The organism is Burkholderia alba (assembly GCF_034721475.1).
In the GTDB taxonomy this organism is placed as follows: Bacteria; Pseudomonadota; Gammaproteobacteria; order Burkholderiales; family Burkholderiaceae; genus Burkholderia; species Burkholderia alba.
The window spans coordinates 1-52,395 of the sequence record NZ_JAWJWL010000038.1 but is presented as its reverse complement, the minus strand read 5'-3'; the positions used below and the strand labels follow the sequence as shown (position 1 = coordinate 52,395).

Genomic DNA, 52,395 nt, shown 5'->3' with positions numbered 1-52,395 from the left:
CGACGTAGCGCTCGGCCTGTTCGAGTGACCACTGCTCGAACGTATAGGTCCAGATGTCCTCGAGATCGGCCTCGGCCAACGGCGTTAGCCTGACCGCCCGGGCCTTAGCCCGCATGCTTGGCACGCATGCGCGCGAGGAACCCCTGACCGTCGAAAGCCGCCGGCTCGCCGGAGGCCTCGCCGGCGCGGAGCGCTTCCTGCAGGGCCCGCAGCTCGGTTTCCTGGGTCTCGAGCAGGCGCAGGCCCGCCCGAACCACGTCGCTGGCCGAGCCGTAGCGGCCAGACGCGACCTGGGTGTCTACAAACTGGGTCAGATGATCCCCCAGAGAGATCGATGTATTCCGCGGCATCGCGCACCTCCTCATGATGCGTCGATTATATACCAAAATTTGGTATCGCTTCCGACGATGCCATCAACAGTACTCGCGATAAGTAGAGTTATCAGATGTATCAGTTTTGGTAAGACGTCCATCGGACGGAGGGGTGCCTGGCAATAAAAAACCCGGCCGGCGCCGGGTTGGGGCTGCGTGATCGCGACGCGCAGACTGCCTTGGCACGCCGATAAGGGGAGTTATCGGCATTGACGGTACGCTAAAAAAGGCGGCCGCCTGTGACAACGGCCGCAACCAAGAATTTTCCACTTACGTCCCGCTCGGGGAGGTCGAGACGCGCCCTGACTCTATCAACCTCCCCTGCCTTGCATCAAGCTGTCAGCTCAGACAGGCCAACACGCCAAACCCGGGATAGGACTCCCCCTCTTGCCGTCCACGTAGGGGTGACCATAGATTTCTTGAGGCCACCCCCATGTGTCAGTCCGCACGCAGCCACGGCTTGACGGCGATCGCCACCAGGCCGCAGCTCAACATGGCGAGCACCGGATGCCCCCAACCGGCGGGCACCGGCATCGCCAGGTACAGAATGCCGACGAACAACAGCGCCATCCCGACCAACGCGAGCGCCGCGAGCGCCGCTTTAATTCCCGTGCGACTCATCATCCTCTCTTAGCTTTATTTCTTGGTCATCAGGGCGATCAACCCATTGGCACGGTGACTGGCCAGCCAATACAGGACAACGGCCGCCACCGCCCCGATCGCAACCAGAATCAAGCTACCGGAAGAAAGAGACAGTGCCCCGTCCGATATCGCGCGCACCGTCATGATGAATGGAAGCCCCACGAATCCCGCGATGACCCCGAGCTTTGTCCGGTCGCGCAGCACCAACCCGATGCTGATCAAAACAACGAAGAGCCCTGCGATATCGAAACCCGTCAGCATGTTCATATCGACCAAACTCCTTGTGGATAAAGCTCCCTCAGTCCGCGAATCTACGGCCCGCCCAAACACCGGAGACGACGGCAACAGTCGACGTTGAGACCGAATCCGAACACCTCGCGCTCGTCGCGGGCGAGAAGGCTCTCGTAATCTTGCTCCACGGTGGCGCCGATGTCGACGCCCCCCTTCGCCGGGCTGGATTCAGTTTCTTGGTATCTGGTAGCTATCGGCTACCAATTAAAAACCGGGAGCGCCGTATCCTAACGTTGTTGATGGGCAAACGTCCTATTCATGGACTGGCGGCCACCGGCGCGCGGTATGCACCACGGCGAGAATCCACACTACATCGCTCGCCACGTCATACACCAGTCGGTAGCTCGGATGCGGAATGAATTCTCGGGTTCCCGATACTTGGCCAAGACGGCCAATCAACGGGAAATCGGCCAATTGCGCAGCGGCCGCACTAAACCTCTCGTCCATGTCAGCGGCCGCGACGGCATTGTCGACCTCGATCGCTTCCCAGATTGCATCTCGGTCCAGCAGTGCCTCGGGCGTCCAAACAACCTTCATCCGCGGCCCATTGCTTTCGCACGCCGGGCGGCAAAATCAGCCTCTACAACATCGTTCGAGACACCCTCGCCTGTTGCGACGGACTCCCGCGCAGCAGCAACTTTCTCGTGCAGATACGCATCATAGACACGTGCGTCGCGCTGCCGCTGCACAAATTCACGCATCAGGTCACGAGCGACCTGCGACGCTGGGCGGTGAACACGCTGGGCCTCGGCCATGAACTCGGCACGCAGTTCGGGTTCAATTTTCATGGTAAAGATCGCTTCCTTAGACATATCTGGCTCCAAGAGCGTGAAACGTATGGATGAAGTATATACGACGTGCATACATCGCGCAATACACGATCAAGGTAGATATTCGATAGCTACCGGATACTTTCGGGGTCGATCGGAGTCTGTCGATATCGGGCCAAAGGCAAACTGCGAGGCAAGCAGCCGAAGCTCTCCGCCAAGCACAAAAGGAGTTGCGCCGCTTGTATGGCGACGGCAATCACTCCGTCAGTGATCTCGCCGAACTGTTCTCGGTTTCGCGTCCACGGGTGTGGCGCAATCGACTGCACTCTGTTAGCGTCGGCGTTGCTCACCCCAGCCACTCTACTCTGGACGCTCGATCGACGATTCGGGCAATTGGCCAAGCGATTTAGCATGCGCTACGTCCTGAGCGGGCATTAACCCCCATTTCTGCCGAACGTCATCGCGCGGGTCCCTGCACTGTCAGCTTTGCTGGTCCCGCGCGGCATTGTTTTGCATCAGACGATGACTCGCCCGCCTCCCGCCCCCATCACCCACTGACGTGTCAGTGCACGCAGCGTCGCCATGTGCTGAGCACCGCTTGCTCGATCGGCTCGCGAATGGGTGTCTGCAACCGCGGACGTCGCAGCGACCAGCGTCATCACCCTAGCCTGCCGTTGCGTACTGAACTGTTCCTCGAGGCCCGGCGTGGCCGGGACTAAGCGACCTCGTTGGACCGCCTCGTACCACGCAGCTTGCCATTGAGCGGTACTGGTCCGTGGCGCACGCTCGTCAATGGCCAACGACGTGAGCACGGCGCCATCGGTTGAGAGCGTCACGCGCTGAGTGGCCGTCCGATCGTAGAAACTCTGGCCAGCGTGGCGCGCGACCGCGTCAGCCACCTGCTCCGCTTGCTTGGCGGCGACTTGGATCGTGTCGGCCTTAGCTTGTTGAGTGGTGCGCAGATGCCGGTAATCGACGGGCCGGCCAAGTAACGATCGCAGGTAGTTGATGGGGCAGCGGGCGAGCTTCAGGTGGTCCCAGGTGGCGGCTACCACGTCGGACAAGAACTTCCCTTGCAGGCGCGCTTCGCGCATCAGTTTGAAAATCAGGAATTTATGAAAACCCAGGCTGCGCAGGCGGATCAAGTCGGCAGGAAGTTGGCCCGGTTGTCTCTTTTGAAAAGAAGAAGGGGAAAGATTCTCATATATAGCACCGTGTGCCACGCTGGCATTCGGTGACGCCAATGAAAAGTCGGGCGTGGCGTTGACGTGATCAGGAGGCGTTTGTGCACATTCCTCTATGAGGCCATCCGCAACCTGACCAGCGTGCTCGATGGGGGCCTCAACCAGGCCGAGCAACTGGGCGGCAGCCGGCGTGAGATGGATGTAGGTGCGGCCAAACTTGCCGACCTCGACATAGCGGGTCTGCGTGGTACGCACAATGAGCCCCGCGGCTTCGAGATCGACGAGACTGCGATAGAAGCTGCGAACGGATTGCAGGGCACGACCGGTGAGCAATTCACGACGGGCGTAGATGGCAGCGAATGGCGCGTTCTGATCAACCGTGCGGGCGAGCGCGGCGAGCAGGGTGCGTGCACGGCCGGGTAGTTCGGGAATCTGGTTGGCGCGATGCACGGCGCGGAAGATGCGCCAGGGGAGGTTAGTGGGGTCGCTGGAGAAAGCCGCAACCAACGCTGCTTCATTATTTGAGGGGCGAATATCACCCTCGCCAGCAATCGGAGATTGCGCGATAGACATATCGAGCGTCCATTAAAAAAATGGCGATCCAATGCTTGACTGTCGGTCGCTTTCCGCTACACTCCGAGTTGCTAACTCTCAGCTCCGATTCCAGTCGGGTTGTGTAGCGGGCGAGGTTCCAGCCAAGCCCATATATTCAAAAGCCTTCGGTTCCAGCCGAAGGCTTTTGTTTTTCACACGGTTGAAATTAACCCATCCAACAGTTCCTGTAAGTTGTTGATTTTAAAGCGCTCCCTACTAGGGATCCTTCTGGATCAATGAAGCAAAACTCTAAGTCCTTGAAAACATTGAGTTCCCTATTAGGGAGTTCAATGTTCGCTGTCACGCTCGAGTTCGCGGCGAATGAACTCTTCGATCTTCGCCGCCCATTGCTGAGCAGCAGCGTCGCCCTCTTTCCCCGCAAAGCGGAACCCCACCACACCGTTGCGAACGGATACGTCGCAAAGCTTCTTGCGCCCGATCGAGATTGACCTTTGAGCGGCGGCCGGGCGCTTCTGTCCGGGAGGGCGAGCCATCGCTAGCGCGTGCTTCTGCGTCAGCGAATCGTCTGCTGTCAACGCTTGAATAGCCTTGATCACCAAGTCCTGGTCTCCTGCCTTCGCCAACACGGCGAATTCTTCGGCGGCATTTCCCCCCAGGCGATCCGGTCGCAGCGCGATCGCTTTGATAGCAGCGGCAGGCAACCTCTCAAACGCAAATATCCGAGAAACGTGCGAATCGCTAAGCCCCGATGCTTGAATAATGTCAGCACGGGTAAACCCGGATACCTCTTGGAGCCGGACGAACTGCCGATACTTTTCGAAATCAGGGAGTGACGGCGCTAAGAGGTTGGCGAAGGTCGCGGCGAGTTCCGCTTGCTCCTGTGTGCCGGTGAACGGCACGGCACGAATCTTGGTGCGACCAAGATCATTCTTGTAGATGTCGATTCGGTTGTGGCCCGACACGATCTCCTTTCTTCCATCGGCCAGGAGGCGGTAGACCACGGGCGTCGCCAGCGCATTTGACGCGAGGTTGCTCGCAAGCTCTAGCCGCTCCACTCGCGAAAGCACGCGCCGGCGACCGGGCACCTCGACAAAATCGTCGATAGCAACCTCGTCGCCTTCATTCCGGCCGACCAAGGCTTCTAGTTCCGCTACCCGCTCGAGCGCCTCCGCGAGATTGGTTTCTGCGACAGTCACACGTTCTTCCGCAGCAGAGATTCGGGTAGTCGCGGCTAGTAGTCGTCCAGGGGATGTGCGCGGCGCTTCCCCAAGTGTGTTCGTGGCTTTAGGCGACGAGTCCGCTCGGATCGAGCCCGTGCGTTCTGCCAGTTTTTTGCCGAAGCTCATTGATTGACCTCCCGTGTCCATGCGGCTACGAGCTGGTTGTCGAGGTAATCCGCGAGTTGATCCAATGGGTCCCGCAGTCGCGCGTAGGTCGAGTTACGGACCTCAGATTTCGGCAAATCGTAGATCGTCGAGAGCATCGCCGAGGCGTCTGCTTGAACCTTGGATTCAGGGATGATGAAGGGAAGCACTAGATCGCCGTAGGCCTTGTGGAGCCAGCCTTGGACCGCCCGTGACGTGTCATTGCTCCGTGCCTTTGTCATCACAACATTCACGAAGTCAAATCGCTTTGTTGCCTTCAGACCAGGCAGATTCGCTGCGACATCGGAAAACAGGCTCCAGAACTGCGTAGAACTAGCGAAGTCGAGCCCCTCGGGCGGACACGGCATGAGGATCGCGTCCGACGCGAGCAGCGCATTGATCGTCAAGTAGCTGAGCGCTGGCGGTGTGTCGACAATGACGAAGTCATAGTCATTTAATAACGGAATCAGGCCTTTATTAATGATGTCCCAGAACTGAAACTGGTTGTCTGACAACATCTTCGCGGGGATCTCGAACTCGGCGTCGAAGAGCGACACAGACGCAGGGATGAGGTCAAGGTTGGTCCAATACGTCTCGTGAACCGCATATTGGAGCGACGACTCATCACCATAGACAAGTGGAAGAAGCGTCTTCTCGTCAGGAATCTCCGCCTCCGGCGCATAGCCGCACAGCTGCGTTGTCGATCCCTGTGGGTCGCAGTCTATGATCAACCCCCGTCGGCCAAGCAACGTCAGGGCTTGTGCGACAGAAACAGCGGTGGCTGTTTTCGCGACGCCGCCCTTGAAGTTGGCGATAGAATAGACTCGCCCTCGAGCACCGCCGGGCCGTGCAGCCCGCTTGCTCGTCGCGCGAATCCAGGTCATCGCCTCGTCGAGGGAATACACCTTCGTCCGTCCGGCGCCGGTCGACGTACCTGCGGGAAGATCACCTTTTGTCCCAAGGTACTTCAGCCGCTGCTTGTCGATACCGCAAAGCGCTGCCAAGCTCGCGCTGGAAAAGGTCGGGGCGTTCTTTCTGGGGTGCGGCGCCAACATCGCATCGCGCACCTGTCCAAAGAAGTCGCGCGCTTTATCGGCGACAGATCCCAAGTCCTCGATCGAGACCGACACGTCAACAGCGGGCAGTCGGCCGACCAGCAAGTCGTTTGCGCTCACGGCACTATCCTGGTGTGTGGGAAATTTCCCGGTTTGATCGTAAAAATCAATTAACCGGGAGAATACTCGGCTGACCAGTTAACTTCAAGTAAACTCTTAAGAGTGCGTAGGGCGGGGCGCGTCGCCAGCGCACCGAGCCACAACAGGTCAACCGTGCCAGCGAGCCCGCTGCTCGACGCCACACGTGTCGCAGATATTTCGTTCTTCGACAATACGAGCGCCAGAGGTGCGTGAACCTGCATACCGACTTCGGTAGATGCCGTGGAAATTTTGGCGTGGCAGCAGTCCGGGGATTGCCAATCGAGGAGAAGTGTACATACGTGCTGCAGTACGCAGCGGAGCAGGGCGACATCAGTTCTTATTCCGACGTGACGGCGACGTTTAAGAACGCGCTCCAACGGACAGCGTTCACCTCCTGGCTGAGCGCGAAGGTCGGTGATGCAGGCGTTACATTGCACTGGACGTCGGAAATCCGCCGTTGAACGCGACACATCTGCGATCCAAACGTAACCGGTCAATTAACAACGCCGTGCAGAGGACACGTCGGAAGACAGCGTCAATGTTCCGCGAAGAGGCTATCGAGTGGGTAAGGTAACGCGAGCATCGGCATCTCATGCCGATGAAAATACTTCAGCGACTTCGTCTCAGAATCGGTAGGAACACCAGTGCCGCCCACGATTTTGCAGGCAAACAACGTCACTACGTATTCGACCTCGTCGCCGTTGGGGTATCTGTACCGGAAGGCGCGGCCGCCGAACACACCGAGAACGCGGCTCACGCTTACGTCGTAGCCCGTTTCCTCCATTACCTCCCGAACGATTGCGTCTTCGGGCGACTCGCCGAGTTCGATCCCACCGGCAGGAAGGCTCCAAGGTTCACCAGTTGCTTTCTCTTGTAGTAGAAGCCGTCCATCCTCATCATGAATCACGGCGGCTACTGACGGGCTCAGAATCAGTCCGCTGCCTACATGGCTACGTAGCCATTGGATATAGTTTTTGTTGCCCATGATTTTAGAAAGTCATATTCCAGGGGGTAAAGTATGGACCGGCCAGCCTTTCGTAGACATGTGCATGTCGTCCGTACTGGTACTCGTGCAGCCATTCGTACCCGACGCAGACCACTAGTCAGCAGGCGATCCCGGGACCAGCACGTACGCTGCCCGCCCCCTTCGACTTGATTGGGCTGACCGGCTCGCCCGACCAGTAACTCGGGCTAAACGTGCATTATTTTCCGTTTTCTGACGTGCCCCCTTGTAGGGGTCCGTTGATCCCCAGACCCCGGTTACTGTAGGGACCCGGTGCTAGGAACGTGTCCAGCGTAACCTAACCGATGAAGCGGGGCGGACCATCTCATTAGTTCATGAGTTTCGCGAAGTAAAGGTTTTCCCCATTCTCTCAAACATCGTCTTTGGACAAAGCGACGACCCAAGCAGTTGCCGCTTAAGAGTAACACAGCCAAACTCGCCACGTTCTTCCGCCGCAATATATGCTGGAAACATATCATTGAGAGCTTTACAGACAGCTATAACGGTACGAGCACGTATATTTATTAGCTTAAATCCAATATTAGAATAGGAATTCTCATTGGCCTCTTCATGGTCAAGTATACCGAAACCGATAGTGGTAATGCCATGACGCTTTATTAAAGCACTGCAGGATTCATCTTGACGTCGGGCAGCATTTTTTTGATCACCATAGGTGGTTCCAGAACCAGCAGCTCGAATACAAGGAGATAACGTCGACAGCATGACAGCATGCGTGGTTGGCTTGCCGTGAGTGACTTCGAATTGCTCCAGTGCATTACGCTCCGCGTGCTTCCATGTGCCGTTGGAATTAAGCATACTTGTTGCATATGAACTTTTGCTGTCGTCTATAAGAGCGGCGGCAACTAGCCCAACGCGATCATCAAACCAGTGATCAAACAGATATTTGAGAGCGTTTTCCAGATGATTATCGTATGTCAACATAGTTTAATTTCTCTATATATAATAATGAACAATTCAAATATTTTTCCAAGATTAGGAAGTTGGACCGGAGGCCAACGTCTTGCAACGGTCGCACCGTTGGTGGGCGCCCACCTGATCCTGGTGTCGTGACGAGAATAAACTGGGGGGCGGGGAGCACCGGGCTATTGCTATCCCACGCTAACAAGGCCAGCAGCGGAGCCGGGGAGTCGCTGGCAGAACGTATCGTAGCTCTCCCTAAGCGAAAAGTTTTTACCTCCGGCTCGGCCGTGAAGGATTGCCGAATCCGTCGATTGAATAATAGCGAACGTAGAGTATGCCGATTTACCTGATCGAACTGACAGCTTGACGGCGACATCTTCTTGCGTGAATCAAATTATCTGCAACCAATCGCTGGCCGCCGGCTTCTTGACAACGCTCATCAAGCCATTCATTGTTCTGCGATAGCAGAATGTGTGGTCGTTGCATCTGTCTACGGCGAAGCTGAACAGCTCCTATGAAACAGGCGCCGTGGCGCAATGTCCGAAGAGGAGTGCATCTACATAGCTGTCAAGTATGGTTAATTGTTTTAGGTGGCGCAATTATTTTGCTCGCGCGCTTTCGGTGAGCGTCGTCGGTTGTTCAGATCGAGTGAAAAATAGAGGACCAGCATGTTGCATCGACTGATATTGTCTCTTGCATTCGTCTCAGGCGTCGCCTGGTCTGCTCAGCCGTGGTTTCCGATAACGAATACCGCGGCTCGCGGTTTGCTACTCGACACATCGAGTATTCATCCCACAATCGACCACCAGTTCGAGTTTGATCTCAAGACGATCTATCCGCAGGCAATAGCTCCTTCTGGCGCGACAGAGCGCGTTGCCATCGCTGTGACGCGGTATGTCATGGATTGCCGTCATTCGCGTTGGTTCGAGAAAGACACACGGTATTTGACAGACGAGGGTAAAAGAGCCGGGGGTGAAGTCGGGAAGCACGAATGGCAAAGCGTCGAAACAGAGAGTGAAATGGGTGAGGTGTACAGCAAGGTTTGCTAGTGTGCAGCCAAGTGAAATGACTTGTTTTCTTCATCCTCACCACCGAACAACGGCGTCATGGCATCCGAACATTCAGAAGAAATACGCAACGAAACAAGGCGTGCCACGACTCGTGTTATGTGTTTGATCGCCGGATTTTTTGTGTTGCTAGGTGTTGCAGCAGGTCTGATTACCTTACGGATAATCTCGGCTGATTACGAGACTGTACGCAGCAACGCGTTTCAGAAGGCTGATCTGCTGGCCGAATCCTATGCAACTCATCTAAGGCAGGCGATCAACGATACGGATGTGCTTGCCCGATTCGTTGCATTCGAATCGAAAAGTACGCATCCGCTAACCATCAATGAGATGGTTTCCCAGCAGTTGATCACACCGGGTGACGCACGCCTGGTGACAGTAACAGATGCGAACGGCCTGGTGACACAAACATGGCCTGCTCCACTCGCTCATCGGGTGTATCTGACAGATCGTCCGCACTACGTTATCCACAAGAACAACCCAGACACTGGCCTCTACGTTGGCACGCCGGTCGTAGGTCGCATATCGGGCGAATGGACGATTCAATTCTCCCGGCGCATCAACAATCCAGATGGGTCATTCGGTGGTGTTGTCGTGATATCGAAACCACCTACATTCATTTTTGCTGGTGCGATCAACAGTGCCAGTATTGGGCCAATGGGTACCGCTGTAGTTTTTCGATCAGACGGGACATTCCTTGTGCGTGCGGATGCCACGGCGCCGGTCGCGCTCGACGGACCGACGTTGCGTAGCTACGGTCCCGAAGCTGATGATGAAGTTTGGGAGGGAAACGATCCGGTAACGAGCTCGCCTCGCATATTTGCAAAGCAGGCAGTGCCAGGATATCCGCTTGTTACCATCATCGGACTCTCAGATTCTGACGTTTATCACGAATACATTAGACGGCGAAATGTCTATCTGGCGACCTGCGTGCTACTGATATTTGCTCTGATAGTCGCGGCGATTTGTACGATTCTGTACGTGCGAAATATCCTATCCCGCAACTTTGCCTCTCGCGCGTTGGCCGAAACAGATGCTCTAACAGGATTGGGGAATCGTCACAAACTACAGGCTTTTTTGAATAGCCATATTGAGCAATCGTCGGTGGTACCGATTGCGTTGCTCTCGATTGACCTCAATCGGTTCGGGCAGGTTAACGAAGCGATGGGCTATGAAGTAGGTGACGCGCTACTAAGGCAAGTCGCGAGTCGTATCGGCCGCGCTGCGAGTACAGCGGCAGTCGTCGCTCGGACGGGAGGAGACGAATTTGTAATCGGTCTTCGCGGCGCTGAAGCACATTCACGTGCTTTAGGGATTGCCCGAACACTAATCGACCAATTTGCGGTCGCGTTTGGACTGCGTGGCCGGACATATCCGGTCCAAATTAGCGTTGGTATTGCGAGTACGGTGATGGGTGCGAAGGACAGCACTACGCTGCGCGCGAATGCTAATGCCGCTATGGACATTGCGAAGAAATCAGCGCGAACCTCAGGTCACAGCGAATACGTAGTCTACTCGCAATCAATGGCTGACAGCGCTACGCAAGAATTGGCGATGATGGATGGTCTAGTCCACGCGCTGAACCACGGAGGGCTTTCGATAAAATTTGTGCCGGTATTTGCAAAAGAGGACTCACGTCAGGTTGGTGCACTGTCGGAGTTGCTTTGGCAGAGGTCAGGAAAAGAGCTGGTGCATGAATCGTCATTCATGGATCTCGCGCGCAAAAAGGGTCTCGCGTACTCGCTCCAAAGTTATGCGCTCCACGAAGCGAGTCGAGCAATTGCGGTCGAAGGGCAGGCAACTGGCGAAGACATGGTGCTGTATGTTCGAATGTCGATCGACCTCCTGGCTAGCTATACCGTAGTTCCAGATTTGAATGCCCTTGAGCTACCCGCGAATCGATTACGGTTAGTTCTTTACGATGTCATATCGGGACCGTTGAGCGACGTCACCGTTCTCCAACTACGTGAATTGCGCCAACACGGCGCGCTGATCTATTTGCAGGTTAGTTCGGGCGCTGAATGTTCATTAGATCTTCTCCATCAAGTGACCGTGGATGGGATCTTGCTTGCCGCGCCGACTGTACAACTCATCCCTGCGGATCGTGCAGCGACTGCGATTGCGCGCGGGCTGATCGCGACATGTATGGACATGGGACTGCATATTCTTGTCGGCGGAGTCGATTCGCAGGCGCAATACGAATTGTTGCCGCCGGGCGGGCGCATCGAGTATTTCGGGTCCTACATTCACAGTGCTCGCTTGAGCGGCGACCGTTGACCCCGCGTTTTGCATACGATCATGACCACCGGGGCACGTGACATCGATGAGCGGTCAGCCGACGTGGTGGCGATGCATCAAGTGGCAATTAACAAGCTGCAGATTAAGTTGCGGCTCCTGCGGACTGATGCGGGATACGTGTTGGAGCGAGAGTCGACGAGTCCTCTTGAACCGATTTTGATCCAATACGTACTATTCGGTGACAATGCAATATCTCAGACATTTATAGAGAGCGATCCTTATGCGGATCGCCTCCAAGACGCGTATCGTCTGTTGTTACATAAGGCTGCCAGTGGGTTCGAAATTGATCTGTTGGACTCAATTACGCTTCCCTCGAGCATTGCGGAGTCCACCAACGAAGCCCAACTCGTCAGGCTAGTGGACAGGGTGTGCGCTGCAGCGGGTGCAACCAGCTGGCTTTACCATTGGTACACCCTCGATGAGCATGAGCGTGATATAAACGGCCTTACCGTCATGGTCGGCGGCAATGCTGCCTGGTCGCAATTGTTTGCATATCGACATGGTTATCTCGCCGACCCGGCGGTCGAACATGCGCGCGCAGACGCGTCGCCGGTGCGGGGTTCAGCCCTAAGTGGCGCATTGCCTCGTGATCATTGGCTGAAAGTCGACGCAAGCGCATACGACATCAACAACAGCGTCTATTTTCCTGCCCACCACCGAACTCGATCGATGTTCGGGCTGCTCCATGTCAGTACCCATTCGTGCGATGTCGCATGCGAAGACCTCTTGTGGAGGAATCGTCCAACGCTACGTGCGCTGGCTTCAGATTTGCTCGATTGGCGAGTGATGCGACGTCAACAGACGCTGACCCATCAATACGGACTTACTCACGAACACTTGACGGCCTTGTGGGTAATCGATCGAGGTGGGGATGTCCAACAAGTCGCCGATATGCTGCACATTGATGTTCATGCGGCGTATCGTCTGTTCGGGAAAATTAATCAAAAACTGGGTTGTCGGCATATCAACACAAGCGCTAAGAAATCCAAAAACCTAGGACTCCTCGGTGGTTATATTCCAAAATAATGTAGTGCCGCTGCGTTTATATATCCCACTTCGTATCAGCCATTCGCGTTTGGTTTCCGGTAAGGTGGTAACACTGCGCAACCCCCAGTTTTCGGCTCAGGATCATGAAAGCACTGATGTTTGCGATTTCCACAGTTTGTCAACTGACCGCGGTTCTTGTCGGTTGGTCGAGCTGCGCAGCTGCTGAAGGCAGCTTGGAGATCGCGACCAGTTATCCGAGGGACACCGTATCGGGAGAAGCTACCGCCATGTTCGCGGGATTGGTACAGGCAGAGACGAACGGACAATTGATGGTTCGACCGACATTTGATGATCGGCGCCGCACGGACAATATTTTGAGGGGCGAGAGTGGGGTAGATGCAGGCGCACTATTTGCTGGTGATCTTCTGAAGGTCAATGCGATCTTTGCGTTGTCGGTACTGCCGTTCGAAGTCACTTCGATCGAGCAGGCTCAGCGACTATCTATGCTTGCACGACCTGCGTATCAGCAGGCATTCGCAGCCGAAAAACTAGTATTGCTAGCGGTGGTACCGTGGCCTCCGACTGGTCTGTGGTCGCGGCAGGTGATTGCGAACCCGTCTGATTTGAACAATCTGCGGATGCGTACCTATGATGCATCGTCGCGTGCTGTATTTCGTAAGGTCGGTGCTCAAGCTGACATGTTGCCGATCACCGACGCGTTGGCGCGATTGGGGAATGGGCAGCTGGACGCTGTGATGTCATCTGGCGACGGTGAGGCCGGCCGCGTATTTTCGCAACATCTGCGGAACTTCGAAGCAATCCACTACGCCTATCCCCTCTCATTTCTTGTCGTCCGTCGCAGAAGCTTTGACGGGCTGTCCGCGCCGGTCCAGGACGCAGTTTATCGGGCGGCGGAGCGAACCGAGTCGCTGGCGTGGCAAGCGCTGTCGGCTCGTGAGCTGCGCAACTATGAACAGATGCGAGAACAGGGGGTGACGCTACTAGATCCGATCGGTCCCGAACTGTCAGTGGTGCTACGTCGTGCCGGGCAGGCGCATACGGCACGTTGGCTGGCGACGGTGAGTCCGAAGATATCGGCACCGCTAAAGGAGTTCCGGGAATGGGTCGGCACGTACCGACGGATGGAGGGTGAAACAGATGCAGCGCTTGAACGATGAACGAACGCAAGAATAAGTACATTTTTCTGGGGTTAGTGATTGCGTACATGGCCCTGGTGTTGCTCGCGTCCCTGATGCCCAGCACCAAGGGCGTGACGCAGATCAGCACATATCTCACGGTGGAAGTGGGAAAAAAAATGTGTCGATTTGAAAATGTATACATCGGCGACGGCGTGATACGAGCCGCCAGCCAATGTGAAAAATGAGAGAGAAGTGAGGGCTTATGAGTTCCATTGACCTAAACGTGGATGTCGGTGAGGGTTTTAGTCAGGATATCGAATTACTTAACTACGCGACGTCGGCAAACATCGCGTGTGGTTGGCATGCGGGCGATGTTGTCACGATGCAGCGTATCACCTCAGAGGCGCTGCGACGGGGGGTGGCAATTGGTGCGCATCCGAGCTATCCGGACCGTGAGAATTTCGGACGGTCGCCGATGATTCTGCCGCCGGCGGAAATTTACGTCAGTGTTCAGTATCAGGTTGGAGCATTGGTTGCAATCGCCAAAGGGCTCGGTGGCCGACTCTCTCATGTCAAGCCACACGGCGCGCTGTACAACGATGCGGAACGAGATACCGACGTTGCCAATGCCATTGTCCGTGCCGTGCGTGACTATGACCCATCGTTGGCCGTATTTGGACTTGCGGAAGGACAGTTGGTCGATGCGGCACGTCGTGCGGGGCTTGTGGCGTTCGGCGAAGTGTTTGCGGATCGCGGCTACACGGAGGATGGGAAGCTGATTCCTCGGTCGGAGCCGGGGGCACTACTTGAGAGCGATGAGATCGCATGCCAACAGGTCCTGGATATGGTGCTACGCCATCGAGTCATGACGCGCGGTGGTGGCTGGGCTTGCGTTCGGCCGGAAACGCTGTGTTTGCATGGCGACGGTGATCACGCGCTCAAGTTTGCGAGTCGCATTCAAGCGGTGCTGATCGCGGATGGTGTTCGGATTGTCGCTACGAAGAAGGGGCACCACGTGAATCTCGATACATCAACCCGAGGCAAGGATTTGACGTTATCAAGTTGATGTGCTAGCTGCCGCTTGCTTTTGTGTCACCGAAAGGGTTGCAGCAGGCGAAATTTTCATGACGTGATCGTGTTGGATGGGAATCCACTTGAGGATATCGAGGTCGTAGCCGGTGATGGGGAACGAATTGCATATGTGGTGCAACAGGGGAAGCTTGCTAGGGGCGACGATCGCTGATCCTGCAACATTCAATGTGATGCGCCTGCCTTGCGGCATTACGGTTCGACCCGGCGAGCCGGGCTTCAGCCAGGGTGGAGGAAAACACCGGCAGCGTGATTTCTTGACAACAAAACGCAGTTATGTATAATCACAACGACGATATGAAGTGTCAAAAAGGAAATATGGTGTGTAACCCGTGATTTTTGCGACGACATGACGATACTTAGTCCTTTGCGCTCTAGGAAGAGAAAGAAGATGCAAGGGCTGACGTCTAGGGAACTGGCGGTGCTGTTACAGGCCGATCCAACTTACGGGTTAGATGCAGTGCAGGTTGATGTGGAGGGAGTGACATGCTGGGAATTGCATGTTACGTCAGAAGGGAAGAAGGAATTTTTTCTAGAGGCAGCGCGCGGCGGAATTCGCCGCTGGAAGGGGCTGAATTGGTTGTCGTCTTTTATTCAGCAGACATACCCGACCGTTCGGTGCTTTCGGGCAATTCTGTCTCAAGCGTAAGTCACGATTATCAGAACGGTTGATGCCGGTGCGCTAACACCGACACCAACCTAACCATTACGCAGTAACTGTTGAGGAAAACCGGAATGGCTACGCCAATTGTAGCGCGTCATTCGCACCGTGTGCGTGCATTTCGCATACAAATACTGCGCCTCGCGAGTGTAGCGGGGGCGCTGCTCGCGTCTTCGCTGCCCGCGCACGCCGACGACTGGGGCTGTCAGGTCACGTTGTGCCTGTCCGATCCGCGCGGCGCCGAAACCGAAAACGCTTGCGTTCCCCCGATCGAGAAGCTGTGGGATGCATTGAGCCACGGCGACCCGTTCCCGAAGTGCGACATGATGGCCAGCTTCGCTGCGTTGGCGCCGGAGATCCGTGCCGCCATTCCACAGGACGTGATCGACCAGGTTCAGGCCTCCAACATGCAGGCCAACAACCGCGGGGCGAGCGGGTCGTACTGCGCGTACTCGTTGATGTATTACAACAACAACTACGGCCCGGCTTGCCGAGCATCCAACGTGATCGAAGTGGTGGTCAACGGGAAAGTCCTCACGCGCGTGTGGTGGGGCATCGGCGGATTCAAAGGCCAGTCGAGTTCGATCACCGAGTACTACGCGCCAGATTCGGCCACCCAGCCCTACAACCCGGCCCAGTCGGCTGCCCAGTGGTGGCAAGACTATCAGGATCCGCAGCACAACCCGAATGGCGGAAACCGCGGTCCGGGCGGCCTGCCGTGGTTGTTCACGCCGCGTAACCGCTAAGCGTCTGGATCGGAGGTCGTTACCATGCCATCCCTCACCCGCGCTGAACAAAAAGCACTCCTAAATGCATCCATCCAGGGGCCGGAAGCCATTGACGCAGTACTCGAGGTGCTGCGCCGCGCGAATCCGCACGCGTTCCATTCGGCCGAGTCCCTGACGAACCGGACTTTCTTCGACGAACCGGTGCAGAACCTGCCGTGTCGAGGCCACGTGCGCCGCCGCGCCATTCAGTCGGAGGGCGCCTAATGCCGGTCCGCCTGTTCATCGCCGAGAAACCATCGCTCGCCAAGGCCGTGATGGCCGTGTTCGACGGCGCGCCCCAGCGCAATGGTCCTGCATACAAGATCGGTGACGATTACTTCGTGCCACTTCAGGGGCACATTCTCGAGCAGGCGATGCCGGACGCCTACCTACCCGACGATGTGCCGACCTCTAAAACCGGTAAAAAGGTCTGGCGCGCCAGCGACCTGCCGATCCTGCCGCGAGATTGGCAGCTCGTGCCGTCCGAGTCCACGGCCCACATCCTCGAGGCGATCCGGATGCTGATGCAGGATGCCGACGAAATCGTGCACCTGGGCGACCCGGACGCGGAAGGGCAGCTGTTGGTCGATGAGGTGCTGGACTTCCTGGCCTGCACACTGCCGGTGAAGCGGTTGCTGGTCAACGATGCGAACCCGGGCGAGGTGCGTAAAGCCCTCCAAACCATGCGCGACAACCGGGACCCGCAATTCCGCGCCTGGCACTTGTGGGCCCTGGCACGTAGCCGCTACGACTGGGAGTACGGCCTGAACGCAACGCGCGCGGCGACGTGCCGCGCGCAGGATCTCGGCTTCGATGTCTTGCTCTCAGTGGGCAGCGTGCAGACGCCGACGCTCCAGCTGGTCGCCACCCGCGACGCCGTGATCGACCACTTCACGCCAGTAGCGTACTTCCTGGTCGACGTTGTGCTACAGCACGCTCAGGGCGAGTTCTCGGCCCGTTGGCGCGCCCGAGACGACCAGGCTGGACTCGACGAGTCCGGGCGGCTCGTGGACGCGGCGATCGCGCAGGATCTGGTCGATCGCCTCGAGCACGCCAGCGCAACGGTGTCGCTCTACGAGCGCAAGCCAGCAAGTGAGCGGCCGCCGCTGCCGCTGTCGCTCAACGAACTGACTGTCATGGCGTGCCGACAGTACGGCTGTACCGCGGCGGAGGTTATGGAAGCGGCCCAAGCGCTGTACGACCGCTACAAGCTGACCACCTACCCGCGGACCGAGAACCGCTATCTGTCTGAAGCGCAGCAGGCCGATGCGGCCGAGGTACTGGCGGCCGTCGCGGCAAATCGCCCCGACCTGGCCGAACTGATCGGCGCGGCTGATACGACGCTCAAGTCGGCCGCGTTCGACGACAAGCGGATGGCGGGCACACCGCACCACGGGATCGTGCCGACCGTCGCCCGGGTGGATGCCGCCAAGCTCGGCCCCCTCGAACAGCAGATCTACGACCTGATCGTGCGCCACTACCTAGTGCAGTTCTACGCACCGGCGACCTTCATGAAGACCACCATCGAGATTGCCTGCGTGGGCGAACGCCTGACAGCGGGCGGGCGCACGCCGGTCTCCGCGGGCTGGCACCAGGTGCTCAAGCCGGAAGCGGACGAAGTGCCGGACGCGGGGGACACGGATGAGGGAGGGTCCTCGGGCGGCCAGCTGTTGCCCGAGCTGGCGGTGGACGATCCGCTGTTGGTGACGGCCACCGACCTGCAATCCAAACAGACGAAGCCGCCGGGGCGGTTTGACGAGTCGACGCTGATCGCGGCGATGGTGGATCTGCACAAGTACACCGACGACCCGGCTGCCAAGGCACGGCTCAAGGCAGGCAAGGGGATCGGCACCAGCGCGACGCGTGCGGGGATCATCGCGGACCTGCGTAAGCGCGGGTTTCTCGAGCCGCACAAGACGTCCAAGACCAAATTTCAGTCGAGCGCGACGGGACGGGCGCTGCTCGCCGCGTTGCCGGCTCCCGTCAAGGATCCGGCGGTCGCCGGGATGTTCAAGATCGCGTTGGACGCCGTGGCAGACGGCGAGATGAGCTTCGACGCGTTCATGGCGCGCTGCGAGCAGCTGGTGACGCGCATTGTGGCCGCGATCGGCGCGGCGCCGATGACGTTGCCGGGTCGCCACGCGTGTCCGGTGTGCAAGACGGGCAACCTGCGCCGGATTTCAGGGAAGGACGGATTTTTCTGGGGCTGCTCGAATTTCCGGGCAGACCCGCCCTGCAAGGCGTCTTACCCGGACGCTGACGGCAAGCCGGATGTCAATGCGAAGCCGAAGGGGCAGAAGGGACAGAAGGGAAGTAAAGGTGGTTCGTCGTTCAGCATGGGCGCGTGGAAATGATCCTTACCTCGATCGGCGAACCCATCGTGTTGCACGCTCCGGTTTTGGCCCTCGGATTAGCCGGAGCTTTTTGGGCCAGTCGCGCGCGGGTGCGTGCGACTGGCATTTTTTCGGACGAGAGGAACAGTCCTTACGGGAGGCGTCATGCAAACGTTACTGAACACGGCGGTCGCGGTTGTGATCGTGCTCTGCTGGCTTGTAATCGGCTACGGCATCGCGAATTCGCGCCGGTAAGCGTGCTATGACCCTGTATGACGTGCTGCACTGGGCACTTGAGAACATCGGCATGACGCTGCTCATGGTTGTGCCCTGGTTTATTTTGCTTTTTCTGTTCTCACGGGATTCACCGCAAACGTAGCCCAACCATGATGAATGGTTATATTCCTGCTGCGTTTGGCATTTTTTAAGGATTCCTAACATGAACGATCGACCTGAGGGTGAAGCGCGCGCGGCTCGCCTGCGGGCGGGCAAGACGGCGGCGATTTTTGTGTTGAAGGTTGCCGTGGCGACTTTGCCGACCTTCTGGGCAGTGCGGTGGGTGCTCTATTCGGTGTGGCTCCCGCTGGCGAGCACGGCTGTCCGTACGATGGATTGGATGGATTGGGCCGCCGCGGTCATGGTGAGCGTGGTCATCGTGGTGTTGGTCGCGCATCTGCCGTCGGCGATCTGGAGGGTGTTCGATGATCTGCTGAAACGATTCGCGTCGCGGCGGCGGACGGGGCGTTCGTCGTGATGCCGATCGACTTCACGACGCTGGCTCAGCAGTGCGCGCCGAGCGTGCACCCGACCACGTTGCAGGCGGTGGTCAAGACGGAATCGAGCTTCAACCCGTTCGCGATCGGCGTGGTGGGCGGCCGTCTGGCCCGCGCGCCTCGGAGCGAAGCGGAAGCGGTCGCGACGGTAAACGCGCTCGAGGCGGGCGGATGGAACTACAGCATGGGACTCGCGCAGGTCAATCGCGCGAACCTGAAGGCGACAGGGCTGACGCCGAGCACGGTGTTTGACCCGTGCGCGAACCTCAAGGCGGGCAGCGCGATCCTGTCGGACTGCTACACGCGTGCCCGGCCGGGGCGCGACCCGCAGGCAGCGATACAGGCAGCACTGAGCTGCTATTACAGCGGCAATTTCAGCCGCGGCTTCCAGCGGGAAGCGGACGGCCGCAGCTATGTGATGCGCGTCGTGGCGAATGCCGCGCAGGCACCGAATACGCCGCCGCCGGTCGTGCCGGCGGTGCAACCGATCGCGGTGACGCCGGACCCCGGCAGTCCGGTACGAGTCAAGCGCAGTGAATCGGCGGGTAAGCCGGCGTCGAGGTCGACGGCGGACCAACCGCATCCGGCATGGGATGCATTAGGAGATTTTTGAAGATGAAACTCATGATGAACCGAAATTTCGTTCGGCCTGCCCGTGGCGTCGCCCTGATGGCGGCCCTCGCCACGCTGTTGGCCTCACACGCGGCGGTGGCCGGCGGGGGCCTCCAGGCGGGTACCAGCGCTGTCTCGAATTTCCAGGTTTGGCTATACGGCTTCATCGGCGTCCTGGCGATTTGCTACTTGCTGTGGGTCGGGGTGCAGTGTTTCAGCAACAAGGCCGACTGGGTGCATGACTTCGGTGGCGGGGTCGCCAAGGTGGCGGCCGTCGGTGGGGCAGTTGTACTCGCCACCTGGGCCTGGGGTCTGTTCGCGTAACGGGAGCGGCCATGAGCGGGATGAACGGAATCGATGACCGCACGCTGTACTCGGCCTATCCGGGTATGAACCGGACCGCGATGATCGGCGGAGTGCCGATGATGCCGGCGCTGATCGTATTCAGCGTCTCGATGATCGCGAGCTTGTTCGGGGCCCTGATTGCGGGTCCCGGCGGGCTTCTGATCGGCCTGGCAGGTTTCCCGGTTCTGCTGTTCTTCCGCCAGCGCTGCGCGACCGACGACCAGGCGCTGCGTATCGACTGGCTGGAATTTCGATGCTGGCTGGACCGGATCAAGGTGTCGCTGTACGGCCGGACTCATACGCTGGCGCCGATGCGGTTCGGTCGATCGCTGGACGGTTATACCCGGGTCCTCATCCGTGGACCGGACTGGGCGCTGTACCAAGCATTTCTGATCAGGACGCGGGAAGCGTCCCGCATGCGAGAGGATGACGATGACGAAGCATAAGCCGCAATCGCCGCCGGCGGTTGGCCTGCCGGCCGGCAGAGCAGGTCGCCCGATGCTGATCGGACGGACCGGATCGGGCAAGACGACCGTATCGGACCTGTACGCGACGCTTCGGCTGTCCGACGCGGAGTTTCGATTGGTGTGGGGTGACGGCCCCGGCAGCGCGCCGGACCTCGATCCGCCGGCCGAAGACGAGGCGTGATGATGTACACGAGCGACTTGATCAAGCGCCAGACGGTGGTCGAAGACAAGCTGCCGGCGATCGGCCGGCCGGTGGCGGAGACGATCACGAGCCTGGACCAGGACCGCGCGCTGTTGGTGCTGCAGCTCAAGGGCGTGCCGTTCGAGTCGGCGAGCCGTGGCGAAATCGACGCGTACTTCGAAAGCCTGAACCGGCTGCTGGCCGCCGTCACCCTCGAGAAGGGCAATCGCCTGACCTTGTGGACGACGTTCCGCCGCCGGCGCGTGACGTTCGGCGACGAATTCCGGTTCAAGTCGACGTTCGTCCAGCAGTTCGCGGACACCTACCTGGAGCGATTCCGCCGCGCCGATCACTACGAGAACAGCTTCTTCCTGAGCGTGATCCTGCGGGGTGACCGGCTCGCGGACACCGTGACCGAGCTGCAGGAACTGGGAGAAACGCTCACGCGAGCACTGTCCGCCTACGATGCGCAGCCGCTTGTCACCTACGAGCACAACGGGTTGCTGTTCTCGGAGGCGTACCAGTTTATCGGCGAGCTGGTGAACGGGATCGATGAGCGGGTGCCGGTGACGGATGCGACGGGGCGCGAGCTGATTCCGACCTCGCACCTGCACTTCGGTTACGACACCGTCGAGATCCGCACCGACCGGTCGACACGCTTCGCGTCGTGCTACGACCTGAAGGATTTTCCGAAGGCAGGGTGGGGGCAAACGAACCCGCTGCTGTCGCTACCGATCGAGTTCACGCTCACGCAAAGTTTCGGCTGTTTCAATACCGGCGAGGCGACCAAGGAAATCGAGGACCAGATTAACGCGCTGGAGTCGGTCGAAGATAAAGCTGTCCACCAGATCAAGGATCTGAAGGATGCCCTGGCGCTGATCGCCGGGCGCGACCTCGGGTTCGGCGATTACCACGGCGCGCTCGTCGTGTACGGCAACACGCCGGAGCGTGCGATCGCCAACGGCGCCTATGTGACGAGCCGAGCCCTGAACGAGTGCGGTTTCCGCTTCGTGAAGGCGAGCGCGTCGGCGCCGATCACGTATCTAAGCCAGGTACCCGGATTCAAGACGAAACCGCGCCCGATGCCGAAGTCGACGCGCAACCTGGCGTCGTCATTCTCGATGCACACCTATTCGGCCGGCAAGGCACGCGGCAATCCGCTCGGTGACGGAACCGCGGTGATGCCGCTGCAGACGGTGGCCAAAAGCCTGTTCAGCTTCAATTTCCACGCTTCACGACTCGACGAGGACAGTGTGGGCGAGAAGCTGGCCGGACACACGTTGATCCTGGGCTCGACCGGGACCGGCAAGACGACGTTGCAGCTCGCGTTGCTGGCGTTCCTGGAGCGATTCGACCCGAAAATCTTCGCGCTCGATCTGGACCGGTCGATGCAGATTTTCATCGAAGAGCTGGGCGGGGTGTATCTGACGCTGAAGGAAGGCGAGCCGACGGGCATTGCGCCGTTCGCGTTGCCAGACACGAAACGCAACCGCGCGCACTTGTACGACCTGGTGGGCGCGTGCGCGCGTGATGAGCACGGCAAGCTGAGCGTGTCCGACCAGCGGCGCATCCAGCACGCGGTGGACACGGTGATCGCGCTGCCGGAGGTGGAGAGCCGGGTGTTCAGCCGGCTGCTCGAGTCGATTCCGGATACGGGCGAGGAGAACAGCCTCCACATGCGCTTGTCGCAATGGTGCCACGCGACGAGCGGCCGTTACGCGTGGGCGCTGGATAACGCGCCGTACTCGATGAAGGTCGATGTGGCGCACGCCCGGCGCATCGGGTTCGACGTCACCGACTTCCTGAAGAAGGATTTCGCGCCGACCGAGCCGGTGCTTGCGCACCTGCTGTATCTGAAGGAGCAGATGCAGCGGCAGGGCGGGCTACTGGCGACCATTATTGAGGAGTTCTGGCTGCCGGCGAGTTACCCGACCACGCAGGCGATGATCAAGAAGGTACTCAAGACGGGGCGCAAGGCGGACGAGTTCCTGGTGTTGGTGTCGCAGTCGCCCGAGGATGCGGTGCGGTGCCCGGTGTTCGCGGAGATTCGGGACCAGACGGCGACCAAGGTCTATCTACCGAATCCCGATGCGACAGCGGAAGGCTACAAGCTGCTGAACCTGACCGATCGGGAGTTCGGCGCGCTGAAACGGCTGGACAAGGAATCGCGGACGTTCCTGATCAAGCAGAGCAACCAGTCGGCCTTCGCGACGCTGGATCTCGCCGGGATGGACGACGAGATTGCGGTGCTGTCGGGCAGTCTGGACAACGTGGCGATCTGGGAGACGGCGGGCGCCGAGGCGGGCGGCGACCCGGTGAAGCGCATGGCGTTGTTTCAGGCCCGGCGCAAGGGCAAACGACGCAATGCGGCCGCGGCGCCTGATGCGGTCGACGCCGATGTCGAGCAGGCGCTGGAATGAAGACGACCGCCCCGTACCCGCCGATCGACGCCCGGATATTTGGTCCGGCCACGCGCGCGCAACTGGACGTGTGGTCGGACGTATTCGAGCGCACCCAGCTCGACCGCGTTCGTGGTCGTTGGCTGTACACGATCGTCGCGGTCGGTGCGCTGAGTTCACTGGCTTGGGTCGTGACGAGCATGAATATGCTGGAGATCTCGATCAGCTATGCGATGTGGGCCGGCGAGAGTCAGGAGCGCGTCCACGCGGCGACCATGCTGGCGTCATATACGTTGTTCGTGGCGTTGCTGATTGCCGCCGGTGTGTTGGCGATCGTAGGTTTTACTAATCACCGGACATGGGTCAAACCAAATCCGTACCTACCGATCCGGTCACCGGATGAAGCGCAAGCGGTCATCGCGCTCGCCGGCGTGCTGGACGATCCGATTGCGTTGGCGTACCTGGATGCCGTGCGGTACGAACCGCGCGCGCTGACGCTCCACGATCTGACCGTATTAATACAGGAGCGAGCATGAAATCTCTTCGTCATATTGCTGCCGCTGTGGTTACCGCGGTGGCGTTCACCAACCCGAGCGTGCATGCGCAAGGTATTCCGGTGCTGGATGCATCCACGCTTGCGCAAGCGATCGCGACCGTCAACCAGCTCAAGGCGCAGTACCAGACCTTGACGAATCAGTACAACGCGCTGACGGGTAACCGGGGGCTCGGGATGATTCTGAACGACCCGTCGTTGCGGAATTACCTGCCGGATCAATGGCAGTCGGTCTATGACGCGGCCAAGGGCGGCACATTGAACGGCATTAGCGGCCCTGCGCAGCAAATTGCCCAGCAAGAGGGGTGGACCGCCTATACGCCAGGCCAACAACGGCTGAACAATACGATGGCGATGAACAAGTCGATGGCGATGGATGCTTATGGCGCGACGCTTACGCGCTTGCAGAACATCCAGAACCTGATGTCGCAATCGAACCTGACGCAAGATCCGGCGGCGAAAGCCGACTTGCAGAACCGCTGGGCAGCCGAAGTGACCCAGATCAACAACGAGAAGACGCGGCTCGACCTGATGGGGCGCCTGCAGGACATCGAGGAGAAGTATGCGCAACAGGCCGCGCATCAGGACATGCAAAACCGGTTGAACGGCGACACGAACTAGGCGGCCCGCGATGAACATCACGATATTCACGGATCTGTTCAACGCGTTCGACAAGAATGTGCTGCAGACCATCAACACCGGGTCAGCGCAGATGATCTCGCTGATCAGTCCGCTGGCGGCCGTGGGTTTCAGCATCTATGTGCTGCTGGTGTTGGTGTCTTACTGGCGAGGTCACAACGACCAGCCGATCGTGGATTTCATGATGAAGATGGCGGGCTGGGCGGCGGTGCTCACGGCCGGCATGAATATCGGGTACTACAGCGAGTACGTGGTGCCGTTCTTCAACGGCATCGGCGATGACATCGGCCAAGCGCTGACGGGCGGACAGGGACTGACGGCGGCGCTCGATAATCTGCTTAATTTGTACATTCAGGCCATCGTCACGCTTTACAAGCCGTTGAGGGCTATCGATGTCGGACTGTTCATGGAAGTGACGGCGATCGCTTTTTGCATCATTCTCGCGGGCGTGCCCTTTATTGCGATTGCCGCCGCCTACATCATCCTGGCCAAATTCGCCCTCGGGCTGCTGCTGGCATTGGGACCCTTGTTCATCGTGGCGTTGCTGTTTCCCGTCACGCGCCGGTTCTTCGACAACTGGGTCGGTCAATGCCTAAACTACGGATTCCTGGTGGCGTTGTTTGCCACGGTCGGCGCGCTGGAAGTGTCGTTCGCGACGAGCCAGCTGCCAACGCGATTCGATCTCGACAACGCCATCATGACGTGGCAAATCGAAGGGAAGTTGCTGGGGTTCGGCTTTGTTTTCCTGATCATCTCGCTCAATTTGCCCTCGCTCGCCTCGCAGCTGGCGGGTGGAGTGGGGTTGTCGTCGATGGTGGGCAATATCGGCGGGGCGAGTCGGGCGATCGGCGGAATCTCCCGCGGATTGTCCAAGATGCTCTCCGGGCGTCGTGGCGGTACTGGCGGCACGATTTCTTAAATCAGAACAAGGATCTCATCATGAACAAACGCGTCGTCAATTTTATGCTCAGCTGCGCGATGGCTTCGGTACTGGTCGCGTGCGGCAAATCCAACGGGGATCAATTCCTGGGCGAATGGACCAAGGTGCGGGGGATGGGGCCGGATACGGTCCGGATCGACAAGAGTGGCGACAATTTCGTCGTTCACAACATCGCGTCGCCCAATAGTGAGCGCACGGAGCCGGCCGTGCTTCAGGGCGATAGCCTCTTGGTGAGTGGCGGCATGGCGTATCTGGCGATTATCGACCCGAAGTCCGGACATTTGATGATGCCGGGTGTGGAAATGAAACGGGCCGGGAAGGGGACCAACCAATGAAACGACTTTGCTGTGTCGTGCTGGCCGTCGCGTTGACGGCCTGCTCGACAGGAGCCAAGCCTCCGGAACCGAAGGGGCCGTGGATGCCGGTGAATCCGGCGACGACGCAAGGGGTACCACAATGAAATGGACCGGAATCGGCAACGGCAAGCTGCGAACGCCGGCGGCTGCGATGGCGGCCGGCTCGTCCGGCGAGCCCAGCGCGCGCCAAGCTGCGCACATTGCCCGGCAGATGGCCAAGACGTACTTTGACCAGGCGCTGGCGTTCGAGCAGTCGAAACACGACACGCAAAAGCAGATGACCCGCATTGCATGGCGCGTCGCGATCGCGGCGGGTGCATTGGCACTCGTGTCTATTCTTGGCTCAGCAGGATTAGTACTCCTTAAAAAACCGACACCGCCTGTTGTGATCCGCGACAACACCGCCACCGGCAATGTCACGGTGATCGACGTGGCCCGCTCCGGCGCCGTCAAATTCGGCGAGCTGGAGGACCGCGCGGATCTGCGTCGCTACGTCGAGCTGCGCGAGAGCTACGACTGGGAGACGATCCAGGACGCATTTGATACCGTCACGCTGCTGAACTCGCCGCGCGAACAAGATATGTACGCGGGTTTGTACAACCATCCGAATGCCCCGCAAAAGGTCCTGACCGACAAATTCCGGGTGATCGCCAAGGTGGGGGCGATCACCTTTGTGGGCACAACGGCGCAGGTGTTTTTCTCCAAGAAGATTCTCGCGCTGTCCGGCTCGGTGCCGCCCAAGACGGAGTACTGGGTGGCGACCATCACCTATGACCACGCTGACCTGCCGGCGTCCAGCCATGACCTGACGCTGAACCCGACGGGTTTCAAGGTCACGAGCTACCTGGTGGATCGGGATTGGACGCGCAGTGCCGGCGACGGGACGACGGGTGTCGCGGCGCCTAATCCGGCGACGGCGGGAGGCGCGCGATGAAGACGCGATCCATCGACTTGATTCGACGCGGCGCGCAGCGGGCAGCGCTGCTGGGTCTGCTTCACGCGACCCTCGTGCACGCCGTGGTGACGCCGGGTCCGTGTTCGGACGACGCACACCTGCGCTGCGCGATCTATGACCGTAACGATGTCGTGCGGGTGCCGTACCGGCCGGGCAACGCGGCCGTCCTGCAGCTGGAGCCGGGCGAGAGCTTGCAGGGCATCGGCATGGGTGACGCGAAAGCCTGGACGGTGGGCCAAAAGGGCCAGGCGATCTTCTTCAAACCCAAGGCCGCGTCCGCGCAGACCAATTTCCTGATCGTCACCGACAAGCGCCGCTATGCGATCCAGTTGTCGCCGGCCGGTCGTGACGAGGCCGCGACCTGGTCGCTGTCGTTCGACTACCCGGACACACGGGCGGCGCAGGCGAGCGCGGCCCGTGCACGGCAGGACAGGGCGTCGGCCCTGCTCCAGGGCCAGACGGTCGGGACGGCGACGCCGCGCAACACGAACTACGACATGCGCGGCGACACGATCCTCGCGCCGACGGCGATGTGGGACGACGGCCGGTTCACGTATTTCCAGTTCGCGACGAACCGGGATCTGCCGGAGTTCTACCGCGTGATGCCTGACGGAGCGGAGGCGAAGGTCAATCCGACGATGCAGGGTGACGTCAAGGTGATCCAGGACACAGCGAACTTCTTCGTGCTGCGGCTGGGGAAGTCGGTACTGGGCATCCGCAACAACGCGTACACCCCGGACGGCCCGCTGAATCCGACCGGCACGACCGTGCCGGGAACGGTTCGGCTGCTCAAGCATGAGACCGACCAGGAGGCCCACGGTGAATGAGAAAAAGAATGAAATCGGCGACGGGGGCGATTTCCGTCCCGTTGAAGCGCCGCCGCCGGGCATTGGCGAGCGCGGCGTGCCAGGGGTCGGCGTGCGCAAGGGCCGCTCGGCGGTCCGGCAACTGCCGCTCGTGATCGCGGCGATCGCTGTGGTGATTTTTGGGGCGGTGGCCGTCAGCCGCTGGCTGCAGCGGGTCAAGGCGGACCACGAGACGGCGCGCACGGCGGAGTTGGCGGCGGCGACCCAGCGCAAGCAGTCGGACGCGAGTCACAACTTCGGTCGTGACCAGGCGGCGCTCGAGGCGCAACGCAAGCAGGAAGCGCAAATGGCCGCGGCGCAGGCAGCGGCGGACCAGGGCAAGCAGTCCAACGGTCTCGCCGAACCGGCACACGCGCAGGGTGCCAGTGCGCCGACGGGCCAGGCCGCGGCCGCCCATAGCGCGAGCGCGCCCGAGACGCCTGCCACGCGCCGGCTGGATGGCGACGTGCTGGTGGGTGGCGACGACGCCCCGAAGAGCACGTCGGGCGGTCGGCGGCAGGCCGACGGCGCGGACAAGCCCGTGGCGGGCGGCTTGGATGACAAGCTGCAGGGCTCGCGCCTGACCGCCGTGAAAGCGGGCTGGATGCCGAATCCCGACTACCTGATGGCCCGAGGTACGACGATTCCGTGTGTGCAGAACACGGAAATCGTGACGGACTATCCGGGGCTGACGTCCTGTCACCTGACCAAGGACGTGTACTCGGCGAACGGCCGGGTCCTGCTGGCCGAGAGGGGTAGCGAGGTGACGGGCGAGCAGCGCCAGGCACTGATGCAGGGGCAAGCGCGGATCTTCGTGATCTGGACGCGGCTCGTGACGCCGCACGGCGTCAAAGTGCAGCTGGATTCGCCCGGGGCGGATTCGCTCGGCGGCAGCGGCCTGCCGGCGTATGTCGACACGCACTTCTGGACCCGGTTTGGCGGCGCCATCATGTTGAGCCTGGTGAGCGATGCCGGTCAGGCGCTGTCGAGCCTCGCCTCGAACTCGGGCGGCGGCAGCAACCGCGTCCAGTTCAACAGCACGTCGCAGGCGGGCCAGAGCGTGGCAGCGGAGACCCTGCGCAATACGATCAACGTGCCGCCGACCGCGTATTCACTGCCGGGTTCGGCCCTGACGATTTTTGTCGCGCGTGACGTCGATTTTTCCGACGTGTACGAGCTGGCACAACCGTGACGAGGCCGACGTGACTTACGACGACAGCGTGACGGTACGCAGCCACCTGAAATCGCTCGGCATCGATGCGCTGATGCAGCAGCCGGGCGTGACCGAGGTCGCGATTAACCGGCCGGGGGAGGGTTGGACGGAGACGAGTGCCGGTTGGCAGCGCCATGAGTTGCCGGCAGCGACGCTCGAGGCGCTGATGCGGTTTGCGCCGGCGCTGGCGATCTACAACAAGGCCAAGCCGCCGCTGTCGGCGCTCGAGCCGGAAAAGCCGGTTCACCTACCGGACGGCGAACGCGGGCAGATCGTGATTCCGCCCGCGTGCGAGCCGGGCACGGTGTCGTTCACGATCCGTATCCCGAGCACGACGCGTTTTTCGGTGGCGGAACTGGCCAAGGCAGGGAGATTCGACCGTTTTCGCGATGTGGTGCGCGACGAACTGACCGGGGGGATGCCGCGAGACGCGATCGACGCGGCGGTTACACGCGCGGGGACGGACAACCTCGATGTCAGCCGGGCGACGCCCGTGTTCAATCCGGCGCGTGCATTGGATGCGTATGGGCTCGCGCGCTTCCAGCAGGACATGCTCGACTCGCTCGCTCAGCGCGACGTCGAGCGGTTTCTGACACTGGCGATCCTGAACCGGATGAATATCGTGCTGGTCGGCGGTACAGGCTCCGGCAAGACCACGCTGATGAAGGCCCTGGCTGACCTGATTCCGATCATCCCGCGCGACACGCGGCTGGCGACGATCGAGGACACCCATGAGCTGCCGTTGCCGCTGCATCGAAACCATGTGCACTTGTTCTACAGCGAAACGATTCCGCCGCAGCGGATCGTGAAGGCGACGCTGCGTATGAAGTTCGATCGGGTACTGCTCGCCGAGCTGCGCGGCGATGAGACGTGGGCGTATCTGACGCTGCTCAACACCGGACATCAGGGCGGGTTGACGACCGTGCATGCGAACGATTCGATCGCGGCGTTCTCGCGCATTGCGACGCTCGTCAAGCAAAGTCCGGTCGGACAGACACTGCCGTTCGATTATCTGATGCGCGAGATCCGTACCACGGTTGATGTGGTGCTGTTCATGGAGAACAAGGATCTGACCGAAATCTATTTCGATCCGGTGACGAAAATGAAGCTGTTGCGGGGCGACGCATGAACGTACCACTGAGACGCCGCACCGAACGGGATGCCGACGCACTGGTCGATGCGTTGCTCAAGTTGGAGCGCGACACGGGTTTCCTGCCATCCCAAGACGAGTTGACCGTTGCATTCGGCATCAGTCGATCGCGGATCCGTGAGGCGGTGTGCGAACTGATCGCACGCCGAGTCGTGGAAGTGCGCCCGAAGACTGGGACGCGCGTCACGGATGAGCGCGACTGGCAGCTGATCGACCAACGGGTGGTGCGCTGGCGCCTCGAGCGCGATACGGATCCGGCGTTCCCGGCGCAGCTGGCCACGGTGCTGAGACTGGTGGAGCCGCAGGCGGCCGCGGACACCGCTCGGTGTGGCGACCCATCGCTGCTGACCGAAATCGAGTACGCGTGCGCGCGCCGGTTGATGGCAAACACGCAACCCGCCTATGCGTGGGCACGTCACGCGCTGCACGTCGCGATTCTCACCGCGAGCGACAACCCGGTCTTGCGGCAGATGACGTGCTTTGTTGCGTCTGGCGATGGGAGCAGTAGCCGTCACATGCCGGCACCGCATGTCAGCGATGGCGAGCGCGATGTGCTGATCCAGCTGGTCGCCGCGATCCGTGCCGGAGACGCGGCGGCGGCACGGATCCGGATGACCGAACTGAATGAATGGGATCTGCCACTCGAAGGGGGATCGGTATGACCGTATCTGAATTCAATCGCCCGCATCGTGCCATGCCGGCCAGCCTGCTTAAGGCGGCGATCGATGCTGCCCAACTCGGGGATTCGGAGGGTGTCGCGCAGCTATGTGCTTGGTTTAACCGGACGCGTGACGCGTCGCTCGCGCCGGCGGCCAGCGTGCATCTGTGGGTTCGCGATGCGATCGAGGCGTCGCGCGCCTGGATCGCACTCGGTCGGAACCAGGTCGAGTTTGATGACATCACGTTGCTCACTCAGCCAAGTTGGCATGACGCCGTCGCGACTGTCGGTGAGGATGTCTACGTGGTCTTTATTGCCGAACAAACCTCGTTCGTGCCGAACGAAGTGGGATGTGTCGAACTCGCGTTGGTCAATGGACGGCCTTACGAGGGCTATGACGTGTTGCCCTGGGACGATCGGGTCGTGGCGATGCGCGAGCTGGCTGTGTTCCCGCTGCATTTCCCGGTGGTTTGGCAGGCCATCGTCGAAGCGGCAGCGCAGGAGGTGTCGTGACGATGCCGCACGTACCGAACAGCAAGGGCGTGCTGCGCCCCTACCTCGAAGCCCGTGAGCTCGGCGTGATCGATACCCGCATTCGCTTGCTGGTGGACGCGATGAACGTTCCGGGCGTGGTGGCCACGCATTCGAGTTGCGCGGGACATCGCTGGTGGCCGATGGCCGTCTATCGAACCCCGTTCGTGATGTTCCGAACCGAGACCCGGCTTGCGGCGGAGTTGGCGTCAAGGATTCACGACGACTGGCTTGCGGACAGCCGAGCCCTGCACCACTACTGGGACGTGGACGCGCAGTTCGATAACGACGGTGAGCTGCTATTTACGTTGCGTTCATTGACGCGTCGTTTCAACCGGGCGCGCATGGATTGTGACTTCGAGACACTGCGGTTATGGGTGCAGGAGATCGTTCAGTCCGGGGACCAGCCCGAGCGCATACAGCCAGACGTATATCGCGACCACGCTCAGCACGAGCAAGATCGCCAACATTTGGCGAAACTCGCTCTGAAGCGGGTCCGCGGCACTGCATGCAGGGCACGCTGCCCTCATGTCGGTAGACAGCATCGTCCTGCACACGCGGCAGGGTTTCATCGGCATGGCGATTCCTCTTTGGTAGGTCGGAACAGATTGAACCACGGCAGGGGCGAGAGCGAGCAATTGATTTGCGTTGGTGGGGTTCCTGCATGAAGCTGACGCCGATCCGGGCTGCTGTCGGCCTAGTTGCCGTGCTGCTCGTCTTGACCGGCTTGGCAGCCGCTGGCCAGTACGCCGGCGCGACGCTGTTCGCGAAAATCGAGAAACTGCCCGACAGCGCGATCGGCATCTGGACGCTTTGGGATTATTGGTACGCCTACGGCGGAGTACGCAAGGTGCGCACCGTGCTGCAGATCGCGATCGCGGCGTCGATCCTGGTGCCGCTCCTGCCAGTGGCCGTGGTGGCCGCCGCGTTACTCGTGAAGCCTCACCGCGAGCTGCACGGCAGCGCCCGCTTCGCCCGTCCTTACGAAATCCGCCAGTACGGCCTGATGGACGAGGCGATGCAACGGGACAAGCGCAATACGCGCCAGGTCGACGTCAAGCGCAACCCGACCATCCTGCTCGGCAAGTGCCGCTACAACGGCCGGGACGTCTATCTGACCTATGCCGGCCAGCAGTTCGTGATGGTGGTCGCCCCCACCCGGTCAGGTAAGGGCACGGCGGTGGCGATCCCGAATCTCCTCACCTATTCCGATTCGATGGTGGTGCTGGACGTGAAGGGCGAGGCCTTCGACATCACGTCTGGGTTCCGTCAGCGTTGCGGACAGAAGGTCTTCCGGTGGGCGCCGTTCGATGCGAGCGGCTATTCGCATCGTTGGAATCCGCTGGAGCGCATTGCCAGGAGCGAGCCGTTCGAACGTGTCGGCCGCTTGCAATCCATTGCCGCGCGGCTCTACCACTCGCCGGATGCGCGTAACAAGTTCTTCTACGAGCAGGCGAGCGACCTGTTCGTCGCGCTGGCGCTGCACCTGATCGAAATGACCGGGTACTGCACGTTCGGCCAGGTCCTGCGACTGGCGACGACACCGCAGAAGAAGGTCCGCGAGCACTGGAATGACCTGGTCCAGCACGAGCCCCGCCCCGGTGTGCCGCTGTCGGGTGATTGCATGGAAGCGTTCGCGCGTGTGCTGGCGTCTCCCGACGACACGATGCTCAACATCGTCGCGACGTTCAATTCAGGCCTGCGTCTGTTCAGCGACCCGATTGTTGATCTCGCCACGAGCGCGTGCGATTTCGATCTCGGGCAGGTCCGGCGTGAGTTGATGACGGTGTACGTGATTCTGCCGGTCAAAAAACTCAATGTCGCGAGCCTGATCGGCAACCTGTTCTTCACCGACTGGATCGAGGAGAACCTTGATGCGCTGCCGGGCCAGGATCCGACACTGAAATACCAGTGCCTGGGCCTGCTCGACGAATTCACGGCGCTGGGCCGCATTGACGTGCTCGACAAGGGTAATGCCTTCATCGCGGGCTACAACCTGCGGCTGCTCACGATTCTGCAATCGAAATCGCAAGGCGAGGCGCCCGAGCTATATGGACAGCACGGCATGCGCACGCTGGTCACGAATCACGGTGCGATGGTGGTCTATCCACCCCGCAATGACCAGGATGCGAAGGAGATATCCGAGACGCTCGGGACGTTCACGGAGCAGTCCACGTCGAACAGTCGCAGTTTTGGCCGTCATTCGTCACGTGGCACCAACACGTCGGACCAGCGCCGCGCGTTGATGCTCGACCAGGAACTGAAGGGGATGGACGACGACCAGGAGATCGTGCTGGGCTTCAAGCGGCCCATTCTGGCGGAGAAAGCCCACTACTACGCGGATGCACTGTTTGTCGATCGGCTGCGCCTGGTGAGTCCAAGTCTCGCGGCCATCAAGAAGCGCTTGCCGACCGAAGACGAGTTTAAAGCGGCCTGGTATTCGGGCGAGATGCGTGCGGCCGGCGTGCCGACGCTTGATCCGCGCGCGTGGCACGCGAGCCAGTCGGCCAAGAGCGCGGCCTCGATCCGGCAGTCGCGAGTGGTGGGCGCGCCCGCGCTGACTGCGGCTGACGTACTCGCACTGGATCGCAGCACGGCATCGGCCACCACGCTGTCCTGGGCGGTCGACGGCGTGCTGGCCGATATCTTGGACGTCACGGGCGAACCGGTCCGCGATGACGTGCGGCAGCTGCTGGAGGCGCTGCAGCGAGGGGTGGATGTTTTGATGAACGCCGGCGCCGCAGAGGCGCCACCGCTGGACCCGCCGAGTGCCGAGTCGGCACATCGGGCGGACAACACTTCACGGGAGGAAGCAGAGCATGGTTGACGAAACGCAAGATCCGGCAGGCGAGAAACCGGCCGCGCACGGGGACGCCGCCGCGATCACCGAATTCGCCCTGGCGCTCAAGAGCCGTGGGCTCGTACTCGACGATTTGCCGGAGATGGACGGCGAATTCCATCGTGTTCCGGTCGATGACGACAAGCCGGGCAAGCTCAGCGGGTCGTATATGGGCACGCTCGATGGGGGTGCCCGGGGTTTTATCCAGAATTTTCGGCGAGGCGTGAAGGAGTCTTGGCGCTCGGCGCAGCCGGGACCGGCATTGACGGCGGAAGAACAGGCGGCCGTGACCACGCGTCGGCGCGACAAGGCGGCCGAGCGGCTGGCCGAGCAGGAGAGTCGGGCCCAGATCGTCGGCAAGGAGTGGGCACGCCTTCGTGGTGCGCCGGACGATCATGGCTACCTGGTTCGCAAGGGCGTGCTGCCGCACGGCCTGCGGGAGGACAAGCACAAGAATCTCGTGATGCCGCTCGTCGACGTCGACGGCAAGTTGTGGAGCGTGCAGCGGATCAGCGCGGAGGGCGGCAAGCTGTTCACGAAGGGGGGGCGCACGGCGGGTGCGTTCAGCCCGATCGGTGACGTGGCGGATGCGAGCAAGCCGATCGTGATCGCCGAGGGCTTCGCGACGTCGGCAAGCGTCTACGAGATCACCGGTTTGCCTGTCGTGGTCGCGTTGAATGCCGGCAATCTGCGGCCGGTGGCGGAAGCGTTTCGCGCGAAATACCCGGATCGGGCGATTTTTATTGCAGGCGACAACGATCACGGGAAAGAAGCCGAAGGCAAACCCAATGTGGGTAAGGAAAAATCTCTCGATGCCGCCGATGCCGTGGGGGGCCACGTGCTGCTGCCGGCCTTCGAGGCGGGGGATTCTGGCACGGACTGGAACGATCTGAGCCAATCGGCAGGGGCGGCAGCGGTTCGGGCGCAGATCGCGGCGGCGCTCGCCCCGCACGGGATCGAGTTAGGCGCATCGATGGGCCGGGAGACACGGGCCTATCTGAACGTGCCGTTCAAGGAGAAGGACGAGGCGCGTGAGCTCGGGGCGCGCTTCGACCGGCTGGAGAAAAAGTGGTATGTGCCGCCTGGCACGGATGCCGAGCCGTTTGCTCGGTGGCAGTCGGCCGACGGGCCGGCGCCGGCAGCGGAACCGGATGTGCTATCGCGCCCGGCCGGCACGGGATCGTGGACGTCTGACGAAATCCGCCTCGCGCGGGAGGCGGAACGGATCAGCACGGTGATGGACATGCCGATCGAGGAAGCGCGCGATTTCGTGCAGACGCAGATTAGCTATGCTGAAGAGCAGGCTGCGGCCGTCGCCCGGGACGATTTCTTCTCGGCGCGCGAGCAGCTGCCGCGACCGGCACCGACATCGACGGATCGGGATCCGGCTGCCAATTCCGTGCGCGTAACCCGGACCGACGAGCAGCTTGGGCGGGCGTTTCGCGACGCCGTGCAGTCGATCGCGACGTCGATCACGCTGCACGGCGCGGAAGTCAATCAGACGCTGGCTTTGTCGAATCGGCTGGACGAACTGCACAGCGAGGCGTGGAGGAAGTCCGGGCAGACGAGCGACGGCGACCGGGCGATCGGGGAGATGATTCGCACGGGCAGCGGGTTCGCCGGCGAGCTGCTGCCGGCACGATCGGCGCAGGCACTCAACACGATCCGTGAAGAGGCGGGCCTGCCGCCGCTCGTGACGCGCGAGCCGGAACCTGCGGGTCTGCGCGAAGCGGTGCGCGAACGGCAGGAAGAGATCGACGCAGAGAACACGTTCGAGTTCGGGGCGCCTGTTGATCCGCCGACGGTAGAGCGTGAGCCGGAACCTGACCCGGATCCGGCGCCTGACTCGCCGCCGCCGATCGGGGCGTTGGCCGCCGAGTTGTTGAGCATTGAAGCCCGGATACTGTTAGCCAGTCGCGACGAAGCGCCGCGACTGGATGCCACCGCGCACGAAAAAACAGTCCTATGGCTGGAAGCGCTGACCGGGCCCCATACGTCCACCGAGACGCTCGACGCATCTGTCCGGGTCGCGCGCGCATTAGCTGAGCACGATGGCCCGTCCTCAGACAATCCCTTTACCGAACCGGGCTTGTTGCAGGCAGCCTACGCGGACCAGCAACGGATGATGCTTGAGCGAGCTGTGACGCCGCCGGCACCGACCGATGACGTCACCCGACAGTCGCCCTCGCCGGCCGCGAACGACGCCGCCCTTAACCCTGCGGCGAACGATCCGGATGATCGGGCGCCGATCGCGACCACGGACGTCAAGCAGACCGATCGTTCGGCCGCGAACGAGGGTGACGCCCGCAATCCTGCGAACGATCCGGTGCGCCCGACGCCGGAGGAGGCCGTGTCGCCCGTCGGGCTGGCGAGTGCGCAAGCGGCGCGGACGCGCGATCGCGCCGATGCGGAACAGGCGCTGAAGGCGGCGGCCGCCGATCGAAGCAAGCTCGCCCGACCGGCCGAACCTGCCCAGGCGCCAGCATCGAGTGGCGCCGCCGGCAGCCGAACACCTGCGCGGTCCACCGACACGGGCGCGGCCGACAACAGCATCGAGCTGGAAGCCTCGCAACGCAAGCCCGTGTTGTCGAAGGACGGTTACGACGTGCCGGCGGCGATCGCCGCGCGCTACCTGGTCAAGGACGGTCGATTCTGGACGCTCGACACCCGGCCAGGCGCGACGCCCGACGTGGCCCGTGCGCCGCATTTCGAGGACACGGGGCCGAGGCTGAAATCGTCGAACGAGGACCGCGCGACGATTGCGGACATGATCGCGATCGCGAAAACGAAGAATTGGGACTCGATCACGGTGAAGGGCAGCGAGACCTTCCGGCGCAATACGTGGATCGAAGCCAGCCTGGCGGGTGTCGAGGTGAACGGGTTCAAGCCGGGCGAGGCGGATCAGGCGTTGCTCGCGGCCGCGAAGCGCGACCGGGATACGTTGTCGGTGTCGGGTGGTCAGCGACCCGATCCGGCCCCTCAGCCCGCTGCCGCTCCCAAGCCGGCAGCGCAACCGTCGCCCTCGCCGGCGGCTGATCCTGCCGTGGCGGCCGCTCCGGTGCCGCGCACGACGCCCGCCCCAGCGACCAGCGACACGCCAACGCGACAGCCCAGCGTGGCCGAGACGCGCGCAGCGCTGGCCCAGGCCCTGGAAAAACTCCCGCCGCGCAGCCGCGCCGAGATCCTGAACCGCTTCGATGCCCGACTGCAGGCCGGACTCGCAGTCGATGAACGGGTCAAGGGCGGCGAGCTGAAGCCGGACCAGGTGGCCGGTGCGCTCGATGAACGATCCGCGGCGTTGCACCAGGCGTGGCACGCGCCGAAGGTGGCGCCGACGACGAGCGCCCAGCCTGAACAGAAGCCGGCGCGCGCGCCCAAGGTGATGTGAGCCCGCCCATGCGCATCTCAAAACGCCCCAAGGTCCGCGGCCGCCCGTCACCCGTGCGGACCCGGTCGAATTTGCCGGGCTGGCTTCGCGTGCCGCTCACGGGCGGCTCGGCGACGGGCCGGTACTGGTGCGACATCTGCCAGATCAGCGACGCGATGTTCGAGCCGTTCGTGGAAGCCATCGCGTCGCGCTTGGCTGGGCGACAGCAGCACGTGGCCGAGCATGCGCGTGTGTTGACCGGCCAGCCGCTCGCCGGGTTGGGATCCACGGTACGTGATACCGGCTTACGGGTGCTGGGACAGCCCGTGTGGCGTGTCCAGGAGACGGGCGCGTATGTCTGCGAGGCGGTACCGGGCGAGGGTTTTTTATTGACCTACCAGCCACATGACTACGAGGAGAATGTATGAGCATCGCGATCTTGAATTGGTCGGGCAACGTGGGTAAGACCACGATCACGCGCGAGTTGCTGGCGCCACGCCTGCAGGACATGACCGTCCGGCAGATCGAGTCGATCAATACCGATGAATCGAACGGCGCTGAAGTCGAAGTGATGATCGCGGCACGCTTTGACGAGCTGCACGAAGAGCTGATGCTCGGCCGGGATCTACTCGTCGACATCGGCGCATCGAACGTCGAGGAATACCTGGACCGACTGGAAGACTCCGACGGCGCGCAGGAGGACTACGCGTTCTTCGTGGTGCCCGTCGTGCCCGCGAAGAAGCAGGTCCAGGACACCTTGAAGACCATCAACCGGCTGACGGATCTCGGCGTCGAATCAACCCGCATCCGGGTGCTGCTCAACATGGTGGAGCTGTCGTCGAGCGAGCCGGTCGACAGGACACTGGCGCGTCAATTCGACGAGCTGATCCGTTTTCATGGGCAGGCCGGTGGATTTTGTTATCACCCCGATGCACTGGTGCCGAAGAGCGACATTTTTTCGATTGCGGCGGAGGCGGGCATCACGATCCACGACATCGTCGAGAACGGCGTCGACTACAAAGCACAGTTGGCCGCGGCCCAGTCCGATGTCGAGAAGCGGGGCCTGGTGCGTCTCATTGGTTTGCGACGCAAGGCGATTTCGATGACGCCGCAGCTGGATCGCGCCTTCGGGGCGCTGATGTCCGGAGTCACGGTATGAGCGCTGTGCCGTCGTCCGAGCCGAGCACGGTCAGATCGGGCGAACGGCTCACGGCCTTGCTCGCGGCACAGCCATCGAGCAGCGAACTACGCGAAGAGGTGTTGATCGAGATTCTGATCGATCAGATGAAGGTGATCGAGGCGATGAATCAGGTCACGCAGCTGCAGGTCGAGACCGACACGCGGCTGACGGCGACGGTCCAGGCGTTGCGCGACGCGAGCGCGCAGTTTGGGAAACTGATCGAGATGTCGCGAGCTGCCTTCATTGGCGAGGTCGCGACCCGGGCAGCAGACCAGGCACGGCGTGCAGCGGTCGAGGCCGTGTCCGACGAGCTGGCAAAACTCCGCCATGCGGTCGAGGTCAGGACCCGTGAGAGGCATTCGGGTGCCGATCCGCGTCGCACGGACAGCGTGCTCGCCGTTACGCGCCCGTTGGTATTCAGTGTTTCGGTAGGGGTGTTGGTTGGCGTGGCCGTCAGCATCATTTGGATCGCTCGTCACGTTATGGGATCGTGATGAGCGAACGAGGGCGTCAAAAATTCGACAATTTAGGGAGAAAAATATCAATGAGTGAGCACGTCAAGGGCGCGTTCAGCGCGGACGAGATGGAGCAAATGCTGGAATCGCAAACCCTGCACGCGGCCGAACTGCGTCGTTTCGTTCTGACGCGCCGGTTGATGCATGCGACGGGCGGTGTTATCCAGCACGGACCGCTCGCCGGTTTCGATATTGGCCAGCACGCGACGTGGCGCGAGTCAGATAACGCACCGAAACTGCTCGGCTTCTATGAGCAGGAGGTCTGCATGCTGCTTGCCCAGTTGCCGCGCGATGTGCTGGTCGACCTCGGCGGTGCTGACGGTTATTACGCGGTCGGCATGGTGGCACGCGGACACCATCGCGAGTCGCACTGCTTTGAGATCGTCGACGAGAGCCGCGCGAACATCGCCCGGATCGCGGACGCGAATGGCGTCGCGGACCGCGTTCATCTATATGGCGCGGCAACGCCGTCGTTCGCCGCTGACTTGATGGCCCGTGGTGTCGATTTCCGTCATGCGACGGTCCTGATCGACATCGAGAGCGCCGAGTTCGACGTGCTGACCGCTGCCTGTCTGCACGACTTGAGACACGCGCACGTGATTGTCGAGATCCACGACTTCATGCGAGTGCACGACGGTGCGCAGCGTTATGCCGAGCTGATCGAGCGCGCGCAGGTCGATTTCGATGTCAGCCGCTTCACGACCGGCGCGCGCGATCCGTCAACGATTCCGTTGCTGCAACGGGGTTGGACGGACACCGATCGGTGGCTGCTTTGTTCGGAGAGTCGCGCCACCCTGATGACCTGGCTTTACCTCAAGCCCAAGGAGGGTGCCGACTGACAGATCAACCATTCGCTGTGCAAAAGAAAATGCCGCGATCCGATGACCTTGGCCGGGAGACGGATGGCGGCAGGAATTCACCACTGAGTGTCGTTATTCTGAGGTCATTGTAAATGAAATATCTGACAAATTTCGCGGCAGCGGCTCAGCCGCGCTCGCGCCGCACCTTGATCGCCGCCACGGTGGCGTCTGCCACCCTGGTTTTTTCGGCGCATGCTTCGGCGCAGTACGTTGCGATCAATTCCACCGGGGCCGCCGCTCAAGCGCTGGGTACGGACAGCGTGGCGATCGGCCCCAATGCCATTGTTGTGCCCGCGACCGATACGAACTCGATGGCGATCGGGTCCGGCGCGAACGTCGCGGCGATGGGCGCCACGAGTTCGTCGGGCAATATCGCTTTCGGCACCCAAGCAACCGTTGGCAGTGCCGTCAATACCACGCTGGACAATGCCATCGCCATCGGGACGTCGGCTCAGGCCGAGCGGTCGAACAGCATCGCGATCGGTACATCGAGCCACAGCAGCGGCGCGGGGATCGCGCTCGGCACGCAGGCGTCCACGGGGTGGGATGGGCAGATCGCGATCGGCACCAATGCGTCTGCATCGGCGTCTGCGTTCACCAATGGCGGTATCGCGATCGGCCAGAATGCGAATACGGGCGGCAATGGTATTGCGGCGGGGTACGGCGCGACCGCGGCCGCCAATCAGACCGTCGCGATCGGTCCGAACGCGTTTGCCGCTTACACGACGACTGCGGTGGGGAGCGGGGCGACGGCGACCGGCGAAAACTCCGTTGCCCTTGGGACCGGCAGCTCGGATGGTGGCCGATTGTCGGTGGTGAGCGTCGGCAATGCGGGGGCGACCCGCGCAATCAGCAATGTCACCGCCGGCACCCAGACGACCGACGCGGCTAACGTCGGGCAACTCCCGGCGACGATCAACGGCAGTGTCGTCACGATGGGTAACGCGCTCGCGCCGAACGGGTCGAGCGCGCCGGTCACGGTGACGAACGTTGCGGCCGGCGCCGTGTCCGCGACCAGTACCGACGTGGTGAACGGTTCGCAGCTCAACACGACGAACCAGGCCGTCGCGGGTAACACGACCGCGATCCAGAACAACGCGACGTCGATCACGAATCTGATCAACGGGACGGCCGGTCTGGTGCAGCAGAGGGGCGGTGCCCCGGGCGCGGGCGTGATCACGGTCGGCGCGTCGACGGGCGGCACCGTGGTCGATTTCACCGGCACGTCCGGTGCGCGCCAGCTCAAGGGGGTCGCCGCCGGCGTGGCTGCAACCGATGCCGTCAACGTCGGCCAGCTGAGCCAGGTGAGCGCGGCTGCCGCGAACGCCGTCCAGTACGACGATGCGACCAAGGCGCACGTGACGCTTGGCGGGCCGGGCGCTGCCGCCCCGGTCGGCCTGTCGAACGTCGCCCCCGGGGCGCTGGGCGCGACCAGTACCGATGCCGTGAACGGGGCGCAGCTGTTCGCGACCAACCAGTCGGTCAGCACCCTGACGACGAATGTCAATAACGGCACGGTGGGTCTGGTGCAACAGGTCGGCGGCGCCCCGGGTACGGGCGTGATCACCGTCGGCGCGTCGACGGGCGGCGCCGCGGTCGATTTCACCGGCACGTCGGGCGCGCGCCAGCTGAAGGGCGTGGCCGCCGGCGTCGATCCGACCGACGCGGTGAACGTCAGCCAGCTTCAGCAGGTCAGCGCGACCGCCTCGAATGCCGTTCAGTACGACAACGCGGCGCGCTCGAGCGTGACGCTCGGCGGACTCGGCGCCACGGGCCCGGTGTTGCTCAACAACGTTGCGCCGGCGACGTTGTCGGCCACGAGTACCCAGGCGGTCAACGGCGCGCAGCTCTACGCAACGAACCTGGCCGTCACGGCGAACACGAACGCCATCAGCGCGTTGACGAAGAATGTCGGCGACATTCAGACGACCATCAACAACCAAACGTCCGTGCAACCGCTGACCTTGCCTAAGTCGGTGCAGTTCTTTGCAGCGAATTCGGCGGGTGCGCCCGCGAACGCGAGCGGCGCCGAGTCGGTTGCCGCCGGCGGCAGCGCCGTTGCGAGTGGTACGAACAGTGTCGCCGTCGGATCCGGCGCGCAAGCCTCAGGGACGGGCTCGACGGTCATCGGTGCGAATGCGAGCGCGAAGGGGAACAACGCGGTCGCAATCGGCCAAGGATCCGCCGCACCGAACGACAACACCGTGTCGATCGGCAATAGCGCAACCGGCATGACCCGCAGCCTCTCGAACGTCTCGGCCGGCGTTGCGCCGACGGACGCCGTCAATGTCGGTCAGCTGAACGATTCGATCAGTGGTGTTCGATCGCAGATCGAGCACGACCGTAAGGACGCGAGCGGTGGGACGGCCAGCGCCGTGGCGATTGCCAGCCTGCCGCAGGCCCCGGCGCCCGGTACGAGCGTCGTGTCCGTCGGCGGCGGAACGTATGCCGGTCAATCGGCGATGGCTGTCGGCATGTCGACCTACGTCGGGCGCTGGATTCTGAAGGCATCTGGCTCGACGAACACGCGCGGCACCGTCGCGGGTGGCCTGGGTGCGGGGTATGTGTGGTGAGCCATCAACAGGAACGAGAGAGGTCGACATGGTGAACATGAAGATGCTCGCCGTCGCACTCGCGGCGGCGTTCCTTCCGCCGGTCGATGCGAGTGCGGCGGGTTTCGGTCTGATTTCGTCGTGGCTCGACAGCGCGGACGGCACGACAACGACCGAGACCTGCCGCCCGGAGGTGGGGTTTTCGCCGGAAGGGAGTGCTGCACAGCTCGTCGGCCGGGCGATCGACAGTGCGCAGAAGACGATCCACCTGGCGGCCTACACCTTTACGTCGCCCGACGTGGTGCGGCGGCTGATCGCGGCAAAGCGCCGCGGTGTCGCCGTCGCCGTGGTGGTCGATGAAAAAGAGAATCTGCGCGGGCAGGGCGCGCGCTATGCGCGCTCGGCGCTCAATCTCCTGAGCGAGGCGGGTATTCCGATTCGCACGATCGGCAGTTACCCGCTGCACCACGACAAGACGATCACGATCGATGGCGATTCGGTGGAAACCGGCTCGCTAAATTTTACGACGGCGGGTGCCAGACGGAACAGCGAGAACGCCTTGGTGATCTGGCACTGCCCATCGGTGGCGGGCGCGTATGAGGCGCACTGGCAAAGCCGGTGGGATCAAGGCGTGCCGTATCGGATGTCGTATTGATAGGTGCGGACGAACATGAAAATCGAATCCACGAAGAGGCAAGAGAGGTCGATGAGCCAGACAGGTCATCCGATGACCTGCGTCTGCTGCGGTAATCAGACCCACGCCGATACGGCGCGCACAAGCTGGCTTCGCACGGACCTGATACGGGCAATCGGTATCTGTACACGCTGCTCTGTCGGGGTATCACACTGGGACGCCGGCCGCGTGTACTCGACCTACGATGTGCCTTCATGGGAATGGACCTGCGATGTGTCCGTCGGTATTGCTTCGACGGTCGACTATCAGGCTGGCCAGGCGAGTGGGAAACGCGCCTGGTGGCAGAGTCACCCGCCGATTGCCCGGGGGAGGGGCGAGTCGTCTGGGCAACCGGCGCACATCGACCCGGAGCTCGCCCGTCAATGTGGCATCGCCGCCGGATGGCGAGACGCGTGGCGCTCGGCGGCCGTACTAAAAAGCTATGCGCTCGGGGGCCGTGCGTGGCGTTGGGCGTGGGTTCACAACCAACTCGCGACCAATCCGTTTATCGATAGCGCGGTCGTCGATGAGGGCCGGCATCTACGCGTTTTCGCATGGGGAGGCGGACTGGGGCACATGAAGGAAACGATGTCCCGCGTGGTATCGCGCGATTCGAAAGCGACTCGCGAGCTTTACGTGAATGCTTACTGCGAACACTACAGGCAGGGCACCGAAACGGCATTCATACACGACATGTGCGACGCACGCGAAACGGTCTGGCAATTATTCACGGCGCCACGCACGTTTGCGCGATGGGCGGCAAATGCCGGATGGTGGGACGGGTTGATCGATGCCACGACACGCACTAGCTATGGCCTGTACCACCGCGCGTTTGTCGACATATCGTGGATCAGGCTGGAGGAAGAAACGCTCTCGGACGATCTCATCTCCGATCTACCTCGTGACGTCGTCGTCTCGGTGAAGCAAGACGACGGTTCGTCGACTTTTGTCGTGCCGAATGGCCACGACCCATTTTCCCCATTCTGATATGAGCCTACAAGATTATCGATACGACGTATCGCCGCGGCCGTGGGTACGAGATTGCTCGCCAGTGTGGATGCGCAATCTGCCGCTGTTGTTGGGCTGCGGGCTGGTGATTTTTGTGTGCGTCACGGTGATCACCACCCTCACGCCACCCGGTCATCCGCTGATCGTGAGTGTGCTGGTTCTGAGCAGCTTCGCCCCCGGATTCATCGCCATGCTGGCGGTCATGCAGACGGCGGCAACCCATATCGTGCTGGATCAGGCTCGGCTGACCTGCCGATCCGGTCTAGTCGAGCGGCAGGTTGCGAGTGTCGAGCTGTACCGCGTCCAGAACGTCGTTTCGCGCAGCCGGTGGTGGGAGCGCGTATTTGGCTTCGGCACGTTGATTATTGAAAGCAGCGACGCGACCCGGCCGGTGTGGGTGTTGCGTGGCACACCCGATGTGGAGGCGCTGCGTGATGACTTGACCGCCTACGCGCTCGCGTTGCGCGATGCGCGTGGCGTTCGTGAAATCAATATGGGTCGAGTGTGACTGTGAAATGACAGCGAGTAGAGGACGTGTCGCGATGAGCGCAAATGATCTCGATCCGCTTATCCGAGATAAACGTCCCGGACGTCCGAAGTCGACGCGTCCGCTGAGCAAACCGATCAGCACGCGTTTGGACGACGCGCAAATGGAGGTGTTCGCCGACAAGGTTCGCGCGTCCGGAATGACGCCTTCGGAATTCCTTCGCGACTGCGTGCTCACGAACCGCACGCAGATCGTGGCGCGGCCGCCGGCGAGCGTCGAACGCAAGCGAATCATGTTCGTCGTCAACAAGGCCGGCAACAACATCAACCAGCTCGCCCACATCGCGAACTCGCAGAAGGTCGCCGGCAAGCTGTCGGAAGCAACGCTCGTCGCGATTCTGGACGAGCTGGAACTGGTCACGCAGCTGCTGAAGGCGCACCTCCACCGTGTTGATTAGAGTGTCCGGCCGCCACGACGGCGTCAAACAGTATCTCGAGGAAGGCATGAAGGCCGGCCGCGAGTTCGGCCGCGATGAGATGGACGAGCGTGTCGTGCTGATGGGGGATCTCGATCTGACCGACGAAATCATTCAGTCGATGGACACCGCCCCGAATGTTGCCCGCTATCTGTCGATCACGCTGTCTTTCAAGGAAGATCACGTCGATGCTGAGACCCTGCGTGCCGTCGTGCGTGACTTCCAACACTTCGCGATGGCCGCATATCGCGACGACGAGTACGGCTTCTACGCCGAAGCGCATCTGCCGCGCATTAAAAGCTATGTCGACCAGCAGACCGGTCAGCTGGTCGAACGGAAGCCGCATATTCACATCGTCATCCCCAAGGTCAATTTGTTGTCCGGGCGGCACCTCGAACCGCTCGGCTATGTGACATCGAATCTCAAATTCATCGATGCTTTCCAGGAGCACACCAACGCGCGCTACGGATTCGCCAGTCCGAAGGACAACCGGCGCGTCACGCTGACCGATGCGTCGGAAATGATCAGCCGGTACCGTGGTGATCTGTTCCGCGCAAACAGCCGAGACCTGAAGCAACGCATTCTCGATGACGTGTTGGATCGGCGCATCGAGCGGTACGACGATTTCATGGCCTTGTTGCGAGAGTATGGCGCCGTGCGCATGCGCAATCCCGGGCGCGAGGATGCTTATCTGAATGTGAAGCCGACGGACGCGGACAAGGGCGTGAACCTGAAGGAAACCGTGTTCGCGCCGGCATTCATCGCATTGCCGACGCACGAAAAGCTCAGCCAGCTGGCGGCCGACGCGGCGGATCGCTATGAGTCGGGAACACTGCCACGCCCCACGCCGGAGTCGATCCAGGTGCTGCTCGACGAATGGCACACGACGCGCGCCCTCGAGGTCAAGTATCTCAACAGCGGCAGCCGTGCATACCGGATCTACCAGGAATCATCGCTCGCAGACCGTCAGCTGATGCTCGCTGAACACGCGCGGGGATTTTATGCCCAACATTTGAAGGACCACCATGAGCGACCCGAAGAACGACCCGCCGATTTCGACCGACATCTTCGACAGCTTGGACAGCTATATGAGTTCGGCGCAAGAGGATTTAGCAGCCCAGGCCGCAGCGGACTCGACCGCTTCGCCGAATTCCGATCCGGTGCCGGATTCAGTCCAGGAGTCGAGCCCGGTCGGGGCGTCGGCCGGCGTATCGACGCCCCCGGCGTCGGCGTCGATCCCTTCGATGCCGTCCATCGGCAGTTTGACTTTGTCGCAACTGCACCGCGATCGGTGGCCAGCTCAGCCGACGATCTGCCAAACGTGCCCGGCCGCGCTGTGGACGGCATCGGATCGGGACCTGCAGTGCTGGTGCCGGATCATGCATTTCACCAGCTGGAGCCAGATGGCGCCGTACCCGCGCGTCGCCTGCGACGGTCTCGCGATCGCGATGGAGAGTTTACAGCGCAACGAGTAACGGGCCGTGTGGCTGATAACGCGGCGTCGCAGTTGGCACGCGACGCCCGGCAGTCCCGCGCGATCTCCGGCCAGAAAGCCGAATTCGCCGAGATCCGGCTGCAGCTCGATGCCCGGCGGCTGCTTGCCGAGTTGTCGCACACGCACGGCGTGCGGCCCAACAAATACGCTGTCGTCGAGGGGCGCGACGGTGGCCACCGGATTCGGGCAGGCAGACGGCATCTGAACGTGTCCGATTTCCTCACGAAAGAACTCAACCTGCCGTGGAGCGAGGCCGCACCGCTCTTGCGGGCGGTGTACCAGCGCCAGGCCGACGGGCACCCGGTTCCCGCTGAGCGCGAATTGCCACGTGCCGCGCTATGGCGCGCATTCAGTGCGGATCGCGACACGCACATCCAGTCACGGCGCGCGGCCTGGGTAACGCAGACCGCGACCGAACGCGCGCGGCGCGACGCGATCCGGCAGGCATTCCAGGACACGCGAGCAGGAATCAAGGGCAACCCGGATCTGCGCCCGGCTGGCCGCCGGGCGGCGACGTCGATCGCGCAGGTCGAGCGGATCGGGCAGGAAGCCGTATTACGGGACGCCATCGCCCGCGAACGCGCGGCATTCAAGGCGCGATTCGGGTCGCCGTCCGGCCCAACCTTCGCCGAATGGCTGCGCGACCAGGCGCAGCGTGGCGACGAACGCGCGCTGGCGGAGCTGCGCCGTACCGCCCAGCCCGTGGCCGGCGCGCCGGCACTCGACGCTGAAGGCGACAACGAGATCCGCCCGAACACCCTGCAGCCGAGCGACGAAGAGAACGCGATCTTCTATCGAGGGCCCGCCTTGACCTGGTCCGTCGACGAGCGCGGACAGGTCACGTACCGGCGCGACGGTGTGGACGTGCTGCGCGACCGCGGCGCGAACGTGCAAGTGCTGGTGCCGGACGCTCAGATGATCGAGACCGCGCTGCGCCTCGCGCAGGCGAAGTACGGGTCGACGCTCACACTGGCGGGACACGGCGCGTTCCAGCTGGAGGCGGTGCGCGTCGCCGTCGATCGCGGCCTGGCCATCCAATTCAGCGATGCCAGCCTGAACCGGGCAATGTCCGCCTACCGGCAACAACGCATCGACGGACATGTGCGCGACGTGCTGGGTCCGACGTCGGCGCCGGCGGCCGCCGTCTCGGCACCGTCGCTACCCCACGCCCCGCAACAGGACCCGGGCGGTCCTGCCGAAGTCGATCCCAAGCCGACCCGCTGATGCACGATCGACCGCGTCCTGTCTCCGCCTACGCTCCTCCGGCCACTTCAGAGAGCGGTCGCCCCGGTGCGTCATCGGGCAAGGGCGAGCGGCCGCGCATCCTCACACGGATGATCGAGCAGCTGGAACGGTACATCGATGATCCGGCCCGGCTATTGCCGACACTGAATGCCGCCAACGGCAGCGATCGACAGCAGCGCCTCGAACGGCGAATCGCGTGTGTGCAGCTGCTGCGTGCGATGGTCAAATACCTGGATCTGCCTAGCCTCCGGGTCGGCGTCCCGCAGTCGGGCGGCGGCTTTCTGAGCCTGACGCTCAAGTTTCTTGCGCGCCACGCAGGCCTGTCGATGCGCCGGGCCGAACGCGCCATGCGCGACCTGATGCGGGCCGGACTCGTCAATGCCCAGCAGCGTTGCGAGAAGGCCGAGGAGGGCGGCTACCGTGGTCTGGCGGCGTTGCGGCAACTGCCTGCGGCGCTGTTCGGCGCGTTCGGCCTGGCCAAGTGGCTCCGCCACGAACGCAGCAAGGCCGTGATGCGCCGCTATCGCGCCGCGGCCGAACGCGCGAAGGACGATCGGCAGCGCGACCGCGACAGCCGGGCAGCTGCTCAGGCGACGCTCGCGCTCAAGAGCGTGACGCAGCGGCTGACAGCGCATAAGCGTCGACCTGCTCCACCCAGCACGGCGAGCGAGACGATCGCCGAACAGATCCACCGACGGATCGGACTCATCAAGCAGCAGCATCCCGACTGGGACCACGCGCGCTGTTATGACGCTGCGTATCGCGAGCGGGTGCCGCCAGAGGCGCCGGCGACCGACCCACCAGCCGATACCCAGCTGGCGTAATCTCTCAAGCAATCGCACCCGCGAGGCGTCGGCACGTTCCGACGTCGACATCGCGGCGTCGGTGCCGGCGCTGGCCAGCGTTCAACGGCACACAGCCCGTCCAACCCTTCCGTTTCAGTGAGTTATCCACAGCGCCGCTGTGCGCGCGAGCGCGCGGCCGTTTGTCGACGCCGATTAATTGTCGGCCAGCCCCGTCTTTATCTGTCGGGGCTTAATCACCGCAGTTTTATCAGAGCCTCGAACATCCAAACCACGCCCCCACGCTACCGCGTGGGGGCAGACGGCGCTTCGCGCCTTGTGGACCCCCAACCGCGCCAGTCATCGACCGATCGGTGGGCGTGGGCGCGGATACGTCCACGCGCCATCCTGCGCTCAAAACCAGCCAGCAGAAGTGGGGATAATCCGGCCCCAATATTCGATAGCATACGTACCGCTATTGCCACGACCGCAAACCTCTACCCCCCAGTAGGCTGTTGCCTAGGCAGGATGACCTGGGCAACGAGACCTGAAGGCTCGCGCTTGACGCGAACAGCCCCGCCAGCAGGAACCCGCACCCATGTTCCCGTCGATATCAGGCCCACGACGCGCAGCTTGCTCGCAGTTACCAGAAGCGTATCGTTCTCGAACTCGGACGGGCTTACGGCCGCGTAAAGTGTCGCTGCAGCTTTTAATTCCGAGCGCAACTCCGCCGAAATCTGTATCAAATGCTCAACCATTTTTCGTACCTCCGCGCGCATCACTGCGCCGTATGTATCGAGAATCGACATTGCCGTCGTCGGAGCCGAGCACCTCTGCAGCGGAGATCATCGCCTCCGCGTTCGCGGGCACTGGGCGTTCTGCCGGCCGAAACACTTCGTCGCCGCAGCGGATTACCTTGTGCGATAGCACGCAGGTGCCCGCGCGGCGCGCGAAACGGCGCCGCCAGCGTTGCTCCCCGTAATGGCAACGTCCGGGTTCCACCCAGCGAACCACGAGCAGCGTGTCGGAGCGTTCGAGAATCTCGACATTGACGTCAACGGCGTCGTGCTCCGGTGAGGACTTCGAAGTTTTCATCTGTGGCGCACCGCACTGCACGCACGACCGCACTCCTCGTCGAACGTGGGTTGCCGAGGCCCGTCGCCCGGTAATGTCGGGACCCCAGCCTCTGGCGAGAGTTCCTCAGATGATTGGACGCCCCCAGGGCGTCCCGGTCCCAATCGCTCTGGCCCTTCGTTGCTGCCCGACAATGTTGCCAGGCGCAAGCGCCCGGCAACCCCGCCGGCGTCGCCGGCCGGGTTCTCCAAGGGGTATCCCCTTGGAGCACGGATAGGGAGCGGAAACTCGTAGAGTTTCCGTCTACATATCCATCGTGCCTCGGGCGGTGGTCAGATTTCAGGGTATCGGTCATTGATGGAGTCATTATGGAACATCGTTTAGCAATGAAGGGGCTGTCTAGAATTAGGCTGAATCGTTCTTTAGTCTATATAGGGTCGTTCTAGGATCGTTCATGGTATCCTCCGCCTAATTCGACATGCTCGGAGTCCTAATCATGGATATCCAACTCGCCGCCAACCGCCTTTCCGCCCTCGCTTCTGCCTCCAATCGCCCCAAAGCCGCCCAGCTTCGCGATCTCTTCGAGCACGTCGAAAATGCCATCCGCGCCGGCGTTCGCTATGCCGCCATCATTGAAGAACTCGCCGCTCTCGGCCTGCACTTCACCTACCAAACCTTCGCCGTCACCCTCAAACGCATCCGCCGACAGCGCGGCATGGCCCCCCTTCGCGGCCCGCATGCCGTCTCCCGTGTCCCGGCCGCGTTGTCCCCAAACCACGAACCCAGCCCGGCCACCGCCTCGGTTCCGCTCCCGCCAGCGCCGTCCCTGACCACCACTTCGGCCGCCTCGCGTCTGCGCGCACCGACCACACCAGCCGCCACGCTCCCGGACGACTGGCTGACTTCCGATACCCTCACCCTCGACCAAAAGCGCCTGCTCACGCGCGATCAGCGCCGCGCACGCGCCGAGTCAGTCGTCGAACGGTTTTCTCCCAATCCCATCAAAGCCGCACAGGCATTGATCAACAAAAAACGGGACGCCCCGGCTTAAACCGAATCGGCCGGTTGTGCCCATCAAGAAAAACAGCCCCGCATAAGCGAGGCTGTCGGGTCCGACGACTCCCGAGACCATCAGGTCCGGGAGAAGGCATTCCAGCGAAGGGTCGGTGGTAGGATCGGCACAATGTGGCCTTTCGTGCGGACAATACGCCCGGTCACTTCATCGGCGTAGTGGACCAGTTCGAACACATAGGGCCGACCGGCTCGGTCCTGTTGGACGTACCGTTCACGTCTCACGCGGCATCGGATTTGCATGGCCGCCCCCTTATCCGCATTTTCTTCGACATCCGCATCGACCTCTTCGTCGTCCTGCCAGATCGCCGTCGTCTCCCGATTCGCCAGCACCTCGGGTAACCATCCTAAGTCCGCGAGTCGCAACTCGGCCGCCGCCACCGCTTCCGGCTTTTTCATCCCGGCCAGCGGTGCGGCCGCTTCCGGTGATACCGCCTGTGCCACCACGTCGAGGATGCGTTGCTTCGGCACGTGATTCAAATAGCTCGCACCGGTCGGCTTCCAATACGCCGTCATGTCCACGCCCAGCGTGTCCGCCAGCACGTTCACGGTATGCGGTGCGTCCCGGCGGCTCAGACCGTCCACCGTTGCCGCCACGCAGAACGCGAACAGGTCCGCAAGGACCGTTTCCGGACACGACAGCAGCCACGGCAGCAGGTCGCTAAACTTGGCTGGCAGCATTGCCCGCCATTTCTCTCGCTCGCCGTTGATGAACTGCCATGCCCGGCTGTCGGCCATGTCGTCGGCCAGCCGCAACAACCTATCGTGCGTCGAATTGAACTGCACATCGAGCGCATGCGTCGTCGGCCATACCGAACACTGCTCATCGAAGACGCGCGGCACCATCGCCACCATCAGATACGCGAGCGCCACGGTGGGCTGCTTCATGAGTTCGACTTGAACAGCCGCCGTGCGGTGCGCCGTCAGGCGTTCACACAGCGTCTCGCCATGCAGCGGCTTGACCTTCGCAGGCGGGAACGTCTCGGCCCCCTTCAAACCGGCATCCTTGGCCGCCGCCCGGTCTTGCGGTTTCACCAAGCCGCGCTCGATCTTGAGTGCGCCCGTGTAATCGAGCGTCACGATCACACCCGCGTTGGCTTTCTGCTCATCGCTCCACGATTCGAGCTGCGCCTCGTAGTCGTCGGCAGCCTGTTCGGTCAGCGCAGCGGCTTCCTCCAGTTGCTCACGGCGGGCGTCGTCTTCCGGCTCATCGTCACTGTCGAAGTACGCATTGAGCGCATCGGCGGCGGCGGTGCTCGCTTTTCTCAAAGCCCGGAACGCGGTCTTTTCCTTCCGCGTGAATTCCCGGNGGTCAGCGCAGCGGCTTCCTCCAGTTGCTCACGGCGGGCGTCGTCTTCCGGCTCATCGTCACTGTCGAAGTACGCATTGAGCGCATCGGCGGCGGCGGTGCTCGCTTTTCTCAAAGCCCGGAACGCGGTCTTTTCCTTCCGCGTGAATTCCCGGCGCTCCGGCGACAGGCGGCCATAGCGCGCCATGTCGGCATGGTCACGCTGCAT

At 61.7% G+C, this 52,395-nt stretch carries 53 protein-coding genes; 41 read left to right on the top strand and 12 right to left on the bottom strand.

The window, feature by feature from the left end:
- Positions 1-104: 104 nt before the first annotated feature.
- The 8 genes from RZR99_RS28910 to RZR99_RS28875 all read right to left on the bottom strand — a co-directional run bounded on the left by RZR99_RS28910 (position 105) and on the right by RZR99_RS28875 (position 6,352).
- On the bottom strand, positions 105-350 hold the full coding sequence (locus tag RZR99_RS28910; protein WP_323122445.1) for a type II toxin-antitoxin system ParD family antitoxin: 246 nt from the start codon (positions 348-350) through the stop codon (positions 105-107).
- A 459-nt stretch (positions 351-809) separates the two neighbouring features.
- Complete coding sequence (locus tag RZR99_RS28905) at positions 810-995, bottom strand: hypothetical protein (protein WP_323123198.1); 186 nt, start codon at positions 993-995, stop codon at positions 810-812.
- Positions 996-1,007: 12 nt separating this feature from the next.
- Entirely contained in the window at positions 1,008-1,280 is a 273-nt protein-coding gene (locus RZR99_RS28900; RefSeq protein WP_323123197.1) for a hypothetical protein, read from the bottom strand.
- A 276-nt stretch (positions 1,281-1,556) separates the two neighbouring features.
- The gene (locus RZR99_RS28895) at positions 1,557-1,841 is read right to left on the bottom strand and encodes a type II toxin-antitoxin system RelE/ParE family toxin (RefSeq protein ID WP_323123196.1); all 285 of its coding nucleotides are present in this window, start codon (positions 1,839-1,841) and stop codon (positions 1,557-1,559) included.
- Entirely contained in the window at positions 1,838-2,116 is a 279-nt protein-coding gene (locus tag RZR99_RS28890; protein WP_323123195.1) for an antitoxin of toxin-antitoxin stability system, read from the bottom strand. The genes RZR99_RS28895 and RZR99_RS28890 overlap by 4 nt, the downstream gene beginning before the upstream one ends.
- A gap of 473 nt (positions 2,117-2,589) precedes the next feature.
- The gene (locus RZR99_RS28885) at positions 2,590-3,831 is read right to left on the bottom strand and encodes a Replication protein O (protein ID WP_323123194.1); all 1,242 of its coding nucleotides are present in this window, start codon (positions 3,829-3,831) and stop codon (positions 2,590-2,592) included.
- A 308-nt stretch (positions 3,832-4,139) separates the two neighbouring features.
- A complete protein-coding gene (locus RZR99_RS28880; RefSeq protein WP_323123193.1) occupies positions 4,140-5,159 on the bottom strand; it encodes a ParB/RepB/Spo0J family partition protein in 1,020 nt (339 codons plus the stop codon).
- A complete protein-coding gene (locus RZR99_RS28875) occupies positions 5,156-6,352 on the bottom strand; it encodes a ParA family protein (RefSeq protein ID WP_323123192.1) in 1,197 nt (398 codons plus the stop codon). Before RZR99_RS28875 ends, RZR99_RS28880 begins: the two co-directional genes overlap by 4 nt.
- Before the next feature lie 230 nt (positions 6,353-6,582).
- Here RZR99_RS28875 and RZR99_RS28870 point away from each other — a divergent pair, with 230 nt between their 5' ends.
- Complete coding sequence (locus RZR99_RS28870) at positions 6,583-6,834, top strand: hypothetical protein (RefSeq protein ID WP_323123191.1); 252 nt, start codon at positions 6,583-6,585, stop codon at positions 6,832-6,834.
- Between the two features lie 74 nt (positions 6,835-6,908).
- Here the strand turns inward: RZR99_RS28870 and RZR99_RS28865 are convergent, their stop codons facing one another.
- Positions 6,909-7,358, bottom strand: a complete 450-nt coding sequence (locus tag RZR99_RS28865) for an NUDIX domain-containing protein (RefSeq protein ID WP_323123190.1) — start codon at positions 7,356-7,358, stop codon at positions 6,909-6,911.
- 351 nt (positions 7,359-7,709) lie between these two features.
- On the bottom strand, positions 7,710-8,318 hold the full coding sequence (locus RZR99_RS28860) for a cytidine/deoxycytidylate deaminase family protein (protein WP_323123189.1): 609 nt from the start codon (positions 8,316-8,318) through the stop codon (positions 7,710-7,712).
- A 647-nt stretch (positions 8,319-8,965) separates the two neighbouring features.
- On the opposite strand from RZR99_RS28860, the gene RZR99_RS28855 reads away from it, so the two are divergent.
- The 39 genes from RZR99_RS28855 (at position 8,966) to RZR99_RS28665 (ending at position 48,775) form a co-directional block, all read left to right on the top strand.
- Positions 8,966-9,346 carry a hypothetical protein gene (locus RZR99_RS28855; RefSeq protein ID WP_323123188.1) on the top strand — a complete coding sequence of 127 codons (381 nt, stop codon included), beginning with the start codon at positions 8,966-8,968 and terminating at the stop codon, positions 9,344-9,346.
- A 57-nt stretch (positions 9,347-9,403) separates the two neighbouring features.
- Positions 9,404-11,641 (top strand): bifunctional diguanylate cyclase/phosphodiesterase, encoded by a 2,238-nt coding sequence (locus RZR99_RS28850; RefSeq protein ID WP_323123187.1) that lies wholly within the window; start codon positions 9,404-9,406, stop codon positions 11,639-11,641.
- A 21-nt stretch (positions 11,642-11,662) separates the two neighbouring features.
- On the top strand, positions 11,663-12,688 hold the full coding sequence (locus RZR99_RS28845; RefSeq protein WP_323123186.1) for an autoinducer binding domain-containing protein: 1,026 nt from the start codon (positions 11,663-11,665) through the stop codon (positions 12,686-12,688).
- Between the two features lie 104 nt (positions 12,689-12,792).
- Entirely contained in the window at positions 12,793-13,827 is a 1,035-nt protein-coding gene (gene dctP / locus RZR99_RS28840; RefSeq protein WP_323123185.1) for a TRAP transporter substrate-binding protein DctP, read from the top strand.
- Entirely contained in the window at positions 13,824-14,033 is a 210-nt protein-coding gene (locus tag RZR99_RS28835; RefSeq protein ID WP_323123184.1) for a hypothetical protein, read from the top strand. Before dctP ends, RZR99_RS28835 begins: the two co-directional genes overlap by 4 nt.
- Before the next feature lie 17 nt (positions 14,034-14,050).
- Complete coding sequence (gene pxpA, locus RZR99_RS28830) at positions 14,051-14,854, top strand: 5-oxoprolinase subunit PxpA (protein ID WP_323123183.1); 804 nt, start codon at positions 14,051-14,053, stop codon at positions 14,852-14,854.
- 758 nt (positions 14,855-15,612) lie between these two features.
- Positions 15,613-16,284, top strand: coding sequence for a hypothetical protein (locus RZR99_RS28825; protein ID WP_323123182.1), 672 nt, complete (start codon positions 15,613-15,615; stop codon positions 16,282-16,284).
- 24 nt (positions 16,285-16,308) lie between these two features.
- On the top strand, positions 16,309-16,530 hold the full coding sequence (locus RZR99_RS28820) for a hypothetical protein (RefSeq protein WP_323123181.1): 222 nt from the start codon (positions 16,309-16,311) through the stop codon (positions 16,528-16,530).
- Positions 16,530-18,659 carry a DNA topoisomerase gene (locus RZR99_RS28815; protein ID WP_323123180.1) on the top strand — a complete coding sequence of 710 codons (2,130 nt, stop codon included), beginning with the start codon at positions 16,530-16,532 and terminating at the stop codon, positions 18,657-18,659. Before RZR99_RS28820 ends, RZR99_RS28815 begins: the two co-directional genes overlap by 1 nt.
- A 418-nt stretch (positions 18,660-19,077) precedes the next feature.
- Positions 19,078-19,392 (top strand): hypothetical protein, encoded by a 315-nt coding sequence (locus RZR99_RS28810; protein ID WP_323123179.1) that lies wholly within the window; start codon positions 19,078-19,080, stop codon positions 19,390-19,392.
- Entirely contained in the window at positions 19,392-20,024 is a 633-nt protein-coding gene (locus RZR99_RS28805) for a lytic transglycosylase domain-containing protein (RefSeq protein WP_323123199.1), read from the top strand. The genes RZR99_RS28810 and RZR99_RS28805 overlap by 1 nt, the downstream gene beginning before the upstream one ends.
- Before the next feature lie 2 nt (positions 20,025-20,026).
- A complete protein-coding gene (locus tag RZR99_RS28800; RefSeq protein WP_323123178.1) occupies positions 20,027-20,347 on the top strand; it encodes a TrbC/VirB2 family protein in 321 nt (106 codons plus the stop codon).
- Positions 20,348-20,358: 11 nt separating this feature from the next.
- Positions 20,359-20,814, top strand: a complete 456-nt coding sequence (locus tag RZR99_RS28795; protein WP_323123177.1) for a VirB3 family type IV secretion system protein — start codon at positions 20,359-20,361, stop codon at positions 20,812-20,814.
- Positions 20,801-21,016, top strand: a complete 216-nt coding sequence (locus RZR99_RS28790; protein ID WP_323123176.1) for a hypothetical protein — start codon at positions 20,801-20,803, stop codon at positions 21,014-21,016. The genes RZR99_RS28795 and RZR99_RS28790 overlap by 14 nt, the downstream gene beginning before the upstream one ends.
- A complete protein-coding gene (locus RZR99_RS28785; protein WP_323123175.1) occupies positions 21,016-23,436 on the top strand; it encodes a VirB4 family type IV secretion/conjugal transfer ATPase in 2,421 nt (806 codons plus the stop codon). Before RZR99_RS28790 ends, RZR99_RS28785 begins: the two co-directional genes overlap by 1 nt.
- On the top strand, positions 23,433-23,951 hold the full coding sequence (locus tag RZR99_RS28780) for a hypothetical protein (RefSeq protein ID WP_323123174.1): 519 nt from the start codon (positions 23,433-23,435) through the stop codon (positions 23,949-23,951). The genes RZR99_RS28785 and RZR99_RS28780 overlap by 4 nt, the downstream gene beginning before the upstream one ends.
- Entirely contained in the window at positions 23,948-24,589 is a 642-nt protein-coding gene (locus tag RZR99_RS28775; protein ID WP_323123173.1) for a type IV secretion system protein, read from the top strand. The genes RZR99_RS28780 and RZR99_RS28775 overlap by 4 nt, the downstream gene beginning before the upstream one ends.
- Before the next feature lie 10 nt (positions 24,590-24,599).
- A complete protein-coding gene (locus RZR99_RS28770) occupies positions 24,600-25,526 on the top strand; it encodes a type IV secretion system protein (protein ID WP_323123172.1) in 927 nt (308 codons plus the stop codon).
- Positions 25,527-25,546: 20 nt separating this feature from the next.
- Positions 25,547-25,882 (top strand): hypothetical protein, encoded by a 336-nt coding sequence (locus RZR99_RS28765; protein ID WP_323123171.1) that lies wholly within the window; start codon positions 25,547-25,549, stop codon positions 25,880-25,882.
- A gap of 121 nt (positions 25,883-26,003) precedes the next feature.
- On the top strand, positions 26,004-26,837 hold the full coding sequence (locus RZR99_RS28760; RefSeq protein WP_323123170.1) for a virB8 family protein: 834 nt from the start codon (positions 26,004-26,006) through the stop codon (positions 26,835-26,837).
- A complete protein-coding gene (locus tag RZR99_RS28755) occupies positions 26,834-27,685 on the top strand; it encodes a TrbG/VirB9 family P-type conjugative transfer protein (RefSeq protein ID WP_323123169.1) in 852 nt (283 codons plus the stop codon). The genes RZR99_RS28760 and RZR99_RS28755 overlap by 4 nt, the downstream gene beginning before the upstream one ends.
- Positions 27,678-28,895 (top strand): type IV secretion system protein VirB10, encoded by a 1,218-nt coding sequence (gene virB10 / locus RZR99_RS28750; RefSeq protein WP_323123168.1) that lies wholly within the window; start codon positions 27,678-27,680, stop codon positions 28,893-28,895. Before RZR99_RS28755 ends, virB10 begins: the two co-directional genes overlap by 8 nt.
- A gap of 10 nt (positions 28,896-28,905) precedes the next feature.
- Positions 28,906-30,045 (top strand): ATPase, T2SS/T4P/T4SS family, encoded by a 1,140-nt coding sequence (locus tag RZR99_RS28745; RefSeq protein WP_323123167.1) that lies wholly within the window; start codon positions 28,906-28,908, stop codon positions 30,043-30,045.
- Positions 30,042-30,728 carry a FadR/GntR family transcriptional regulator gene (locus RZR99_RS28740; protein WP_323123166.1) on the top strand — a complete coding sequence of 229 codons (687 nt, stop codon included), beginning with the start codon at positions 30,042-30,044 and terminating at the stop codon, positions 30,726-30,728. Before RZR99_RS28745 ends, RZR99_RS28740 begins: the two co-directional genes overlap by 4 nt.
- Positions 30,725-31,237, top strand: a complete 513-nt coding sequence (locus RZR99_RS28735) for a hypothetical protein (RefSeq protein ID WP_323123165.1) — start codon at positions 30,725-30,727, stop codon at positions 31,235-31,237. Before RZR99_RS28740 ends, RZR99_RS28735 begins: the two co-directional genes overlap by 4 nt.
- On the top strand, positions 31,234-31,923 hold the full coding sequence (locus tag RZR99_RS28730; protein WP_323123164.1) for a hypothetical protein: 690 nt from the start codon (positions 31,234-31,236) through the stop codon (positions 31,921-31,923). Before RZR99_RS28735 ends, RZR99_RS28730 begins: the two co-directional genes overlap by 4 nt.
- Positions 31,920-34,082 carry a type IV secretory system conjugative DNA transfer family protein gene (locus RZR99_RS28725; protein ID WP_323123163.1) on the top strand — a complete coding sequence of 721 codons (2,163 nt, stop codon included), beginning with the start codon at positions 31,920-31,922 and terminating at the stop codon, positions 34,080-34,082. Before RZR99_RS28730 ends, RZR99_RS28725 begins: the two co-directional genes overlap by 4 nt.
- Complete coding sequence (locus tag RZR99_RS33590; protein ID WP_323123162.1) at positions 34,075-37,482, top strand: DUF5710 domain-containing protein; 3,408 nt, start codon at positions 34,075-34,077, stop codon at positions 37,480-37,482. The genes RZR99_RS28725 and RZR99_RS33590 overlap by 8 nt, the downstream gene beginning before the upstream one ends.
- Positions 37,483-37,490: 8 nt before the next feature.
- Complete coding sequence (locus RZR99_RS28715; RefSeq protein ID WP_323123161.1) at positions 37,491-37,889, top strand: hypothetical protein; 399 nt, start codon at positions 37,491-37,493, stop codon at positions 37,887-37,889.
- Positions 37,886-38,620 (top strand): StbB family protein, encoded by a 735-nt coding sequence (stbB, locus tag RZR99_RS28710; protein ID WP_323123160.1) that lies wholly within the window; start codon positions 37,886-37,888, stop codon positions 38,618-38,620. Before RZR99_RS28715 ends, stbB begins: the two co-directional genes overlap by 4 nt.
- Positions 38,617-39,135: a hypothetical protein gene (locus tag RZR99_RS28705; RefSeq protein ID WP_323123159.1), complete on the top strand. Its 519-nt coding sequence runs from the start codon at positions 38,617-38,619 to the stop codon at positions 39,133-39,135. The genes stbB and RZR99_RS28705 overlap by 4 nt, the downstream gene beginning before the upstream one ends.
- A gap of 50 nt (positions 39,136-39,185) precedes the next feature.
- Entirely contained in the window at positions 39,186-39,995 is an 810-nt protein-coding gene (locus tag RZR99_RS28700) for a hypothetical protein (RefSeq protein ID WP_323123158.1), read from the top strand.
- Between the two features lie 113 nt (positions 39,996-40,108).
- Positions 40,109-42,589 (top strand): YadA family autotransporter adhesin, encoded by a 2,481-nt coding sequence (locus RZR99_RS28695; protein ID WP_323123157.1) that lies wholly within the window; start codon positions 40,109-40,111, stop codon positions 42,587-42,589.
- Positions 42,590-42,617: 28 nt separating this feature from the next.
- Positions 42,618-43,223 carry a phospholipase D family nuclease gene (locus tag RZR99_RS28690; RefSeq protein ID WP_407655517.1) on the top strand — a complete coding sequence of 202 codons (606 nt, stop codon included), beginning with the start codon at positions 42,618-42,620 and terminating at the stop codon, positions 43,221-43,223.
- Positions 43,224-43,274: 51 nt separating this feature from the next.
- Positions 43,275-44,228, top strand: a complete 954-nt coding sequence (locus RZR99_RS28685) for a hypothetical protein (RefSeq protein WP_323123155.1) — start codon at positions 43,275-43,277, stop codon at positions 44,226-44,228.
- A gap of 70 nt (positions 44,229-44,298) precedes the next feature.
- Entirely contained in the window at positions 44,299-44,757 is a 459-nt protein-coding gene (locus RZR99_RS28680) for a PH domain-containing protein (protein ID WP_323123154.1), read from the top strand.
- Between the two features lie 34 nt (positions 44,758-44,791).
- On the top strand, positions 44,792-45,193 hold the full coding sequence (locus RZR99_RS28675; protein WP_407655516.1) for a plasmid mobilization protein: 402 nt from the start codon (positions 44,792-44,794) through the stop codon (positions 45,191-45,193).
- Positions 45,183-47,930 carry an LPD7 domain-containing protein gene (locus tag RZR99_RS28670; protein ID WP_323123152.1) on the top strand — a complete coding sequence of 916 codons (2,748 nt, stop codon included), beginning with the start codon at positions 45,183-45,185 and terminating at the stop codon, positions 47,928-47,930. The genes RZR99_RS28675 and RZR99_RS28670 overlap by 11 nt, the downstream gene beginning before the upstream one ends.
- Before the next feature lie 110 nt (positions 47,931-48,040).
- On the top strand, positions 48,041-48,775 hold the full coding sequence (locus RZR99_RS28665) for a cyclic nucleotide-binding domain-containing protein (protein WP_323123151.1): 735 nt from the start codon (positions 48,041-48,043) through the stop codon (positions 48,773-48,775).
- A 708-nt stretch (positions 48,776-49,483) separates the two neighbouring features.
- Here the strand turns inward: RZR99_RS28665 and RZR99_RS28660 are convergent.
- Positions 49,484-49,828 carry a DUF3331 domain-containing protein gene (locus RZR99_RS28660; protein ID WP_323123150.1) on the bottom strand — a complete coding sequence of 115 codons (345 nt, stop codon included), beginning with the start codon at positions 49,826-49,828 and terminating at the stop codon, positions 49,484-49,486.
- A gap of 475 nt (positions 49,829-50,303) precedes the next feature.
- Here RZR99_RS28660 and RZR99_RS28655 point away from each other — a divergent pair, with 475 nt between their 5' ends.
- Entirely contained in the window at positions 50,304-50,858 is a 555-nt protein-coding gene (locus RZR99_RS28655) for a hypothetical protein (RefSeq protein ID WP_323123149.1), read from the top strand.
- Between the two features lie 80 nt (positions 50,859-50,938).
- On the opposite strand, the gene RZR99_RS28650 is transcribed toward RZR99_RS28655, so the two are convergent.
- Positions 50,939-52,147, bottom strand: coding sequence for a hypothetical protein (locus RZR99_RS28650; RefSeq protein WP_323123148.1), 1,209 nt, complete (start codon positions 52,145-52,147; stop codon positions 50,939-50,941).
- Between the last annotated feature and the right edge of the window lie 248 nt (positions 52,148-52,395).

Bases quoted from the DNA above. Each gene is read 5' to 3' on its own strand.
- RZR99_RS28805 (WP_323123199.1), top strand. From the start codon at position 19,392: ATGCCGATCGACTTCACGACGCTGGCTCAGCAGTGCGCGCCGAGCGTG.
- RZR99_RS28880 (WP_323123193.1), bottom strand. From the start codon at position 5,159: ATGAGCTTCGGCAAAAAACTGGCAGAACGCACGGGCTCGATCCGAGCG.
- RZR99_RS28775 (WP_323123173.1), top strand. From the start codon at position 23,948: ATGAAATCTCTTCGTCATATTGCTGCCGCTGTGGTTACCGCGGTGGCG.
- RZR99_RS28800 (WP_323123178.1), top strand. From the start codon at position 20,027: ATGAAACTCATGATGAACCGAAATTTCGTTCGGCCTGCCCGTGGCGTC.
- RZR99_RS33590 (WP_323123162.1), top strand. From the start codon at position 34,075: ATGGTTGACGAAACGCAAGATCCGGCAGGCGAGAAACCGGCCGCGCAC.
- RZR99_RS28860 (WP_323123189.1), bottom strand. From the start codon at position 8,318: ATGTTGACATACGATAATCATCTGGAAAACGCTCTCAAATATCTGTTT.
- RZR99_RS28705 (WP_323123159.1), top strand. From the start codon at position 38,617: ATGAGCGCTGTGCCGTCGTCCGAGCCGAGCACGGTCAGATCGGGCGAA.
- RZR99_RS28780 (WP_323123174.1), top strand. From the start codon at position 23,433: ATGAAGACGACCGCCCCGTACCCGCCGATCGACGCCCGGATATTTGGT.
- RZR99_RS28815 (WP_323123180.1), top strand. From the start codon at position 16,530: ATGCCGGTCCGCCTGTTCATCGCCGAGAAACCATCGCTCGCCAAGGCC.
- RZR99_RS28790 (WP_323123176.1), top strand. From the start codon at position 20,801: ATGACGAAGCATAAGCCGCAATCGCCGCCGGCGGTTGGCCTGCCGGCC.
- RZR99_RS28895 (WP_323123196.1), bottom strand. From the start codon at position 1,841: ATGAAGGTTGTTTGGACGCCCGAGGCACTGCTGGACCGAGATGCAATC.
- RZR99_RS28890 (WP_323123195.1), bottom strand. From the start codon at position 2,116: ATGTCTAAGGAAGCGATCTTTACCATGAAAATTGAACCCGAACTGCGT.
- RZR99_RS28885 (WP_323123194.1), bottom strand. From the start codon at position 3,831: ATGTCTATCGCGCAATCTCCGATTGCTGGCGAGGGTGATATTCGCCCC.
- RZR99_RS28740 (WP_323123166.1), top strand. From the start codon at position 30,042: ATGAACGTACCACTGAGACGCCGCACCGAACGGGATGCCGACGCACTG.
- RZR99_RS28685 (WP_323123155.1), top strand. From the start codon at position 43,275: ATGAGCCAGACAGGTCATCCGATGACCTGCGTCTGCTGCGGTAATCAG.
- RZR99_RS28770 (WP_323123172.1), top strand. From the start codon at position 24,600: ATGAACATCACGATATTCACGGATCTGTTCAACGCGTTCGACAAGAAT.
- RZR99_RS28665 (WP_323123151.1), top strand. From the start codon at position 48,041: ATGATCGAGCAGCTGGAACGGTACATCGATGATCCGGCCCGGCTATTG.
- RZR99_RS28910 (WP_323122445.1), bottom strand. From the start codon at position 350: ATGCCGCGGAATACATCGATCTCTCTGGGGGATCATCTGACCCAGTTT.
- RZR99_RS28715 (WP_323123161.1), top strand. From the start codon at position 37,491: ATGCGCATCTCAAAACGCCCCAAGGTCCGCGGCCGCCCGTCACCCGTG.
- RZR99_RS28865 (WP_323123190.1), bottom strand. From the start codon at position 7,358: ATGGGCAACAAAAACTATATCCAATGGCTACGTAGCCATGTAGGCAGC.
- RZR99_RS28700 (WP_323123158.1), top strand. From the start codon at position 39,186: ATGAGTGAGCACGTCAAGGGCGCGTTCAGCGCGGACGAGATGGAGCAA.
- RZR99_RS28835 (WP_323123184.1), top strand. From the start codon at position 13,824: ATGAACGAACGCAAGAATAAGTACATTTTTCTGGGGTTAGTGATTGCG.
- RZR99_RS28845 (WP_323123186.1), top strand. From the start codon at position 11,663: ATGACCACCGGGGCACGTGACATCGATGAGCGGTCAGCCGACGTGGTG.
- RZR99_RS28725 (WP_323123163.1), top strand. From the start codon at position 31,920: ATGAAGCTGACGCCGATCCGGGCTGCTGTCGGCCTAGTTGCCGTGCTG.
- RZR99_RS28755 (WP_323123169.1), top strand. From the start codon at position 26,834: ATGAAGACGCGATCCATCGACTTGATTCGACGCGGCGCGCAGCGGGCA.
- dctP (WP_323123185.1), top strand. From the start codon at position 12,793: ATGAAAGCACTGATGTTTGCGATTTCCACAGTTTGTCAACTGACCGCG.
- RZR99_RS28855 (WP_323123188.1), top strand. From the start codon at position 8,966: ATGTTGCATCGACTGATATTGTCTCTTGCATTCGTCTCAGGCGTCGCC.
- RZR99_RS28690 (WP_407655517.1), top strand. From the start codon at position 42,618: ATGGTGAACATGAAGATGCTCGCCGTCGCACTCGCGGCGGCGTTCCTT.
- RZR99_RS28680 (WP_323123154.1), top strand. From the start codon at position 44,299: ATGCGCAATCTGCCGCTGTTGTTGGGCTGCGGGCTGGTGATTTTTGTG.
- RZR99_RS28825 (WP_323123182.1), top strand. From the start codon at position 15,613: ATGGCTACGCCAATTGTAGCGCGTCATTCGCACCGTGTGCGTGCATTT.
- RZR99_RS28785 (WP_323123175.1), top strand. From the start codon at position 21,016: ATGATGTACACGAGCGACTTGATCAAGCGCCAGACGGTGGTCGAAGAC.
- RZR99_RS28810 (WP_323123179.1), top strand. From the start codon at position 19,078: ATGAACGATCGACCTGAGGGTGAAGCGCGCGCGGCTCGCCTGCGGGCG.
- RZR99_RS28900 (WP_323123197.1), bottom strand. From the start codon at position 1,280: ATGAACATGCTGACGGGTTTCGATATCGCAGGGCTCTTCGTTGTTTTG.
- RZR99_RS28760 (WP_323123170.1), top strand. From the start codon at position 26,004: ATGAAATGGACCGGAATCGGCAACGGCAAGCTGCGAACGCCGGCGGCT.
- RZR99_RS28765 (WP_323123171.1), top strand. From the start codon at position 25,547: ATGAACAAACGCGTCGTCAATTTTATGCTCAGCTGCGCGATGGCTTCG.
- stbB (WP_323123160.1), top strand. From the start codon at position 37,886: ATGAGCATCGCGATCTTGAATTGGTCGGGCAACGTGGGTAAGACCACG.
- RZR99_RS28795 (WP_323123177.1), top strand. From the start codon at position 20,359: ATGAGCGGGATGAACGGAATCGATGACCGCACGCTGTACTCGGCCTAT.
- RZR99_RS28820 (WP_323123181.1), top strand. From the start codon at position 16,309: ATGCCATCCCTCACCCGCGCTGAACAAAAAGCACTCCTAAATGCATCC.
- RZR99_RS28735 (WP_323123165.1), top strand. From the start codon at position 30,725: ATGACCGTATCTGAATTCAATCGCCCGCATCGTGCCATGCCGGCCAGC.
- RZR99_RS28905 (WP_323123198.1), bottom strand. From the start codon at position 995: ATGATGAGTCGCACGGGAATTAAAGCGGCGCTCGCGGCGCTCGCGTTG.
- RZR99_RS28675 (WP_407655516.1), top strand. From the start codon at position 44,792: ATGAGCGCAAATGATCTCGATCCGCTTATCCGAGATAAACGTCCCGGA.
- RZR99_RS28850 (WP_323123187.1), top strand. From the start codon at position 9,404: ATGGCATCCGAACATTCAGAAGAAATACGCAACGAAACAAGGCGTGCC.
- pxpA (WP_323123183.1), top strand. From the start codon at position 14,051: ATGAGTTCCATTGACCTAAACGTGGATGTCGGTGAGGGTTTTAGTCAG.
- RZR99_RS28695 (WP_323123157.1), top strand. From the start codon at position 40,109: ATGAAATATCTGACAAATTTCGCGGCAGCGGCTCAGCCGCGCTCGCGC.
- RZR99_RS28655 (WP_323123149.1), top strand. From the start codon at position 50,304: ATGGATATCCAACTCGCCGCCAACCGCCTTTCCGCCCTCGCTTCTGCC.
- RZR99_RS28660 (WP_323123150.1), bottom strand. From the start codon at position 49,828: ATGAAAACTTCGAAGTCCTCACCGGAGCACGACGCCGTTGACGTCAAT.